Origin of the sequence: Streptomyces sp. NPDC052020 (assembly GCF_040680575.1) — a bacterium.
Classification (GTDB): Bacteria; Actinomycetota; Actinomycetes; order Streptomycetales; family Streptomycetaceae; genus Streptomyces.
Genome location: NZ_JBFAWY010000021.1, coordinates 57,672 through 115,342 on the forward strand (window position 1 = coordinate 57,672; position 57,671 = coordinate 115,342).

Annotated in this window: 34 protein-coding genes and 1 pseudogene (2 of these 35 cut by a window edge); 26 read left to right on the plus strand and 9 right to left on the minus strand. The window is 69.8% G+C overall.

Annotation, left to right across the window (positions count from 1 at the left end):
* Positions 1–789, minus strand: partial view of a diiron oxygenase gene (locus AB0L74_RS21825; protein ID WP_365654700.1) — the 5' portion only. It extends 42 nt beyond the left edge of the window; only the first 789 of its 831 coding nucleotides appear in the window; its start codon is at positions 787–789; its stop codon lies beyond the left edge, outside the window.
* A gap of 272 nt (positions 790–1,061) precedes the next feature.
* Between AB0L74_RS21825 and AB0L74_RS21830 the strand changes: the two genes are divergently transcribed.
* The 7 genes from AB0L74_RS21830 (at position 1,062) to AB0L74_RS21860 (ending at position 7,175) form a co-directional block, all read left to right on the plus strand.
* Positions 1,062–2,519, plus strand: a complete 1,458-nt coding sequence (locus tag AB0L74_RS21830) for a ferritin-like domain-containing protein (RefSeq protein ID WP_365654703.1) — start codon at positions 1,062–1,064, stop codon at positions 2,517–2,519.
* Positions 2,479–2,853 carry a 2Fe-2S iron-sulfur cluster binding domain-containing protein gene (locus tag AB0L74_RS21835; RefSeq protein ID WP_365654824.1) on the plus strand — a complete coding sequence of 125 codons (375 nt, stop codon included), beginning with the start codon at positions 2,479–2,481 and terminating at the stop codon, positions 2,851–2,853. The genes AB0L74_RS21830 and AB0L74_RS21835 overlap by 41 nt, the downstream gene beginning before the upstream one ends.
* A 165-nt stretch (positions 2,854–3,018) precedes the next feature.
* Complete coding sequence (locus AB0L74_RS21840; protein WP_365654706.1) at positions 3,019–3,501, plus strand: hypothetical protein; 483 nt, start codon at positions 3,019–3,021, stop codon at positions 3,499–3,501.
* Positions 3,498–4,427 carry a ketopantoate reductase family protein gene (locus tag AB0L74_RS21845; protein ID WP_365654709.1) on the plus strand — a complete coding sequence of 310 codons (930 nt, stop codon included), beginning with the start codon at positions 3,498–3,500 and terminating at the stop codon, positions 4,425–4,427. Before AB0L74_RS21840 ends, AB0L74_RS21845 begins: the two co-directional genes overlap by 4 nt.
* Positions 4,428–4,465: 38 nt before the next feature.
* Positions 4,466–5,173 carry a M24 family metallopeptidase gene (locus AB0L74_RS21850; protein ID WP_365654712.1) on the plus strand — a complete coding sequence of 236 codons (708 nt, stop codon included), beginning with the start codon at positions 4,466–4,468 and terminating at the stop codon, positions 5,171–5,173.
* Positions 5,174–5,179: 6 nt separating this feature from the next.
* The gene (locus AB0L74_RS21855) at positions 5,180–6,457 is read left to right on the plus strand and encodes an Nramp family divalent metal transporter (protein ID WP_365654715.1); all 1,278 of its coding nucleotides are present in this window, start codon (positions 5,180–5,182) and stop codon (positions 6,455–6,457) included.
* Between the two features lie 55 nt (positions 6,458–6,512).
* Complete coding sequence (locus AB0L74_RS21860) at positions 6,513–7,175, plus strand: hypothetical protein (protein WP_365654717.1); 663 nt, start codon at positions 6,513–6,515, stop codon at positions 7,173–7,175.
* A gap of 47 nt (positions 7,176–7,222) precedes the next feature.
* Here AB0L74_RS21860 and gatA read toward each other — a convergent pair whose 3' ends face one another.
* Complete coding sequence (gatA, locus tag AB0L74_RS21865) at positions 7,223–8,731, minus strand: Asp-tRNA(Asn)/Glu-tRNA(Gln) amidotransferase subunit GatA (RefSeq protein ID WP_365654720.1); 1,509 nt, start codon at positions 8,729–8,731, stop codon at positions 7,223–7,225.
* Positions 8,732–8,734: 3 nt separating this feature from the next.
* Positions 8,735–8,908 carry a hypothetical protein gene (locus tag AB0L74_RS21870; RefSeq protein ID WP_365654723.1) on the minus strand — a complete coding sequence of 58 codons (174 nt, stop codon included), beginning with the start codon at positions 8,906–8,908 and terminating at the stop codon, positions 8,735–8,737.
* Positions 8,909–9,480: 572 nt separating this feature from the next.
* Here AB0L74_RS21870 and AB0L74_RS21875 point away from each other — a divergent pair.
* The 14 genes and pseudogenes from AB0L74_RS21875 (at position 9,481) to AB0L74_RS21940 (ending at position 25,975) form a co-directional block, all read left to right on the plus strand.
* A complete protein-coding gene (locus tag AB0L74_RS21875) occupies positions 9,481–10,380 on the plus strand; it encodes an aminoglycoside phosphotransferase family protein (RefSeq protein ID WP_365654726.1) in 900 nt (299 codons plus the stop codon).
* Between the two features lie 764 nt (positions 10,381–11,144).
* Positions 11,145–12,206 (plus strand): LacI family DNA-binding transcriptional regulator, encoded by a 1,062-nt coding sequence (locus AB0L74_RS21880; protein WP_365654729.1) that lies wholly within the window; start codon positions 11,145–11,147, stop codon positions 12,204–12,206.
* A gap of 125 nt (positions 12,207–12,331) precedes the next feature.
* On the plus strand, positions 12,332–13,663 hold the full coding sequence (locus AB0L74_RS21885; protein WP_365654732.1) for an extracellular solute-binding protein: 1,332 nt from the start codon (positions 12,332–12,334) through the stop codon (positions 13,661–13,663).
* 5 nt (positions 13,664–13,668) lie between these two features.
* Positions 13,669–14,658, plus strand: a complete 990-nt coding sequence (locus AB0L74_RS21890; protein WP_365654735.1) for a sugar ABC transporter permease — start codon at positions 13,669–13,671, stop codon at positions 14,656–14,658.
* Positions 14,655–15,491 carry a carbohydrate ABC transporter permease gene (locus tag AB0L74_RS21895; protein ID WP_365654738.1) on the plus strand — a complete coding sequence of 279 codons (837 nt, stop codon included), beginning with the start codon at positions 14,655–14,657 and terminating at the stop codon, positions 15,489–15,491. Before AB0L74_RS21890 ends, AB0L74_RS21895 begins: the two co-directional genes overlap by 4 nt.
* Positions 15,492–15,591: 100 nt before the next feature.
* Positions 15,592–16,671, plus strand: coding sequence for an endo-1,4-beta-xylanase (locus AB0L74_RS21900; protein ID WP_365654741.1), 1,080 nt, complete (start codon positions 15,592–15,594; stop codon positions 16,669–16,671).
* Positions 16,672–17,557: 886 nt separating this feature from the next.
* A complete protein-coding gene (locus tag AB0L74_RS21905; protein ID WP_365654744.1) occupies positions 17,558–18,988 on the plus strand; it encodes an endo-1,4-beta-xylanase in 1,431 nt (476 codons plus the stop codon).
* A gap of 100 nt (positions 18,989–19,088) precedes the next feature.
* Entirely contained in the window at positions 19,089–20,390 is a 1,302-nt protein-coding gene (locus tag AB0L74_RS21910) for an RICIN domain-containing protein (protein WP_365654827.1), read from the plus strand.
* A 249-nt stretch (positions 20,391–20,639) separates the two neighbouring features.
* On the plus strand, positions 20,640–21,857 hold the full coding sequence (locus AB0L74_RS21915; protein WP_365654747.1) for an ROK family transcriptional regulator: 1,218 nt from the start codon (positions 20,640–20,642) through the stop codon (positions 21,855–21,857).
* Positions 21,858–22,380: 523 nt separating this feature from the next.
* The gene (gene xylA / locus AB0L74_RS21920; RefSeq protein WP_365654750.1) at positions 22,381–23,529 is read left to right on the plus strand and encodes a xylose isomerase; all 1,149 of its coding nucleotides are present in this window, start codon (positions 22,381–22,383) and stop codon (positions 23,527–23,529) included.
* Positions 23,530–23,760: 231 nt separating this feature from the next.
* Positions 23,761–23,883: pseudogene (locus tag AB0L74_RS21925) on the plus strand (gfo/Idh/MocA family oxidoreductase); the annotation flags it as partial.
* 44 nt (positions 23,884–23,927) lie between these two features.
* Positions 23,928–24,545, plus strand: a complete 618-nt coding sequence (locus AB0L74_RS21930) for a hypothetical protein (RefSeq protein ID WP_365654753.1) — start codon at positions 23,928–23,930, stop codon at positions 24,543–24,545.
* Between the two features lie 243 nt (positions 24,546–24,788).
* Positions 24,789–25,145 (plus strand): hypothetical protein, encoded by a 357-nt coding sequence (locus tag AB0L74_RS21935; RefSeq protein WP_365654756.1) that lies wholly within the window; start codon positions 24,789–24,791, stop codon positions 25,143–25,145.
* Positions 25,142–25,975 (plus strand): SAM-dependent methyltransferase, encoded by an 834-nt coding sequence (locus tag AB0L74_RS21940; RefSeq protein ID WP_365654759.1) that lies wholly within the window; start codon positions 25,142–25,144, stop codon positions 25,973–25,975. Before AB0L74_RS21935 ends, AB0L74_RS21940 begins: the two co-directional genes overlap by 4 nt.
* Positions 25,976–26,053: 78 nt before the next feature.
* Here AB0L74_RS21940 and AB0L74_RS21945 read toward each other — a convergent pair whose 3' ends face one another.
* Positions 26,054–27,139, minus strand: a complete 1,086-nt coding sequence (locus AB0L74_RS21945; RefSeq protein WP_365654762.1) for a hypothetical protein — start codon at positions 27,137–27,139, stop codon at positions 26,054–26,056.
* 175 nt (positions 27,140–27,314) lie between these two features.
* Here AB0L74_RS21945 and AB0L74_RS21950 point away from each other — a divergent pair, with 175 nt between their 5' ends.
* The 5 genes from AB0L74_RS21950 to AB0L74_RS21970 all read left to right on the plus strand — a co-directional run bounded on the left by AB0L74_RS21950 (position 27,315) and on the right by AB0L74_RS21970 (position 39,402).
* Complete coding sequence (locus tag AB0L74_RS21950) at positions 27,315–27,668, plus strand: hypothetical protein (RefSeq protein WP_365654765.1); 354 nt, start codon at positions 27,315–27,317, stop codon at positions 27,666–27,668.
* Positions 27,669–27,728: 60 nt separating this feature from the next.
* Entirely contained in the window at positions 27,729–28,427 is a 699-nt protein-coding gene (locus AB0L74_RS21955; RefSeq protein ID WP_365654767.1) for a hypothetical protein, read from the plus strand.
* Positions 28,420–29,691: a lanthionine synthetase C family protein gene (locus tag AB0L74_RS21960; protein ID WP_365654770.1), complete on the plus strand. Its 1,272-nt coding sequence runs from the start codon at positions 28,420–28,422 to the stop codon at positions 29,689–29,691. Before AB0L74_RS21955 ends, AB0L74_RS21960 begins: the two co-directional genes overlap by 8 nt.
* Positions 29,688–32,738, plus strand: a complete 3,051-nt coding sequence (locus AB0L74_RS21965; protein WP_365654773.1) for a lantibiotic dehydratase — start codon at positions 29,688–29,690, stop codon at positions 32,736–32,738. The genes AB0L74_RS21960 and AB0L74_RS21965 overlap by 4 nt, the downstream gene beginning before the upstream one ends.
* Positions 32,739–33,048: 310 nt before the next feature.
* On the plus strand, positions 33,049–39,402 hold the full coding sequence (locus AB0L74_RS21970; protein WP_365654776.1) for an ATP-binding protein: 6,354 nt from the start codon (positions 33,049–33,051) through the stop codon (positions 39,400–39,402).
* 293 nt (positions 39,403–39,695) lie between these two features.
* Here the strand turns inward: AB0L74_RS21970 and AB0L74_RS21975 are convergent, their stop codons facing one another.
* From AB0L74_RS21975 to AB0L74_RS21995, 5 genes are all read right to left on the minus strand, one after another.
* Entirely contained in the window at positions 39,696–42,008 is a 2,313-nt protein-coding gene (locus AB0L74_RS21975; RefSeq protein WP_365654779.1) for a UvrD-helicase domain-containing protein, read from the minus strand.
* Positions 42,009–42,012: 4 nt separating this feature from the next.
* Complete coding sequence (locus AB0L74_RS21980) at positions 42,013–48,861, minus strand: DEAD/DEAH box helicase (RefSeq protein ID WP_365654782.1); 6,849 nt, start codon at positions 48,859–48,861, stop codon at positions 42,013–42,015.
* Entirely contained in the window at positions 48,858–54,389 is a 5,532-nt protein-coding gene (locus AB0L74_RS21985) for a hypothetical protein (RefSeq protein ID WP_365654785.1), read from the minus strand. The genes AB0L74_RS21980 and AB0L74_RS21985 overlap by 4 nt, the downstream gene beginning before the upstream one ends.
* On the minus strand, positions 54,386–57,544 hold the full coding sequence (locus AB0L74_RS21990) for a DEAD/DEAH box helicase (protein ID WP_365654788.1): 3,159 nt from the start codon (positions 57,542–57,544) through the stop codon (positions 54,386–54,388). Before AB0L74_RS21990 ends, AB0L74_RS21985 begins: the two co-directional genes overlap by 4 nt.
* A gap of 82 nt (positions 57,545–57,626) precedes the next feature.
* Positions 57,627–57,671: the end of a protein kinase gene (locus tag AB0L74_RS21995; protein ID WP_365654791.1), read on the minus strand. Its footprint extends 1,164 nt past the window's final position; the window shows 45 of its 1,209 coding nt (coding positions 1,165–1,209); the start codon falls outside the window, past its right edge — the gene reads right to left on this strand; it ends in the stop codon at positions 57,627–57,629.

Genomic DNA, 57,671 nt, shown 5'->3' on the forward strand with positions numbered 1-57,671 from the left:
GCCCGACGTGAAGACGCCGGTGCGCTCGCACAGCCGCAACGTGGCCGCCGCGGCCGCCCGCATGTCCGCCTCGACGCGCGCCGGCGGGTAGGTCTCCTCGATCACCGCCCGGATCGCGTCCGCGGGCAGGCCGGTCGGCTGGAGCATCCTGCCCAGCGCGGCCGTGTCGGGGCGCAGGAACGCCACGACGAACTCCGGCAGCAGGGCACCGACGAGCTCCTGCTGAGAGAGGGTCAGCTGGGGCCAGGCGATCTCGAAGAACCGGGCGAAGAAGGCATGATGGCGGCCCTCGTCCTCGGCGTGGTCCGCCACCGTCTCCCGGACGGCGGTGAAGACCTGCCGGTCCTTGGGGATACCGGACAGAATGCTCGAGATGAGCGTCTCCGAGACGACGGTGAAGAACAGGTCGGCCAACGGCCGCAGGGAGGAATCCATCGTGGACTTGACGGCGTGCAGCCGGGTGAGGAAAAAGGGCTCCCCCGAAGACAGCGGCGACTCCTTCGTGGCCGTGACGAGCTGGGCCTGCAAGTCGTCCGAGAACTGGGCGTGCCACGCCTCGTCCGTACATATCTTGTAGGAGTCCCGCAGCATCTCGGCCGGAAGGTCGAAACCGCTGCGCCGGCGACTGATGAGCTGGGTCACGGGAGTGACCACCAATTGCTCGAGGTCGGCGGTGAAGTCGAGGTAGATGTGCAGCCGTTGGAGCAGCACACTGTTGATGACCGGCTGCTCCTGCTCCCGCACCGACGGGTGGTAGAGGACCGGGACGAGTTCGGGCGGAAACGACACCTTCCCCTTTTCCAGCTCCTCCAGTATTCGACGGGGTTTGGCTCGGACACTCGACCGGGTCTCCCAGTTCGAGAAGCTTGATCGATAGGCGCCTTGAGGTTTCGCACCAGAAGCCATAAGAATCCCTCCCGTGGGAATGCGTCGAAAGGCTAGTGCGCGACTGCGGGTGTGAACAAGGTCGGCCGGAAGGCGCGGATTTCGCAACCAGGATCGAAGGGCCGAGAAAAATGAGCAGTGACAGCAACGGTCAGTGGGCTGTGGACGCTACGATCGTGGAGAAGCTACGCCAGACCTATACGGGGGCGCTCACCGACATCCTCGACGGGCTCGGCTATGTGAAGCAGAGTCTTTCCGGTGACTTTCTCTTCGCGGACCCGGGTATGACCATGGTCGGGCCCGCGTATCCGGTGGAGTGCGTGCCCAATCCGCTGGCGGTCTCCCACGGAAAGAGCGCGCGGGGCCTCTTCGAGATGCTGAGTTCCGTGCCGGCGGACCACATCGTCGTCGTGCAGATGAACGGCATCGACGCCTCCATCTTCGGCGACCTGTCCATCACGGCCCTGCGGGCCCGCGGTGCCGAGGGCGCCGTCGTCGACGGCGGCGCCCGTGACCTGCACACGGTGCGGGACATGGGCTTCCCCGTGATCTCCCGCTTCGTCCGCCCGCAGGGATTCATCCAGCGCGGGGACTGGGTCAGCTGGGGCAAGGAGCCGGTGCACATCGAAGGCGTGCGGATCGCGCCCGGCGACTATGTCGTCGCGGACGGTTCGGGTGTGGTCATCGTGCCGCAGGAGGTGGCCGAGAAGGTCGCTGACGAGGCGCTGGCGATCGGCACCAAGGAGGAGTCGCTGCGCGACGCCGTGCGCTCGGGCATGAGCCCGGTGGAGGCCTTCGAGCGGTATCTCGTCCGGGGCGAGACCCGCGACCTCGCGAACTCCTCCACCGCCGTCGCCGGGAAGACCCCGGCGGCGGACCGCACCTCGGGCTGCTGCGGTGAGCGCAAGGCCGCCCAGCGGCGGGAACGCGCCGTCGTCGACGTCGGGCGACGCGACGGCACCACGCTCGCGGCGCCCGCCTACCAGGGCCGGGTGGCCGAAGGGGACCTGACCCGGCGGGCCGGCGTGGAACAGCTCGAGGAACGGGGCGTCGACGTCATCGCGCTGCGCGAGAAACTCATCGACGCCGCCGCCGCCGAGTTCACGACGTACTACTACTACACCGTCCTGCGCCACTTCCTCGCGGGGAAGGAGGACTACAAGGCGATAGCCGAGGACGCGCGCCTGGAGGACCGGTCCCACTTCGAGCTGATCACCCCCCGGATCTTCGAACTCGGCGGAACCATTCCGTTCGATCTCCGGGACTTCGCCGACCGCGCCGGCTGCCCCGACGCCTACCTCCCCAACACCAACAACGGCCGGCTCAGCTGGGGGAACGACGGCAACGACGCCACCAGCCCGGCGAACGCGGTGGAAATCCTGACGGTGCTGCTGGAAGCCGAACGCTGCGCGGTGCGCTCCTGGTGGGAGATCTGCGACATGACCTTCGGCAAGGACCCGAGGACTTATGAGCTCGCCATGCGCATCCTGAACGAGGAGATCGAGCACGAGGCGTGGTTCATCGAACTGCTCAGCATGGAACGGGACGGCGTGGCGCGCCCGTCGGGGCACTTCAAGCGAGGAGGTGTCGGTGATGCACCCTGGAGCCGGAACAGGCCGTTCGACCACCCCTGATGAGCCCAGCTACGAGATACGCGTCGAATTCGAGAACACCGTCGAGGTGATCCGGGCATACCGGAGCGAATCATTGCTGGACGCGGCGGACCGCCATGGACTGAGACTTCCCAGAACATGCCGGCAGGGGTGGTGCACCTCGTGTGCCGCCCGTGTCGTGGAAGGTGCGGCGGATCACGCTGCCGCACGCCGGTTCTTTCCCGTGGACGAAGAATCCGGATTCGCTCTGCTGTGCTCTGCGCGGCCGTTGTCGCCGATGGTCGTGGTGGCGGGGCAGCATGCCGCTTTTCGGGATCACCGTATTCGGCACGGCTTGCCGGTGCCGCGTTCCTGAAAGAAGAGCGAAACAAGGTGGTGGCGCGAGTGGGGTGACCCCGCTCGCGCCACTAGCGTTTCCTCTGTCAGGGGCATTTGTCGGCGGTAGCGGGGCAGTTGACAGTCGAGTCCGGCCTCTGGTGTTCTCTTTTTCATGAAAATCCATGTGGCAAAGCGGCTGTGCGTGAGTGTGGAAGGAATCGACTTCCTGAATCCGAACCGGTTGCAGGACGGCCGGGAATGCGGAGTGCGGGTGGAACTGCGTATCAATGAACCCGACACACTCCCCGGCTCGATCTACGCGTCGCGGGCCCTGTCCATCAGCCGGGGCATCTGCCGTTTCGACCTGCTGGAGTCGGCCCCGAACGCCGGGGACCGCATGCACTGGCATCCCGAGATGCCCAACGGCGAGGGACGCAAGCGGCTGTACGACGACGAGCTGACCAAGGATCCGCTGGCCTGGCTGGGCAACCGGCTGCGGGACGCCGTCGGCCTGTTGCGGATGGGCAAGGTGGCGGACCCCGAGCGGTTCGCCGACGACGCCGCCGCGCTCGCCCTGATCGCCGACGACATCGTCACGGACGCCGCCGCCGCTCTCGGCGCCTTCCGGAGCAGCCCCTGGCCGCCCGTCGAGCGCCGTGATGAACGAGGAATGGCCCTGTCGTGAGGACACTGGTGGTCGGGGCGGGCGCCACCGGCGGCTACTTCGGCGGCCGGCTCGCCGAGGCGGGCCGCGACGTGACGTTCCTGGCCCGGCCGCTCCGTGCCGCGCGGATCCGGACCGAGGGCCTGACGGTCCACTCCCCGCACGGCCACGTGCGCCTGACCCCCAAGGTCGTCACCTCCGCCGAACTGACCGATCAGTACGACGTGGTGCTGTTCTCGGTCAAGGCGTACGACCTGGACCGGGCCATCGCCGACCTCGGCCCCGCGGTGGGCCCGCGCACCGTGATCGTGCCGCTGCTCAACGGCGTCCGTCATGTCGAGCGGCTCATGGCACGCTTCGGGAATCGGCACGTGGCCGGTGGCGTCTGCCTGGTGACCACGACCCTGGACGCGGACGGCCGGATCCTTCAGCTCAACGAGCGGCAGGAGATCCGCTACGGCGTCTGGGACCCCTCAGACCCACCCGCTCTGGAGGCCGTGCCGGCGGCGCTCGGCGACGCCGGCTTCACCGTCGGGCGCTCACCGGCCATCCGGCAGGAGATGTGGGAGAAGTGGGTGTACGTGGCCGCCGTCGGCGCGGTGACCTGCCTGATGCGGGGGGTCGCCGGCGACGTGGCGGCGGCACCGGGCGGGCGCCGCTTCGCCGAGCGCGTCGTCGCCGAGTGCGCGGCGGCGGCGACGGCCTGCGGCCACCGTCCGGGTCCGGCGGCCCTCGCCGCCCTGCGCGCCACGGTCACCGACCCCGGCTCGGAGGCGGCCTCCTCGCTCTATCGCGATCTGTGCCGCGGCGCCCCCGTGGAGACCGACCATCTGCTGGGCGACCTCGTCGCGCGGGCCGCCCGGCACGGCGTCGAGACACCCCTGCTCGAACTGGCCCACCTCCATCTCCGCGTGCACCAGCAGCGCCTGGCCTCTGTTGACCACTGATTTCGACGTTTCCCCTCTGGAGGCTTGTTGTGGACGGAGTGACGACATCCACCGGAATCGACGAGGCTGCGCGGGCGCGCAACCTGATCGAGGCCGAACGCAAGGCGGTCGCTCTCTTCGACGAAGTGACACGGCGCGGCCTGGTCGCGCCGGGGCGCCGCGAGATCGAGGTCAGCGACGCCGTCCGGGATCTGGCCGGCGACCTGTTCGGCACCGACCGGCACTGGCACAAGCGCATCGTGCGATCCGGCCCCAACACCCTGTCGCCCTACCGGGACAACCCCCCGGACCGGGTGATCGAGCCGGGTGACATCGTCTTCCTCGACTTCGGCCCGGTCTTCGCCGAGTGGGAGGCCGACTTCGGGCGGACCTACGTCCTCGGCGACGACCCCCGGAAACTGCGGCTGCGCGACGACCTGCCGGTGATCTGGCAGGCCGGACGGGAGTACTTCGAGCGGCACCCCGACATCACCGGCGCCGAGCTCTACGCCCGTATGACCGAGCTGGCGCGGGAGGCCGGCTGGGTCTTCGGCGGTCCGCACAGCGGCCATCTGGTCGGCGAGTTCCCCCATGAGCTGATCGACAAGGACCTGGTCAACAGCTATATCGCGCCCGCCAACAACCGGCCGCTGCGCACGTTGGACGACGCGGGCCGGCAGTGCCACTGGATCCTTGAAGTACACCTGGTCGATCAGGAGCGCACCTTCGGCGGCTTCTACGAGCAACTGCTCACGCTCATGAGCTGAGCGCCGATGAGCATCCGCGAGAGCACGCTGGTCCGGCGGGCGAGGGGCCTGGTGATGGTCGGCCCCGCCTTCGCGGCGGCCATCGCCTATGTCGACCCGGGGAACTTCGCCACCAACTTCGCCGCCGGTGCCGACTACGGCCATCGGCTGCTCTGGGTCGTGGTCGGCGCCAATCTGATGGGCATGGTCGTCCAGTTCCTCTCGGCGAAACTGGGCCTGGCCACCGGCGCGAACCTGGCGCAGCTGTGCCGGAAGCGCTATCCGCGTCCGCTGGTGGCGGGCATGTGGATACAGGCCGAACTGGTCGCCATGGCCACCGATCTCGCCGAGGTGATCGGTGGCGCCGTCGCCCTCTCGTTGCTGTTCGACCTGCCCATGGCTGCGGGCGGTTTACTGGTGATCGCCGCGTCGTTCGTGATCCTGGCCCTGGACGCGCGGGGAAAGCGGAAGTTCGAGGCGGTTGTCGCGGGCTGCCTGGGGGTCATCCTCCTGGGCTTCGTCTGGGGCCTGGCGGCCGCGGGCGTCCGGCCCGGCGATCTCGGCAGCGGACTGCTGCCAACCGTGCCCGACGCGCAGGCGCTGCTCATCGCCGGAGGCATCCTGGGCGCGACCGTCATGCCGCACGTCGTCTACCTCCATTCCGACCTGGCGAGCCGGCACAGCCGGGAACCGCGGCACCCGAAGGACCCGGCACGGCGGGCCGCCCCGGACCGGCGGCCGGACCCGGACCGGCAGCGGGCACTGGTCTGGCAGATACGGCTCGATGTCGTCGCCGCCCTCGCCCTCGCGGGTCTGGCGAACGTGGCCATGCTCGTCATCGCGGCACAACTGTTCCACGGGGGACCGCTGCCGGCCGACACCCTGGAGAGCATCCACTCCGGCTTCGGTGTGCTGCTCGGCGGCGGCGGTGCGCTGGCCTTCGCCCTCGCGCTGCTGGCCTCCGGGCTCGCCTCCGCCTCCGTCGGCACCTACGCCGGCCAGGTCGTCATGGCCGGGTTCATCGGCCGTACGCTGCCGATCACCGTGCGGCGGCTCATCACGGTGCTGCCCGTACTGGTGGTGCTGTTGCTGGGGGTCGACGCCACCCAGGCCCTCCTCTGGTCCCAGCTCGTTCTGTCGTTCGGTATCCCGTTCGTCCTGATCCCGCTGGTCGGCTTCACCCGCGACACCGAACTGATGGGGCCCCTGGTCAACGGACGGGCCACGACGGTGAGCGCGGCCGTCCTCGCGGCGGTGGTGGTCGCCCTGAACGCCGTCCTGGCGGTGACCGCCGTGTGGAGCTGACCTCCGACCGCCTCTCCGACTCCGCGTTCTCTCGCCAGCCATCTGGAGGTTGTCCATGCCAGCCGACCCGTTCCCGGGCTTCCTGCGGAGGCACCGCCTCCATGCTCACCGGTTCGCCGTCTACGCGGCCGGCTGCGTCGCGTTCTCGGTGGGCGCCTATCTGTTCATCTACTCCGACCTCGGCACCGATCCGCTGGACACGTTCTCCCTCGGCCTGCTGGAACACGTGCCGGTGACCGTGGGCATCGCGCAGGCGGGCATCGCCGCGATCTGCATCCTCATCTGGGCGGCCTGGTACCGGCGCCGGCCCGTGATCCTGCCGTTCCTCACCTTCTTCGTCTGCGGCAGCCTCATCGACCTGCTGCTGATCCTCGAACCGGGGGAGCTCCTCCTCCTGCCACACTTCGTGATCATGATCATTGCCACGATGCTGTGCGCCTACGCCTCGTCACTGATCATCATGAGCGGAGTCGGCATCCGGGCCATGGACCTCGTGGCCATCGCCATGGTCGACAAATGGCGGTGGCCGTTCTGGGCCGCGAAGATGTCGCTGGAGGGGGTGCTCCTGCTGGCCGGCTGGCTGATGGGCGGACCGGTCGGGATAGGAACGCTCAGCTTCCTGATCGTGGTGGACACCCTGATCCAGCCCTTCATGAGGGCGAACAACAAGATCCTGGGCATCCCCAACCTCGGCATGCCGGCCCTGGAGAAGACCTGACAGGGTGCCGGTGTGCCGTCCGCGCGGACGGCACACCGGCACACCGCTCACAGAGACGGAGCCAGGCCCAGCAACGGGCCGCCCCACCGCTCGGTCAGCGCGCTCTCCAGGGCGCCGCCCACGCGGTACAGCCGGTCGTCCGCCATCGCGGGAGCCATGATCTGCAGGCCGACCGGCAGATCGTCCTCCGGTGCCAGGCCGCACGGCAGCGACATGACCGCGTTGCCCGCCAGGTTGGAGGGGATGGTGCACAGATCCGCCAAGTACATCGCCATGGGGTCGTCCACCCGCTCACCGATCGGGAAAGCGGTGGTGGGCGTCGTCGGCGAGACCAGGACGTCCACCTCACCGAAGGCCGCGTCGAAGTCCCGGCGGATCAGCGTGCGCACCTTCTGCGCGCTGCCGTAGTACGCGTCGTAGTACCCGGCGCTGAGCGCGTAGGTGCCCAGCATGATGCGGCGCTTGACCTCGGGCCCGAACCCTTCCGCCCGGGTCAGCGCCATGACGTCCTCGGCGGAACGGGTCCCGTCGTCCGCGGTGCGCAGGCCATAGCGCATCGCGTCGAAACGGGCGAGGTTGGAGGAAGCCTCGCTCGGCGCGATCAGGTAATACGCGGCGAGGGCGTAGGTGAAGGACGGGCAGGACACGTCGACGACCTCGGCGCCGAGCTCCCGCAGCAGGTCCACGGCCTCGCCGAAGCGCTGCATCACGCCGGGCTGATAGCCCTCCCCGGACAGCTCCCTGATCACCCCGACGCGCATGCCCCGGACATCCAGCCGGCCCGCCGCCTCGACCACGGCGGGCACCGGCGCGTCGATGGAGGTGGAGTCCATCGGGTCGTACCCGGCGATCACCTCGTGCAGCAGCGCCGCGTCCAGCACCGTACGGGCGCAGGGGCCGCCCTGGTCCAAGGAGGAGGAGTAGGCCACGAGGCCGTAGCGGGACACCGCGCCGTAGGTCGGCTTCACGCCGACGGTTCCGGTGAGAGCCGCGGGCAGACGGATGGAGCCGCCGGTGTCGGTGCCGATGGCCAGCGTCGACTCGAACGCGGCAAGCGCCGCGGCCGAACCGCCGCCCGAGCCCCCCGGGATGCGGTTCAGGTCCCAGGGGTTGCCCGTCGGTCCGTAAGCGCTGTTCTCGGTGCTGGACCCCATGGCGAACTCGTCCATGTTGGTCTTGCCGAGGATCACGACGTCGGCGGCCTTCAGCCGCCGCGTGACCGTCGCGTCGTACGGCGGGATCCAGTCCTTGAGCATCCTGGAGCCGCACGTGGTCGGCATGCCCCGGGTCGTGAAGACGTCCTTCAGGGCCAGCGGGACCCCGGCCAGGGCACCGAGGCGCTCCCCGGCGGCCCGCTTGGCGTCGACGGCGCGGGCCTGTTCGAGCGCGCTGTCGGGATCGACGTGCAGGAAGGCGTGCACCTTCTCGTCCACGGCCTCGATCCGGTGCAGATGGGCCGTGGTGACGTCGACGGCGGAGATCTCTCCGGAGGCGATGGCCTCGGCTGTCCGGGCAGCGGTCCACCGGACGAAGTCGGGTGCGGGTGTCGTGGGCATCGCTCAGCTCTCCCCGGCGCCGTGCCGTGCGGGCCGGGCCGTCACCGACGCGACCCGGGCCACCATGGGGATGATCTCGTTCAGCTGCCGGGTGAAGCGGTCCAACTCCCCGCCCCGCAGCTCGATGTGCGACTTCTGCGCGAGGTCGGCGATGTCGTCGCGGGTGATGCCGTGCATTCAGCGTCCCTCAGGGGTGAGTGCGTACACAGGGGGTGCGGGCCGTGGCTCATCCTAAGGGCTGTCCTACCTCGAAGACGTGAGTCCGCTCTGGTCACTCGTGAGATCGGAGGACCCGGGGGCTCCGGGTATGGCTGTACTCCTCGTGCATCGGTCCCGCAGACGACCTCGCCGACGTTGTCCTGCCACAGCGGTCGAGTCGCGTCTCGTGAGCAACGCGGAGGGCGAGCGCGGTGCCAGCGCGCCGGGGGCGCCACCGGCCGGAGGCGTCCCGGGTAACGTGAAAGCCGGCATCGACGGGCACGCCCGTACGCCTCCGCGCGCGTCGTCGAGGATCATCAGCTCGGCGCGGGAGGCGGGCGCGCCCGGCCGCTGACGTCGGGAGCCGGCCAGTACACCGGCGTCGAAAGGGATCGAAAGCCGCTCTCGACCACCAGGCGCACCACACGCAGCGCCGTGACCTACGGGATGGCGTGGGAACAGGGAAAATCGGTCGACAGACGGAGCCGCGAACCACTGTGCTGGGTTCCCACTGCCCGTCACATGGAGCGGGCCGGCCACAGGAGTCGCTCTTGGCAACGGCGAGTACCGCGGACACCCGCCCCCGGATCGACGCGGCACTGGTCAGGCGCCTGGTCGACACCCAGTTTCCGCAGTGGGCGGGGCTGCCCCTGAGGGTGCTCGACCCCGCCGGCTCCGACCATGTGATCTACCGGCTCGGCGAGCACCTGTCCGTCCGGCTGCCCCGCCATGCCGGAGCCATCGGGCAGGCCAGGAAGGAGTTCGAGTGGCTGCCCCGGCTCGCCCCGCACCTTCCCCTGGCCATTCCGGTACCGGTCGGGGTGGGCGCCCCCGACTTCGGTTATCCGTGGCCGTGGGCGGTGTCTCGCTGGCTGGACGGGGAGGTGGCGACCGTCGGGACACTGGCCCACTCCTCCAGGGCCGCTGTCCAACTGGCCGGGTTCCTGGCCGCTTTGCAGCGGTTCGCACCCGAGGACGTCCCCGTCGGGACCACGCGGGAAGAGCTCACCGGCCGGCCGTTGTCCGACCGGGACCGCGCGACGCGAGTCGCCATCGCCAAGGTCGACGGCGTGTTCGACGCGACAGCGATGACCGAACTGTGGGACGCGGCGCTGAGCGCCCCCGGATGGGACCGCTCCCCGGTGTGGTTTCACGGCGACTTCCACACCGGCAACCTGCTGACCGTCGACGGCCGCCTCAGTGCCGTCATCGACTTCGGCGGGCTCGGCACCGGCGACCCGGCCCGCGACCTGGTGATCGCCTTCACTCTGCTGTCCGCCGACAGCCGAGCCGTCTTCCGCGATGTGCTCGGCGTGGACGACGCCACCTGGATGCGGGGCCGCGGCTGGGCCCTGGCCACCGGCCTGAACGCCCACATCACCTATGCCGACGTCAATCCCCGGGTCGCCGCGCAGACCACCCGGCAGATCACCCAAGCCCTCATCGGCTGAGAACGGCGACACATCAGCCAAGCTGCCGGTGGGTGATCCGGTGGCCGGCGACCAGCCCGGGCCGGCCGCGGGGGAGGGGTGCCGGTGGCGGTCGTAGGCCAGTGGCCCGGCTTGCTGCTCGCCCCTCCCGTGATCGGCGCGCTGGCCGGTCTGTGGAGTCTGCGCGCGGTCCTCGCGGCACTGCTGCTCACTGTGTCCTGGGCGTGGCGGCCGCCGCCCGCGCGGTGCCGCGGTGAGGGGGCTGGTCCGGTCGGTCGCACCCGGTGGCGGCAGCGGGAGCCGGACGGCGCCGCAGCGCGAGCCGGTGACCGGACGGGGCCGGGCGGGCAGGACCGCCGGCCGCCGGGTCCGTGGTGCCCGCGGCGCGCGGCGGACCGGTGCGCCATGGCCCCCGCCTCCGACAGCAGCCATGCCCGGCTCACCGCCCCCGCCGGGGAAGCCGGGTTCGCCTCCCGCGGCCAACCCCTCCGCGCCCTGGAGCTGGGGCCGACGCCTGTCCGTGGCGACGGATGTCACGACGCGGGTTCTCGCCGAAGGCCGTCACGGTGCCACCACGGAGGCATCGTGAGCGAGACGGCCGACATGGAAGCGGCGTGCCGGGGTGGTCGGCGGAATCTTGCATGCTCACGCAGCGTCACGAAGTGCACGGTATGTTCGAGCGGTCGGACACAAGAGCGAGGCGACCGGTGGGCGGTCGGCGGCATGTCCTACGGTTTCCGGAAGCAGCTCGGAGTTTTTCCGGGCGCACAGCCAGGGAGGTGGGGATGGTGGTCGGGGAAGGCGCCCAGCGCAAGACAGGCACGCGGAGCCCGGAGGGGGCGCCGAAGGTGACGATCACCGAGATCGCGCGGGAGGCGGGGGTGTCCGTGCCGACTGTCTCACGGGTCGTCAACGGTCGCTCGGACGTGTCGCCCGCCACCCGCGCCCGGGTCGAGGATCTGCTGCACCGGCACGGCTACCGTCGCCGCCCGGCCGCGAACGGCACCCGTGCGGTCCTGTTCGACCTCGTCTTCAACGATCTGGACAGCCCCTGGGCCGTCGAGATCATCCGGGGCGTCGAGGAGGTCGCGCACGAGGCCGGTGTGGGCACGGTGGTCTCCGCCATCCACGACCGGGCGGGGTCCGCGCGGCAGTGGATGACCAATCTGCGGGCCCGCCCGTCCGACGGCGTGATCCTCGTGACGTCGGTGCTCGAACCGGGGATCCACGACGAACTGCGCCGCCTGGGCGTTCCGTTGGTGGTGATCGACCCGGCTGGTTCGCCGGCCGCCGAGGCGCCCGCCGTGGGCGCCACCAACTGGACGGGCGGGATGGCGGCGACCGAGCATCTGCTCCAGCTGGGACACCGCAGGATCGGGTTCATCGGGGGACCGCCCAGGCTGCTGTGCTCGCGCGCCCGGCTCGACGGCTACCGGGCGGCGCTCGACGTGGCCGGAGTGGCGGTCGACAACGCCCTGACCGTGCCCGGGGACTTTTACCACGAGTCCGGATTCACCGGCGCGGAACGGCTGTTGGACCTCGACGATCCACCTACCGCGATCTTCGCGGCGAGCGACCAGATGGCGCTCGGAGCGATCGAGGCGCTGCGGCGGCGCGGGCTTCGGGTGCCGGAGGACATGAGCATCGTCGGCTTCGACGACCTGCCCGAGGTGCGCTGGTGCGCGCCTCCGCTCACGACGGTGCGCCAACCCCTGTCCGACATGGGCAAGCTGGCTGCCAGGATGCTCCTCGACCTCGCGCGCGAGGTCGAGCCGACCTCGCCGCGCGTGGAACTGGCGACCGAACTGGTGGTCCGTGCGAGCACCGCACCGCCACGCCGGGGATAGCGGAACGTAACACTCCGGGGGTGTCGACAGCCTTTTTGGTCAAGGTCGTTGACACCCCCTTTGCGTGCCCGTAACTTCCATCGCCATCTCCGTATAGTTATCGGAAATTTTCCGGAAGGTGGGCCATGTCAGCCTCCGCTCGAGCCGTCACATCCGTATCCGGCGCCTCGTCCTCCTCCTTATCCCGCCGCCGGTTCCTGGGGACCGCCTCGGCGGCGGGTCTGGGGGCGGCCGGCCTGTCCGCCTGTTCGGACTCGGGGTCCACCACCGACAGCCAGGGCCGGACCGTCGTGGAATGGTGGAACATCCAGACCACGGAACCGTCGAAGAGTCTCTGGCCCGAGCGGGCCAAGGCGTTCGAGGCCGCGCACCCCGATGTGCGAATCAAGCTCGTCACGATGGAGAACGACGCCTACAAGTCGAAGATGACGGCGCTGACCAGTTCCGGAAAACTGCCGGACATCTACCACACATGGGGCGGCGGCGTTCTCAAGCAGCAGATCGACGCAGGTCTGGTGGAAGACCTCACCTCCTCCACCGGCTCCCTGACCGACACCCTCGTGCCGGCGTCGGTCACGGCGTACCAGCTCGACGGGAAGACGTACGCCGTACCCTTCGACATCGGCGCCGTCGGGTTCTGGTACAACAAGGCTCTGTTCGCCAAGGCCGGTATCCAGGCACCGCCCGCCACCTGGGCCGACTACCTCGACGCGATCAAGAAGCTGAAGGGCGCCGGAATCACCCCCATCGCCCTCGCGGGCAAGGAGAAGTGGCCCGGCATGTACTACTGGGCGTACCTGGCCATGCGGATCGCCGGGATCGACGGCATGCAGGCGGCCGCCGACGCCAAGGACTTCACCGGCGACGACTTCGTCAAGGCGGGTGAGCACCTGAAGGAACTCGTCGCGCTCCAGCCGTTCCAGACGGGCTTCCTCGGCGCCGCGTACTCCACGCCCAACGGCGAGGCGGCCGCGATGGGCAACGGCGAGGCGGCGATGGAGCTGATGGGCCAGTGGGCGCCCGTCGTCCAGGCCGACGCGGGCAAGGGCATCGGCAAGGACCTCGGTTTCTTCCCGTTCCCCGCCGTCGCCGGCGGCAAGGGCGCGCGGACCGACGTGTTCGGCGGAGGCGGCGGCTACGCGGTGCGCAAGGGCGCTCCCAAGGCCGCCGTGGACTTCCTGAAGTTCTTCATGTCGGCCGAGTCCGACCGCATCCTCGTGTCGAAGGGCTCGATGATGCCCGTCGTCAAGGACGCCACGAGCGCCCTGACCGATCCCAGCCTCAAGCTTGTCTCCGACGCCCTCGGCAAGGCGACCGGCTTCCAGCTCTACCTCGACCAGGCGTACCCGCCCGCCGTCGGACAGGAGATCAACGACTCGGTGGCCGCCCTGATCGCGGGTTCCAAGTCGCCCGAGCAGGTGGCCCGTTCGGTCACCCAGGTCGCGAAGAGCCAGTGACGGCCATGGCCTCCACGTACGTGAAGGACCCCGCGGCCGTCCCCGCCGCACCGAAGCGGCCGGACACCGGGGCGGGCCGGTCGCGGGGCCGTAGAGTCGTCGACTGGCTGACCGCCTTCGGCTTCACCCTGCCCGCCCTGGTGCTGTTCGGCGTGCTGGTGCTCGCCCCGATCCTGTACGCCCTGTACGTCAGCCTGTTCAACTGGGGCGGCTTCGGTGCCCCTTCGGACTACGCGGGCCTCGACAACTACAGCCGGCTCCTGCGGGATCCGGTCTTCCTGGGCGACCTGTGGCGCGGCCTGCTGCTCGTGCTGTTCTCGGTGTGCGCGCAGCTGCCGTTCGCGCTCGCCATGGCCGTGCTGCTCAACCAGAAGCTGCGCGGCCGCGCCCTGTACCGGACCCTGTTCTTCGCCCCGTACGTCCTGTCCGAGGTCATCACCGGCGTCCTGTTCTCCATGATCTTCGCGCCGGACGACGGGCTCGCCGACAAGGTGCTCGGCGCGGTCGGCCTCGACGGCCTCGGCGGACTGTGGTTCGCCGACCAGGACCACGTACTGCCGACCCTGTTCCTCGTCATGACGTGGAAGTACTTCGGCTTCCACATGATGCTGTACCTGGCCGGACTACAGGGCATTCCCGCCGAACTGCACGAGGCGGCCCGCATCGACGGCGCGAGCCCCTGGCAGCGCTTCCGCCACATCACCCTGCCGCTGCTCGGACCGACGATCCGCATCAGCGTGTTCCTCTCCGTGATCGGCGCCATCCAGCTCTTCGACCTGGTGTGGGTGATCACGCAGGGCGGCCCCGACCACCACTCCGAGACCATGGCCGTGACCATGTTCCAGTACGGCTTCAAGCGCTTCGAGATCGGCTACGCCAGCGCGATCAGCATCGGCATGTTCCTCATCAGCCTCGTCTTCGCCCTCGTCTACCAGCGTTCCGTGCTGCGCCGCGACACCGAAGGAGCCCTCACCACCATGCGAGCCTCCCGATGAGCGCGGGCACGCGCAGAAGGCTGCGCTCCGCACCGCTGTACGCGATCGTGTGGCTGGTCGGCGTCGTCATGGTCACGCCGCTGCTGTACGCGTTCGTGTCCGGGTTCAAGTCCACCGATCAGCTCTCCCGCAACACCTTCGGCCTGCCCTCGCCGTGGGTGACGTCCAACTACACCGATGTGCTCGCCTCCGGCTCGTTCTGGCGCATGCTGGGTTCGTCCACACTGATCGCGGTCGGAACGGCCGTACTGACCGTGGGCGCCGCGGCCCTCGCCGCCTTCGCGCTCGCCCGCTTCGCCTTCCGGGGCCGGGAGTTGCTCTTCACCCTCTTCACCGCGGGGCTGATGTTCCCGTTCGCCGTGGCGATCCTGCCGCTGTTCGTCCTGTTGCGCACCTTCGGGCTGCTCGACAACCCATGGGGCGTGATCCTGCCGCAGGCGGCCTTCGGCCTGCCCATGACCATCGTCATCCTGCGCGGCTTCTTCCGGGAGATCCCCGGCGAAATCGAGGAGGCCGCCACCCTCGACGGCTGCTCGGCGTTCGGCTTCTTCTGGCGGATCCTGCTGCCCATGGCGCGGCCCGCCCTCGGCACCGTGTCGATCCTCGCCATCGTCGGAAGCTGGAACAACTTCCTTCTTCCCCTGCTGGTGTTCAGTGAACAGACCTGGTGGACGATCCCCGTCGGCGTCCAGCAGTTCCAGGGTCAGTACGCCACCGACATCGCCCGCGTCTTCGCCTATCTCGTCCTCGCCATGGTGCCGGCCCTCGCCTTCTACGCGGTCGCCGAACGGCAGCTGATCGGCGGCATCACGATGGGCGCCACCAAGGGCTGAGACCCGCGGGCCCACCGGGCTCCTGCGCGCAGGCGACCCGGCGGACCAGCCCCACGCACAGCGACCGCACCGCCCCGTATCCCAGCCGAGGAGATGGACCATGCGCACACCCGTACGCCGTATCCGCATCGGATCGGCCGCGCTCGCCGCGTCCGCGGCCCTGCTGCTCGGCCTGGCCGCGGCGCCCGCCGCCCAGGCCGGCACCGACGGCGCGAAGGAGACGAAGACGCTGCACGAACTGGCCCGTGAGTCAGGTCGCTACTTCGGCGCCGCCGTCGACAACCCGGAGCTCGCCGACACCGAGTTCGCCGAGCTGCTCGGCACCGAGTTCGGCCAGACGACCCCTGGCAACGGCATGAAGTGGTACGCCACCGAACCCCAGCGCGGCGTCTTCGACTTCACCGCGGGCGACGAGATCGTCGACTACGCCCGCGCGAACGGCCTCAAGGTCCGCGGGCACACGCTGCTGTGGCACTCCCAGCTCCCGGACTGGCTCACCTCCGGCACCTGGACCGCCGGCGAACTGCGCTCCATCCTGAAGAACCACATCACGAAGGTGGTGAAGCACTACAGGGGCAAGGTCTTCGCGTGGGACGTCGCCAACGAGATCATGAACGAGGACGGCACCTACCGCGAGAACATCTTCTACACGACCCTCGGCCCCGGCTACGTCGCCGATGCCCTGCGCTGGGCCCGCGCCGCCGACCCCAAGGTCAAGCTCTACCTCAACGACTACAACGTCGAGGCCCTCGGCCCGAAGTCGGACGCGTACTACACCCTGATCAAGCAGCTCAAGAGGGACCGGGTCCCGATCGACGGGTTCGGGCTCCAGGGTCATCTCGCCCTCCAGTACGGCTTCCCCGGCGGCCTGAAGGAGAACCTGCGGCGCTTCGCCGACCTCGGCGTCGACGTCGCCCTCACCGAGCTCGACATCCGCATGATCCTGCCCTCCGACGAGACCAAGCTCGCCGAACAGGCCGACTGGTACGCGCGGGTGACCGACGCGTGCCTGGCCGTACGGCGCTGCGTGGGCATCACCCTGTGGGGCTACACGGACCGGCACTCGTGGATCCCGGCGGTCTTCCCCGGCGAGGGAGCGGCCCTGCCCTGGGACGAGAACCTGAGGCACAAGCCCGCCTACGACGCGATCCGCAGCGCGCTCACGGCGGCCGGGTCGTAGCGCCAGGGCCGCTGCGTCCGGCCCGCCCGAACGTCACACGGGCCCGCACCGGGTTCGCGGCGGCACGCCTGTTCCTCTCCCTTGGGCTTGACGAGCTGCCCTCCCGACCGGGAATTATCCGGAAGTTCGCGATACAGCTCGCCAGTCCAAGGCGTCCGCGCGGAGGAGAGGAGTTGAGCGAGCGGCGCTGGACCCTGGCCGGGGCTCGGCCTCGCGCGGCCGCCGGAACACGGCCTGCGCCGCCTCGGGGCCGCGCGAGCTCGCCGACGTGCTGGTCGGGTCGTTCGTCCGGGCCCTGTGCGAGGCGGCCGCCTCGCGGTGAACACACGCGTCCGGGCCCCGGTCCTACGGCATCCGCCGACGGCGATGCCGGGGTCCGGCGGTCCCGGAAAGTTTCGGGCGATGAACGGAAACTTCTTCTGCGGGGAGTATTGACGATGCACCGTCAATCCCTCAATCATGCCTGACTGGGACGTCGGTCATGGTTCGAGACTCCGAACAACGTGACCCTGAGCAATCTGTGCCGCATGACAGATCCGCGCACCACAGCACCCGCCCCACCCCGTTTCCGGTGAGGTTCGCGCCGGCGCATCCTGGCTCTTCGCGCAGTTGGAGAGGTACGCGACGCCGTGTGGCGGTCCCCCGGCTGAGCCGCGATGTGAGTACCCCCATGCCTCTGTCGAGACAACGCCGCCCCCCGCGTCCGGTGTGCGTCCGACCGGATGCTGTCCGTGCCGGCCGAGAACGTCCCGGTTCCACGGACGGATGTCCGGTGATCCCGTAATGCCCGGATTCCGCCACGCCTCGTCCGCCTGCCGAGCGGGAGCGGAGGACGCGTTGCGCCGCACTTCAGTCATTCCGTGATGTCTACCCTGGAGGCACAGTCATGGGCTCGTCCGCCATTCCCCCACCCGTCGACCGCCAAAAGCTCCGCGGTCTGCTGATAGCGCTGGTCGTCGGCGTCATCGGTATGGTCGGCGCACTGGTCGCGCCGCCCAGAGCACACGCCGCCGAGAGCACGCTCGGCGCCGCGGCGGCGCAGAGCGGCCGCTACTTCGGCACCGCCATCGCCTCGGGCAGGCTGGGCGACTCGACGTACACGACGATCGCCAACCGCGAGTTCAACTCGGTGACGGCCGAGAACGAGATGAAGATCGACGCCACCGAACCCCAGCAGGGCCAGTTCAACTTCACCGCCGGCGACCGCGTCTACAACTGGGCGGTGCAGAACGGCAAGCAGGTGCGCGGGCACACCCTGGCCTGGCACTCCCAGCAGCCCGGCTGGATGCAGAACCTCAGCGGCAGCGCGCTGCGCCAGGCGATGATCAATCACATCAACGGCGTGATGGGCCACTACAAGGGCAAGATCGCCCAGTGGGACGTCGTGAACGAGGCCTTCGCCGACGGCTCCTCGGGGGCCCGGCGCGACTCCAACCTGCAGCGCACCGGCAACGACTGGATCGAGGTCGCCTTCCGCACCGCGCGCGCCGCCGACCCGGCCGCCAAGCTCTGCTACAACGACTACAACGTCGAGAACTGGACCTGGGCCAAGACCCAGGCCATGTACGCCATGGTCCGGGACTTCAAGCAGCGCGGCGTGCCGATCGACTGCGTCGGCTTCCAGGCACACTTCAACAGCGGCAGCCCCTACCACAGCAACTTCCGCACCACCCTGCAGAACTTCGCCGCCCTCGGCGTCGACGTGGCCATCACCGAACTCGACATCCAGGGCGCCTCGGCCACGACGTACGCCAGCGTGACCAACGACTGCCTGGCCGTCCCGCGCTGCCTCGGCATCACCGTCTGGGGTGTGCGCGACACCGACTCCTGGCGATCGGGGGACACGCCGCTGCTGTTCAACGGCGACGGCAGCAAGAAGCCCGCCTACACGGCCGTCCTCAACGCACTCAACGGCGGCTCCACTACGCCCCCTCCGGGTTCCGGACAGATCAAGGGGGTCGGTTCCGGCCGCTGCCTGGACGTACCCAACGCCGGCACCACCGACGGCACCCAGCTCCAGCTCTGGGACTGCCACAGCGGCACCAACCAGCAGTGGGCGTACACCGACGCCGGCGAGCTGAGGGTCTACGGCAACAAGTGCCTGGACGCCGCCGGCACCGGCAACGGCGCCAAAGTCCAGATCTACGGCTGCTGGGGCGGCGACAACCAGAAGTGGCGGCTCAACTCCGACGGAACCATCACCGGCGTCCAGTCCGGCCTCTGCCTCGACGCCGTCGGGGGCGGCACCGCCAACGGCACCCTGATCCAGCTCTACTCCTGCTCGAACGGCAGCAACCAGCGCTGGACCCGCACCTGAGGGGACCTGCCAGAAACGAAAGGGTGAATCGGTGAAGACCTACGGTGCGGCTTCTCCCGCCCCTCCACGAAGACACCGCTGGTGGTCCCGGGTGGCCGCCGTGGTGGCGGCGACCCTCGCGATCGGCATGCTCGCCGCGGTGAATCCGGCGCCCGCCCAGGCGGCGACGGTGGACACCAACGCCTGGTACGTCCTGGTCAACCGCAACAGCGGCAAGGCGCTGGACGTCTCCGGCGCGTCCACCGCCGACGGCGCGCGGGTCAGCCAGTGGACGCGCGGCGACGGAGCCAACCAGCAGTGGCAGTTCGTGGACTCCGGCGACGGCTACTACCGCCTCAAGGCCCGGCATTCGGACAAGGTTCTCGACGTGGCCGGCGCCTCGACCGCGGACGGCGCCGCGATCCAGCAGTGGGCCGACCACAACGGGGCCAACCAGCAGTTCCGCCTGGCCGACTCCGACGCGGGCCACGTCCGGCTGATCAACCGCACCAGCGGCAAAGCCGTGGAGGTGCAGGGCGGTTCCACCGCCGACGGCGGCAACGTCGTCCAGTACGCCGACTGGGGCGGTGCCAACCAGCAGTGGCAGATGATCAAGCTGTCGTCCGGCGGCGGTGGCGGATGCGGCAGCGCCCCGACGCTGACGAGCGGTACGCACACGATCCAGAGCGGCGGCAAGAGCCGCAGCTTCATCCTCAAAGTTCCCGCCAACTACGACAGCAGCCGTCCCTACCGTCTGATCTTCGCCTTCCACTGGCGGGGCGGAACCGCCACCGACGTCGCCTCGGGCGGCACGAGCGGGACCGCCTGGTCCTACTACGGCCAGCAGGAACAGTCGAACAACACCGCGATCCTCGTCGCCCCCCAGGGCCTCGGCAACGGATGGGCCAATTCCGGCGGCGAGGACATCACCTTCGTCGACGACATGATCCGGCGAATCGAGTCCGGCCTCTGCGTCAACCCGGCGCAGCGTTTCGCCACGGGATTCAGCTGGGGCGGCGGCATGAGCTACGCCCTCGCATGCAGCCGGGCGACCGTCTTCAGGGCCGTCGCGGTCATCTCCGGCGGCCAGATCAGCGGGTGCGGCGGCGGTACTCAGCCCATCGCCTACTTCGGAATCCACGGCATCAGCGACTCCGTCCTCAACATCGCGCAGGGACGGTCCCTGCGCGACAGATTCGTCGGCAACAACGGCTGCACTCCCCAGAGCCCGCGCGAGCCCGCGCCGGGCAGCCGAACGCACATCACCACCGCCTACGCGGGCTGCCGTGCCGGATACCCGGTCCAATGGGCCGCGTTCGACGGAGGCCACATACCCGCTCCGGTCGACGGCTCCCCCAACGAAAGCGGCGTCGCCACCTGGACCAAGGCAGAGATCTGGAGGTTCTTCGCACAGTTCCAGTGACACACCCGCACCATGGAGTGGAGCCAGGACGATCCTGGCTCCGCTCCCTCCACGTCCACCGGCGAAGGACCGTGCTGTGGTCATCGCCCTCCGCGCCGCTCCGCGTCCACCTCCGCGCCGGAGGCGGACGAGGTCTGGGGCAACCCGTTCCCCGAGCGTGAGGGCATCGCCAGCGCGTCCCGCTTCGCGGCAGGAGCGAAGAAGCAGGTCGGCGCATCCCTCGCCGGGGCGAACCGATAGCCTTGGCCCATGCCACCCCAGACCCGCGAGCCGATGCGCCATGCCGGTATGCGCGAACGGAACCTGGCGGTGCTGCTCGGGGTGATCGCCGCGAACCAGCCGGTCACCCGGGCCCGGCTCGCCGCGCTCACCGGTTTCACCAAGACCACCGTCTCGAACCTGATCGCGGTGCTGGCCGAGGCCGGACTCGTTCACGACGGGGACATGCTGCACGAGGGGGACCGGGGGCGCCCGGGCATCGGGGTCTCGGTCGACGGAACCGGCGCCGCGGGGCTCGGGCTGGAGGTGAACGTCGACTACCTGGCGGCCGCCGTGCTCGACCTCGGCCGACGGGTGCGCTACCGGCTCCTGGTGGCGGCCGACAACCGCAACCGCAAGCCCGCCGAGATCGCCGTCGCGCTGGCCCGGCTGGCCAGACAGGCGGTGGACTCGGCGGGGGAGCAGGGTCTGCCGGTGCTCGGGGCGACCGTGGCGCTGCCCGGTCTGATCGACCGCTCCGGGATGCTCCACGCTCCCAACTTCCCGTGGGACGACGTGCCCGCCGCGACCTTCACCGACCTCGGCCTGTCCGGGCTGAAGCTGCCGACCAGGGCTGAGAACGAGGCCAACCTGGCCGCGCTCGGTGAGCTGTGGTTCGGGGCCGGGCGCGCCGACCTGGGCGACTTCGTGCACGTCTCCGGGGAGATAGGCATCGGCGCCGGAGTGGTGCTCGACGGCCGGGTGTTCCAGGGGGCGCACGGCTACGCCGGCGAGCTCGGCCACCTCCAGATCGACCCGGCCGGCGAGCCGTGCGCCTGCGGCGCCCGCGGCTGCCTGGAGCGCGTCGCGGGCCGGGACGCCATCCTGCGCGCGGCGGGCCTCGGCGACATGCTCGCCGGCCACGCCGTCGCGGGACCGCTGGAGCCGTTGTCCGCGCTGACCGCGCTGCTGGCCTCCGGCGACCCGGCCGCGACCGGGGCGGTCGGCCGGGCCGGCGAGGCGCTGGGGCGGGCGCTCACGGACGTGGTCAAGGTGATCGACCCGGACACGATCGTGCTCGGCGGGATCTTCTCCACGATCGCGCCCTGGACCCTGCCCTCCGTGGAGGAGGCGCTGCGGTCCGGCGGGCTCTACGGGCAGGTGCCCGCCGTCGTGGTCTCGTCGCTGGGGGAGAACGCGGCCGTGCTCGGCGCCGCGGGACAGATCATCGAGCACCTGTACGCCGATCCGGGGCTGCTGCTGCGCTGAACGCGCGACGGCCCGCCTCGGGCCGTGTCGTTCCGCGCGCGGCAGGTGCGCCTCACCCCGAGGCCCGGTTCCTCCGGACGCGCCGCGGCGGGGACCGGCCAGCCCCATGCCCCGCACCAGCACGTCGGAGCCGGGCGGCAACACCGACAGGTCGGTCGCGGCGACGACGCCGGGCGGCAAGTAGGTCAGGGGATGCCGGGCCGCGAAGGCGGCGGCGTCGGCCTCCCTTATTAATCCATTCCTTTTCCTAATTCGCTGGATGGGGAGCAGGCGCTCTGCGGGGCGCGTGCGGTCGCGGGACCGCGGGGAAGGTTCCCCCGGTCCGCGCCGGTGCTCGGCGGACGTCCTGATCGATCGTATTCCCGTCAAAGTGGCTCCAGTTGGTCCGGCGGAAGCGGCAGGGGCCCGCCGTGTCGGCGGGTGACGGTCCCGCCGGACATCGCCGTGCGCAAGGGCTTGGCAAGCGTCTCGGAGAGTGCTTAGGTTTGGTCCACATCATTGACGAATTGATCGGGAGTCAGCGTTGACCAGTTTGCAGCCCAGCCCCGAGGACAAGTTCGCCTTCGGCCTGTGGACCGTTGGCTGGCGGGAGCGGGACCCGTTCGGGGACGCCACCCGCGCGCCCCTGGACCCGGTCCGCACGGTGCACAAACTGGCCGAACTCGGCGCCTGGGGCGTGACCTTCCACGACGACGACCTGCTCGCCGTCGAGTCGAACCGGGACGCGGCGATCGCGGCGTTCCGCAAGGCGCTGGACGAGACCGGCCTGGTGGTGCCCACGGCCACGACCGACCTGTTCAAGGACCCGGTCTTCAAGGACGGCGCCTTCACCTCGAACGACCGTGACGTGCGCCGCCACGCGATCCGCAAGGTGATGCGCAACATCGACCTGGCGGCCGAACTCGGCGCTCAGACCTACGTGTTCTGGGGCGGACGGGAGGGCGCGGAGAGTGACGCGGCCAAGGACGTGCGGGTGGCGCTCGACCGCTTCCGCGAGGCCATCGACTTCCTCGCCGGGTACGTCAAGGAGAAGAACTACGGGCTGCGCTTCGCGCTGGAGCCCAAGCCGAACGAGCCGCGCGGCGACATCCTGCTGCCGACCATCGGCCACGCCCTCGGCTTCATCTCCACCCTGGAGCACGCCGACATGGTGGGCCTCAATCCGGAGGTCGGGCACGAGCAGATGGCGGGGCTCAACTTCGTCCACGGCATCGCGCAGGCGCTGTGGCAGGGCAAGCTCTTCCACATCGACCTCAACGGCCAGCACGGCTCGCGCTACGACCAGGACCTGGTGTTCGGCCACGGAGACACGAAGAGCGCGTTCTTCCTCGTCGACCTGCTGGAGAGCAGCGGCTGGGACGGCCCGCGCCACTTCGACTACAAGCCCGGGCGCACCGAGGACGCCGATGACGTGTGGGTCTCCGCCGAGGCGAACATGCGCACCTACCTCATCCTCAAGGAGCGCGCCGCGGCCTTCCGCGCCGACCCCGAGGTCCAGGAGGCCATGCGCGCCTGCCGGATCGACGAGCTCGCGGTGCCCAGCATCGCGGAGGGCGAGAGCTACGACTCGCTGCGCGAGGAGGGGATCGACCTCGACGCCGCCCGCGCCCGCGGCTACCACTACTCCCGCCTCAACCAGCTCGCGCTCGAGCACATGCTCGGCAAGCGCTGACATGGCGAGGCTGCGGGGCCGCGTCGGCAAGGGCATGTCATAAGGGGGAGGACAAGCGAGCACGGCGTGGCCGCCGGACGCGGACACGCCGCCGCGCTGGCCCTGGAGCCGGAGTCGGCATGGGACTGCCCGCCCTCCCGCCCTCCCGCCCCGGGCACCGGGCGCTGGTCCGCTGGCTCGCCGGGGAGTCCGTGGCGCTGCCGGCCAACGACGGCACCCTCCAACGCGGCCGAGGCCGCCGAGCTGGTGCGCTCGCCCGCCGCCCGCGGCCTGTTTCTGAGGGAGGCCACGCGGACGTACTGCCCGCCGGCCGTCCGCCGGGTCACCGCACTCGTCCGCGAGGGCGCGATCGGTCGGCGGTTTCCGGACCGCTTTTGTCCCGCCCGTAGAGTGCCGCCATGGATGCGATCCCCTGGTTCGAGTACGACAAGGACGACTTGAACGTGGCACAACGCGCGTTCGTGGACGTTCTGTCCGAACGGGCGGTCTCTTGGCTGGTGGACCCGCTCGACACGGTCGTGCTGCCATCGGCGCACACGTCCAACGGCCAGCTGATCGTCTATCTGGACATCACTGACCCGCAACGCGACCAGGGAGTTCTGACGGTGGGCGCCTACTTCGACAGCTTGGTCGTCCGTGGCGGCGAACTCCATCACCAGGACCTCACGATCCGGCAGGCCGCGGGTGAGTCCGCCTTCGAAGCCACGGGCAGCCCTACGGAGCTGGCGAACAGAACAGCGGAGTGGTTCGAGGCCGTCCTCGCGCGCCCCCTTGTTCGCTGCGAGTGGCATCACGCGGGAAAGGTGTACGCGGTCCGCTACGAGTACGCAGATACGGGGCGAGGCCTCAGTGAGGGCTTCGAAGACTCACTGGCGCCCCGCGCACTGCGGAACAGACTGGCCGCAGAAGGCGTGATCCGAGGCCGAGGCCGGATCAACCGTGCCGGCCTGGGCCAACCGGATGTGATCGCGCGTGTCCGAGGCGTCGCAAGTGCGGAATCATCCCATCACCCATGAATGGGTGCCGCCAGATCATCCGTACAGGACTTGTTGCCCTCTCAATAGGCCCCGGTACCGCCAAACGGCCCATTGGCACATGCGTACGGCGTGACGAAGTCCCATCATGGGAATGCCAGGTCGGATTTCCAGTTCGACCAAGTGGACTGGTGACGGCCTCCTAGGTCACGTGTGCCTGGCGTGGTTCGTTGACGAACGAGATGGTCGTCCATAGCGTAATCTGGAACGAATCGAGGTGGGACCATGAAACGCGATTTCAAAGCGGCGCTCGCTCGCGTTCAGCACGACTATGCCTTCTATATTCACTGCCAGTCAGACCCGGAAACGGCGCTCGAGGGCTATACGTTGAGTCCGGAAGAGCAGGCCACTTTCCGCGATCCTCAGCGGTTGGCCGAAGCGCTGCAACAAGGGAGCAGTATGCGCTCGATCACCATCAAGATCTCCGGCACTCACGACTGGATCAACCGGGCAGAGGCGCAGGCGCCGAAACAGGAAGTCGTCAGCGAATTGATCGCGCGCGAGGTCGAGTCGATCCGCCTGGCCGATAACGATGACGAGCGCCGTGAGTCGACGCTTCGCCTGGTTCGGTTGGTCGGATGAGCGCGCCGACCACCGCCGCCGAGACCTCAGTGTGGCCGTTCGACATCGCCGTTGTCGGAACCGGCATCGTCGGGACGCACCAGCTTACGCGTGAGGCCGAGGAGGTCATCCAGCGGAGCAAGCACACGTTCGTCGTCGCATCGGGATACGGCATCACCGAGTACATCGAAAAGCTGTGTCCGCGCGTGACCGATCTGAGCTACCTGTATGAGCCGGGCTTGAACCGTCTCCCGACTTATCACCGGATGGCGGCCGAGGTAGTGTCGGCAGCCCTCGTCGACGCACCCGTCTGCCTGGCTGTCTACGGCCACCCCTGGGTGTATTGCTACCCCACGACATTGATCAATCGCGCCGCGCCGTTGCTGGGCCTGCACGTCGAGGTGTTCGCCGGGGTATCCGCGTTCGATACGTTGCTGGTCGACCTCGGCACCGATATCGCCAACGGTGGCATCCAGATGTACGAGGCCACCGACCTGTTGCTACGTCAACGTCCCATCCAGAGCGACGTCACCTGTGTAATCTGGCAGCCAACGGTGGTCGGAGATCCGACCTGCCCCAAGGGCCCATACGACTCACGGCAGTTCGAGCCGCTGCGGGACTACCTGCTGCGTTTCTATCCCCGCGACCACGAGGTCAAGCTGGTCACCAGTAAGAACCACCCACTCATCCGCTCTTCGGTGGTGTCGTTGAAGCTGAGTGACCTGGCGGCCGAGCTCGCAGGGGTCCCAGGCGTCGGCACACTGTACGTACCCGCTCTCAACGAGAGGTCCGTCAAGGATCCGGAATTGTTGGACGTCATGGTCAGCGCAGGGGCGCAAGCCGAGGTGTAGCCAAGTCCGGTGTGACAGTGACAGCGCCGGCCGTAGCCATCGACGGATGGCTACGGCCGGCATTTGTCGCGATGGTCCCTAGCCTTGTGGTGCAAGTCCGGCATATCGGTGGACAAACGACAGGAACAGTTGATAAGCCCTGTTATCGCCCTTCCTGTCCGAAACCGCTGCCAGCCCCGCCTCCAGGCGCTCCGCAGCCTCGACCGCCGTGAGTGAGATGACGTCTGATGTGATCACCGATTCGAGGGTGGCCACCCCGTCGCAAGCGCCCGCGGACCATGGCTCGCTTGTCGTGGCCGCCAGGACGGCGTTCAGTGCCCCGTCGCCGACGTCCTGAGCGAGATCGACCAAGTCATCGATGCGCCACATCGCCTCGCCCAGCAGCGTGCCCGCCGTCGGTGAGGCGACCGCTGGGGCTCCCATCGCGAGATGCTCGATGATCTGGAATGGCAGGACGGAGGTCTGTCGCGAGTACTCGATCAGCTGGTTGCGTGTGACGACCTCCGGTGAGTGCTGGACCGTCCGACGTTCCGCCTCCAGGGCCTCCTCCAAGAGGGCACCAACGCGATCGCGCACCGGCGCCCCCTCATCGCCCGGATGGCCGGCATGCAGAGTGTCGAGAAACGTCTCGATGATTCGGGCGGTGAAGGCCACGGTCGGATTCGCCGAGAAAGGAGCGGGCAGGGCCGATCGCAGCCGACCCGCCGGCCACCGGTCGCGCGCGGCTCCGGCCAAGTCCACGGCTTGGAGGATCCGGAGCAACTCCAGCCCGAGCACTGGAGTGCCGTCGCACAGACCGTCGATGAGACCGGCGGCCAGGTTGAACGCGGCGCAGGATACTTCGATGGCGGCCGCCTGCCCGCGGTCCGTCTGCCTCGGCGACGAGAACAAGCTCGCCGTGACCGAGCCGAACGCAAGCCCCAACCCGATGCGTGTGGCGGCCTGATCGTCGTCGAACTCGACCTCCCTGACCCCTTCCCGGCCGTCCGCGTAACAGATCTCGACGACGCGACGAAGCAGCCTTTCTCCCGAACGGACGACATCAGCTATGGCCGAAGCGTAAGCGGCATGGCTGAGCAGCAGCCCCCGAGCCCCAAATTCGCTCGAAAGGCTACGGCTGACAACGCAGTCGACCTTCTTCCGTAACTGTTCGGGAATATCCACGTCGGCCTATCTGTGAAGTGGTGATTGGTCGGGCCGCCGGTCGCTTCCCGCCATGGGGCGGCCCGCCAGTAAACATCGTCGACGATACCGATTCGGTTACGCACAGGCTGTGAAACAAGGCCGCGACACCGTAGCGGAGGTGAACATGCGGGGCCGGTCACGTAAGGAGAAATGATTGAACATCGAATGGGTGAGCTCAGTGTTCCCGACCCGGGACTCGGCCGGTTCCGGGTCGTCCGCTCGCCGCGACATGCCGGTTGGTCGGTGGGAAACTGAGTGGAGTGAGCACCGGCCGGTCGTGCCGGTCGCACGGCACGGTACGGCCCGCTCCGAGGTTGACGACGCAATAATCCAGGGAAGAGGTGTCGTCGTGTCACTGCTCATTGACGAGTTCGATCTGGATATACGGATCGAACCATCGCAGACGCAGCCGCTTGAGGACTGTGACGACCCCGATCCGTCGCAGCCGGGAAGCACCTGTGACTTCTCCTGCTTCGAAACCTGCGGTGGCACGTGCGAGTGCCACTGACGCGCACCCGCAAAGAGGGCGCCATCCCACGACAGTGGTGAATGCCCACAACCGGGGTGAATGATGGACACCAAGAGCAAGGAGAGCGAGCGCGGACGGCTCATCACCCGTTACGCGCTGACGACCTCTCCGCTGTACGAGCCGGTGCACGCCTACCTCGCTCCTCTCAATCTGCCGCCACCGTCGGCCGAGATGGAGGAAGAGGCACACCGCACCTTCGAGCACCTGAAGACCTCGGTGACGAACCGGATGACAAAGGACTCAGGGCTACGAGAGGCACTGAACACCATCGCGGCGCTGCCGCAGGGCAGTGTCAGCGATACCTATCTGGCGGCCTTCGAGGTCATCCGGCAACCGGACAGTGATTTCACACGGACCTATGTCTCCGTTCTCTACGCCAGGGCCCTGCAGCACCTGGGACGCCACGTGGAGCGTGACAGGAGCACGTTCCTCGCCACCGCCCAGCGGCTGTTCGAGGACTCACGGGCGACTCTGGCCGGGACGCTCGCACATCTGGAAGCGCTGCACCCGGATTTCGTCGGGCATCTCGTTCTGGAGGCCGAGGCCAGGCGAGCCGAGAATCCCTTCTTCCGGAAACGGCTCGAACGCGCCAGTGAGCTGTTCGATCGTTACAGTGACGGTGAGCCGGACTGGCTGGGTAGCAAGGCTCAGCCCCCGACCGTGATGGGTGTCGAGAATCTCGGGAGCAGCGCCGCACTGCCGGCATACATGGCCATGGCGATGACGCTGCATGCCTGACGCTTCGATGGCCGCTCCGGTCACCGTGGGGGCGCCGGCCGATCCGCTCGATGTGGCACTGCGGATCGCAAGGAGCCTCGCCCCCGTTGACAACGTGTTGGAGGCGGTGCGCGGCGACAGCCTGCTGAGCGAAAGGTGGCACGATCACGGCACGGCCTCCGGGTTCGCGGGTCTGGCACTGCTGTTCGGCTGTTTCGACCAGTGCCGGGAGGACGAGGGCTGGGACCGGTCGGCGCACGAGCACCTGTCCGTGGCGGTGGAGGCAGCGCAACGTGTCCCCTACCTGCCACCGGGACTCTCCTCGGGAATGGCCGGCCTCGGGTTCGTGGCGCTGTCCCTGGCCGGGAAGAACAAGCGATACGGGAGTGGCCGGCGGTACGGACGGCTACGGGGGACGATCGACGGGCGTCTGGCGGAGTATGTCGCGGCCTGGATCGACCGGCCGGAGGCCGGCGGGGACTCCCGCCGGTCTCTAGACGTCATCACGGGCGTCGCAGGCATCTCCGCCTACCTCGTGTGCCGTCCGGAAGCCGACGCGCTGGCGTCCCTGCGAGGCCCGCTGCTGACCCGGCTGGCGGCTCACCTCAACGAAGGACACCTGCCCCTGCGGCCGCGGAGCGACGCCACCGACTGCGGGCTCGCGCACGGCCTGCCCGGCCTGGTATCCGCTCTGGCACTGGCTCGACTCAGAGGGATCGCGGTGGCCAACTCCGGGGCGGCGCTGCGGACGGGAACGGCCTGGCTCCTGGACCGGCAGGTGACCGACCGGTGGGGCGCCAACTGGCCCATGGACGACTCCGCCCCGCAAGCGGCCGGATCCGCGCCACCCACCCACGCGGCGTGGTGCTATGGGGCACCGGGAGTGACACGTTCGCTGCTTCTGGCGGGACGCGCCCTGGCCGATCCGGCCATGGTCCACACCGCCCTGAACGCCATCGAGGCGATACGCCGGCGACCGGACCGGCAGCGACGCCTGGTCACGCCCACCTTCTGCCACGGAGAGGCAGGACTCGCCCATCTGTTCCACCGGACCGCCGTCGAGACGGGCATCAAGGTTTTCGCGGCCGAGGCCCGGCGACTGCACCAGCGCCTCGCTGGATCGTTCGATCCGCTCGCACGCTTCGGTTACCGGGCCGTTCAGGCACGAGGTGCTCTCGTGGACAGCCCGGGACTGCTCGACGGCGCGGCAGGGGTGGCCGCGGTGCTGTTGTCGGCGGCGGTCAACGACGCGCCGGACTGGGACCGGCTGTTCCTGGTCCGATGAGTAACGGTCGGGAACGCTGGAGATACCGGCCGTTGGACGGGTTCGCGGTCAGGATTCCGCTCCTCCCGGCCGGCACGGGGGCGCGGCGTGGAACCTCGGCGATCGATCTACTGAGCGCCCCCCTGACCAGCCTCGCCCTGTGGATCGGGAGCGAGGCGATGTGGGACTCACTGCATCGCGAGGTACCCGGCGGCGCACCGTCCGAGCGCAGCATCAGAAAGGCCCGCCGCTACCTCGACCGCATGTCGTGCCGCCCAACCCCTTACGGCCTGTTCGCGGGCGTCGCTCTCGGCAGCTGGGGCGACCACACCGACCTCGCCGTGCGGCGGATCCCGGACCGTGTGCGGACACACCTCGACATGGGCTGGCTCACGGCCCTGGTCGAACAGCTTGAGGCGGACAAGCGCATCCGACGTCAGCTGACCTTCACTCTCCACCCGGCGGTGTACGTCGCGGCCGGTCGGCTCCATCTGGTGGACCCCCTGGGCGCGCTGGAAGCCCGCCGGCCCCACTGTGTGACGTTGCGGGCGACCGGACCTGTCATGGAACTCCTCGAGACCGCACGCCGCCCCGTGCCCTACCCGCGGCTGGTCGAGGCTGTCCGTACCGCCGTCCCCGGTACGGCGGACTCCGTCTGCGAACAACTCATCGACCGGCTCCACGCGGCGGGTGTGCTGCTGAGCAGCCTGCGCCCTCCGCTGACCGTGCCGGATCCGGCACGGTACGTGTTGGACCGAATGGCCGTGCTGCGCGACGAAGCCGGCAGGACCGAATGGCTGCGGGCCCTGGTAGAGGGGCTGGACCACTGCGATGCACTGGCCCCCGCCGACAGTCTTCCCGCACGCCGCGCGCTGGCCGCACAGGCGAAGGGGCCAGCGTCGGCGACCTCTCCACCGTTCCGTACGGATGCGACGGCGGCCCTGTCCGGCACGCTGCTCGACCGGGCCGTCGGGCGGGAAGCGGCGAAAGCGGTGGAACTGCTCCTGCGTACATCGTCACAGCCGGACCGGCCGCCCGACGCGGTCGCCTACCGAGCGGCCTTTCACACCCGCTACGGAGCCTGGCGCCAAGTACCCCTGCTAGAAGTGATCAATCCCTACACAGGGCTCGGGCTTCCGGAGGACACCACCTCGGACCTGCCCGCGGACAGATCGTCCACCCGGGCCGAGCGGGACGAGACGCTGCTCGTGCTGGCGGCCGAAGCCCTCCGGACGGGCAGCCGGGCCGCTGCCCTGGACGACCGAACGCTGGCGCGGATCGAACGGCAACCGGATCCTCGGCGCTTGCCCGGGACGCTGGAGCTGGTGGTTGCGGTGGCGGCGTCCTCCTCGGCCGGCATCGACTCCGGCGCTTTCCGGATCGTCGTCTCGCCGATGGTGGGGGCGCGGGAAGCCGGCTGCACTCTGGGGCGCTTCGCCTTCCTCCTCGGAGATGAGGCACCAACCCTCATCAGGTCGCTGCGATCCGCGGGCGGCGCACCGGCCCGCGATCTCATTGACGCCGACATCGTTTACCAGCCCCTGCGGCCTCGCTCCGCCAACGTGGCGCTCTGCCCCCCTGTGCACGACCACGTGCTCCCGGTCGGTGTCGGGACGCAGTCGACCGACCCGCCTGCTCTTCACCTCGCCGACCTCACGGTTTCCCTGGAGGACGATGCCCTGGTCGTCCGATGGTCCGTCACCGGCCAACGCGTGCGGTTGCACTCGCCCCACATGCTCAACCCGTCGGCCGCCCCACGTGTGGTCCGCTTCCTGCGGCAGATCGACGAGACCCAGCGGCTTCAGCAGTTCGATTGGGGTGCCGCTGCCCGACTGCCGTTCCTGCCACGGCTGGAGCGCGGACGCGTCGTCCTCACGCCCGCCCGCTGGCGGCTGGACCGACGACTGATGCGGCCGACGGAACGCCAGGACTTCCGAAGCGCCTTCGCGGAGTTCCGGCAGCTGTGGCAGGTGCCTGACCTGGTCTACCTCGCGGAGGGCGACCACCGCGTCACCGTGGACCTGGACTCCCCGGACGACATGGAGGAGCTTCGCCGCAGCCTCCGGCGATCTGGCCATGTCTTCCTCCACGAGCGGTACCCCGACCCCGAAGACGCGTGGCTCCCCGGCCCGGCCGGGAACCATGCCGCCGAGATCGTCGTCCCTGTTGCCCTCGTCCGGGCGAAGAGCCCGCGCACCGAGGGGAACGACGACCGGGCGAGCAGCCGGTATTCCCCCGTCGACCGGCGAACGCGGCTCGCCCAACCGGGTTCGCAGTGGGTGTTCGCGAAGATCTACGCGCCGACCGTCAATCAGGACGACCTCCTCGCCGGACCGATCCACGATCTGGTGCGACAGGTGTCGGCCACCGGGAGGAGCACCGAGTGGCACTTCCTGCGTTACGCGGATCCGCTCCACCACCTCAGACTGCGATTCAAACTGAGGCCCGGCGAACACTGGTCCGAGCTGGCCACCGACGTCGCCCGCGCGCTGCGCGCGGACCTTGACGCGGGGGCCGTGGAGCGGCTCGTGTTCGACGCCTATGACCGGGAGATCGAGAGGTTCGCAGGGGTACGGGGCATGGACCTGGCCGAAGCGGTGTTCACCGCCGACAGCGCGATGGTGCTCTCCCTGGTACGTGATGTTGTTCGAGGCCGGGTGTCGCTCGACCGCACCCTGCTCGCCGTGGCCACGGTGGACGATCTCCTGGCCGCGCTGGGACTGGCGGCGGCAGAGCGAGAGGCTCTGGCCGCCGCTCTGGCCGGTGAGCGCACCGCGTCAGCAGCGGCCTTCAGGGAATCCGGCGCCACCCTCCGCACGCTTCTCGACGGGGGTTCTCCTCCGGAGGAAGTCCGGCACAGCCTTCGGCGCCGCCGACGCGCGATCACGTCCCTGGGCACGCCGGCCTCCCTGCCCGCCGAGTGGTCCGCGCCGGGGAGCGGCGTAGCGGCGTCGTTTGCGCACCTGCACTGCAACCGGTTGCTGGGAACGGACAGACCTCTGGAACGCGTGGTGTACGGACTTCTGGCGCGGACAAGACACAGCATCGCCCGGTGGCCGACGGTGTGACGCCCACGGCATCGGCCTGGTGTACGCCTACGAACCCGGCTTTCCGCCGTTGCCACCCTCGAGGGCATCAAGTCCTGTATTGCAAGGGCCGACAAGTGCCGCCTCAACGACGGCAACTGGCGCTGACAGACCTGTTGGCGGCCGGCCCTCGGCGGCGCCTGGTACTTCCGCAGTGACGGCGAGCCGCGGTCCGTCCCACGCCATCTGCCGCACTCCCTGCGCCATACCTGCGCCTCGTGGTTCGTTCAGAGGGAGGTATCACTCTCGTTTTCCCTCCTACGGGCGCCCAGCCCGAGACAATGCACAGGACATGGGTGATCTGACTGCCGCGCATCGCGGGTATGAGTACCAGGACCTGCTAGAAGCCTGTCGTGTGGTGGATCTGCCGCTGGGCGGGATCGTCGCCGTGCACGTTGACGAGAAACTGGTACCGGACGACCGTTTCGACGATCTCACGGTCATCGGGGCGGACGGATGCCGTGAGCGGACCCAGTTCAAGCACTCGGACAACGACGATCAGCCCCTCGCTTACGACACGTTCACTTCGGACGGCCGCGGACTGCGGCTCGATCGCCTCGTGGCAACCGCCGCCGCCGACCGCGACGGCCCAGGGGCCTCTGCCCGTACAGTCCGGCTGCGCATCGTGATGCGGGACGCACCACCGGACGATGCCGTGCTGCGCGCGGTCATGGTGCCCGCACGCGCGTCCGACGCGCCGTTTCTGGCGGGCATGAACACCACTCTCCTGAGGTTCGACGCCGAGGCTCTCTGGCGGGGGGTCGAGCTGCCAGCGCAGGGCAGGCGCAAGGCGGGAAACGTCTTCCGGTTCCTGGCTGAAGGTGACACGGCCGTGGCCAAGGAAGATCTGGAGTGGCTTTGCGAGCACCTGGTCGTGGAGCTCGCCGCGCCGCCCATGACGATGGACCTCCAGCGACCGGGGCCGGCGGAGCAGCTCCTCCTCCAGCGGGTGCGCGGCGAACTCGGCGCGGGTATCCACCCCAACGAAGGGCGCTCGCCAGCCGACGTGGCCGAGGCGCTGATCCGCACGGTCCGGGCCGCCCGTCAGCGGGACACCAAGGTCACATCGCAGGAACTGCTCCGCCGGGCACAGCTGCGCCAGGACTTCGGCGCCGTCCTACGCGCGCATCCCGTCGATCGGACCCTGGAAGTGGCGCGCCCAGGCGCGGTCGACGCCCTGGTGGAGGCTGCCGGGACCGCCGCAGCCGATGGCGATGTGTTGCTGGTGACCGGCCCGCCGGGGCAGGGAAAGTCCTGGGCGTGCCAGCAACTGGTCGAACAGCTCACCCGTGACGGATGGCTGGTCGCCGAACACTATTGCTACCTGGGTGACGCCGACGGCGACCAACTGACCCGGGTGATGACCGAATCGGTCTTCGGCAGCCTGCTCGGCCGGCTGGCCGAGGCGGATCCGAGCCTTGTCCACGATCAGCGTCCGCGCTTCGCCGCCGACGAGGAGGCACTGACGAACGCGGTGGCGACCGCTCTCCGCAAGGACCCCGCCCGGTCAGTGGCGCTCGTCGTGGACGGGCTGGACCACGTCACCCGCGTACACGGCGGGAGGACCAGGAGAGCGGACCCGTCGCTGGCCCTTGCCGAGGTACTCAGCTCGCTGCCGCTCCCAGTCGGGAGCGTGCTCATCGTCCTCAGTCAGCCCGGGACCCATCTCGACCCCCTCAGACAGGCGGGGGCAGCAACCGTCGCCGTACCGTCGCTCGCGCTGGAAGAACTCCGCGGCATGGCCGAGCGGCTCGGGCTCGTCCCGTCGAAGGGAAGCAGCCAGGCCGAGGCACTGCTGACCGATGACCGGGAGGTCGCGGACTTCCTCCACGCGCTACAGGAACGCTCAGGCGGAAACGCCCTGTACACGACGTACCTCTGCCGTGAGGTCGCCCTGCGCCCAGAGACGGTTGCGGACGCCGCGGCAACGGTGCGGGCGCTTCCCCCGTACCGCGATTCACTGGAGGACTACTACGCCCACCTCTACGAGACCCTCGGTGCTGAAGCCGATGTCGTCGCCGACATCATCGCCCTGCTCGGTATGCCGGTCACCCGCGAGGAACTCGGGCAGATCGTCCCCGACCGGGGTCACCGGATCGACCGCGCGCTGAAGGTTCTGGCCCCGGTGCTTTCCGAGCGGACCGGGCAGGGTGAGGTCCGGGTGTATCACGAGTCGTTCGCTCGCTACCTGCGCCTGGGGTACGAGGACCATCCCGATGCCCTGCGGTCGACGCTCGCGCTGATCGCCACATGGCTGTCTGGCAAGGGGCTGTTCGAAGATTCGAGAGCCTTCCGACGGCTCCTGTTGATCCTCGCCGAGTCCGGAAGCGACACCGAGGTGCTCAGCCACATCGGACGGGACTTCGTCGCCCGCGCCGTCTCGGCCGCGTTCCCGGCCTCGGCGATCAGGGACAACCTGGCCACCGGGCTGCGCTGCGCCGCCAGATCGGGAAACTGGCCGCTCGTCGTCCGCTGCGTCGAGCTGGCCCGGGCTGCGCAGACCTACGAGAGTGAGCGCTTTGACTCAGTGCTGGTGGACTTCGCCGACGTGCCGATCGCGTTGCTCGGTGCTCAGAGAATGGCGGACCGTCTCCTGTACGACGGACGGACCGTGATGCCCGCTCGGGCGGGCCTGCGAATGTGCGCGGCTCTTGATGCCGCAGGCGCGGTGGCACCCTGGCGCGAATACATGACGGCATTTCAGCACGAGGACGAATCCGACAACACCTCGTACGGGGAAGAGTCCGACCGGGCCGTCAGCCTGGCCTGGCTGCGCGGTCGGCTGCGACTGTCCGCGGCGTACCGGGGTGCAGAGGAGGAGATGCCCGGGCAGGACGAACTCAGCGCACCGGTGTCGCTGGACATCATCGCCCAGTGGCTCGATGAGCACCATGAACAGTCAGCGGCCGACGCCGTCGTGAAGGCGCTGCTCGACACCGTGGGAACCGATGCCGTTACCGGCCTGCTGCCGCGACTCGCAGCGGGCGGCCCGGTGTGTCTCTCGCTCGCCGAGCAGATTGCGGCCGGCGTGGTGCCCGGACAGCGGGGCAGCGCAGCACACTGGGCACAGCGGGCCGCCGGCTTGGGGCATCGGCCGGGGACGGTGCACCGGCTGCTGGCGCTGGGGGCCGCTGCGGACGACCTGTCCGGAGACCTGGCGGGGGACAGTTCCCCGGTCCGGCGCGGCGTGCTGCTCTCTCTCACCCGCGACATACAGCAGGAACGCGTCCACTGGAGTCCCGAGGCCGTCGCCCGATGGCTCGACGCGCTGGCGGTCGCTGCGGCAGCCGATCCCTTGGCGCTGGATGCGGCGGAGGCGCTCGTCCAAGGACCGGGCTGGTACCCCTGCTGGCTGCGGTTCGCGATCGCCCTCGTACGCGCCGAATCCGCCAGTGTGGACCTCCGGTCCGGCCTGGCGGTGGAAGCCCTCGGACTCCTGACCGGAGACCTCAGGCCCTTCGCTGGAAAGCCGCGTGCGTGCGACCTCTACGCGATACACCCGCTCGTCGAGGGGACGGTGCGCCGGGCGGTCGTGCTCGTGTCCGACGAGGACTGGACGCAGGCGTGGGAGACGCTCACCCGCGTCAGCCGGGGGATCAGCACCACTCTGCGAGGTGAACTGGGCGGTCCGCTGCCGGCCGATCTACTGCTCTCGATCGCCGTCGAGCAGGCGACGCCTGCACGGCGGGCCAGTGTGGACCAAGCCATCCAGAGCGAGTTCGAGCAGCAGGCCGGCGGACGCTACTACAGCGACCTCGCCGGGTACCTTCTCATCCACGCGCGCCTCGCCCTCGCCGCTGGTGAACCCGCCGTGGCAGAGACACGCTGGCTGGAAGCCTGCCGCTACCTGGTGGCCTACGGCTGGCACAAGGACATCACGGTCTATGAGGTCCTTGACCCGCTGCCCGCCCTCGTCGCCGCCGACCCCGCCCGGGGCAGGGCGCGGGTGGCGCAGCTCCAGCCGCTCTGCGAACGCCTGGCCCTGCACACCGACGGCAAGGAGACCCTCGCCGCCCGGCGGGAGTGGTGGCGGACACTGGCTAGGGCAGATCCTGCCGCCCTCGCCCAGCTCGCCGCCATCGGGCTCCTCGGTGACTGTAACGGCCCCAACGACCTCCTCCACGGCGCGCGGGTAAATCTCTGGCACAGCTGGAAGGACGAGGCGGATCCGATCGCGGCAACGGCGCTCCGCCTCACCCTGGACAGTCCGCTCCTGGACGGGGACGCGGCGGTACTGGACCGGCTCGTTCAGACGTCCGGTCCTTCGATGCCCGACGGCGTATCGGAGTTGCTCCGCTGCGCACTGAGCCGGGCGGACGAGCGGCCGATGCGCTACGACTCCTCCGACGGTGACGAGGCGAAGGCGTCAGACGAGCGACGGATCGCCGCGCTCAACGCCGTGGCCGTACGTGCCGGTGCGCCGAGCATCGAGCCCCTTCCCGACCTGCCGGTCGCAGAGGAATCCCGGAGTCGGAGCCGCGCGCCGGCACCCGCGCCGACACGCACGGCCGCGGACGTGCTGGCCGGTATGGTGCTGCCACCCGTACCCCCTGGCCCTGTCGGCCTGATCCGAGCACTGAGAGAATGGCGCCGGCGCCCTTACGGAACCGGTACACCACAGCTGGCCCTCGACCGCATGACGAACCTCATTGGTTACCGGCTGCTCAGCCTCGCCGGCAACGGACGTGCCGACGAAGCTCTACAACTCCTGAGGGCCATCGCCGGACCGTTTGACTTCCGTGACGGCCCCCTCCTCCTGCGCCAGCTCGCGGAGGGACTCGAACGACACGGCCAGGACAGCCTGGCCGCCGAAGCGTACGCACTGACCTGGGTGCGGACGCGCGGACAAGGCGGGTGGCTGAACTTCGGCGGGGAGACCTCCCTCGACGCCCTCAGCAGAGCCGCGCGGATCGATCCGGCCCTCACCTTCCGCGTCGTCGCCGAAGAGGCGGAAGCCATCGTGAGCACCGGCCGGTACGGCACCCACGGCGTCACGCAGGCGCTGATCTACGCCTTCGCCCGCCAAGCCGTCGGCCTGCCCGGGCACAGCTCCCTCGATCTGGGGTTCGCGCTGTGGGACGAAGCGGCGGCGGTCATCGAGAGCCGGGCGCCTCGGGTCCACGACAGCGACGACCCCGACTACCCCTACCACGCCCCCGAACGGGACACCGGCGCGGCCGTCTACGGCGATCTGGACCGCGCCTTCGCGACCGCGGCACTGGCGGGAGTGGCCCATGCGGGACGCGAGACCAAGCGGCGGTCGATGATCGCCGCGCGGGCTCTCGTCGCAATGCGCCCGGAGGCAGCGGCACCTGCCATGGCCCTGGCGCTGGAACACGCGACTGATCCGGCGACGCTGACCTGGCTGCTGTGTCTCCTCGAGGAGCAAGGGCCAGCCGGCCGGGCCGTCTTGGAGCACTGCCAAGACGCGCTCGGAGCGCTGGCCCAAGGACCTCTGCTCACCGTCCGGGCCCTTGCCCGACGGCTGCTCATCAATGCGGCGAGCGTTCCCATGGCGCCTTCCCTTCCGGACGCGTTGCAGCCCCCAGTCCGCCTGTGGACGCCCGGGCAGGAAGGCGACCGAGACGATCACGCGTGGGAAGGGCTTGTGCGAGAGCTGGCCGGCGCACGGCTGTGTGAAGCCGAGCCGCTGCAGCCGGGGCTGATCCGGGCGGTTCTGGCGGATGCCCGCCGCAGACTCGGCAGCGAGCATACGAAGGACAGGTACAGGGCTCAGCTCCGTGCCTACCGAAGCGCCGACAAACAACTACCGCCGGACGCCTACCTCGCCACTGAGGAGGCGGTCGAGGAAGCGGTCCAGAGAACGGCAGCGGGTAGCCGCGCTCACCGGCTCTCGAACGGTCCGGGCGTGTCCGATCCGCGCGCCTGGGAAGATCGACTGGCCACCACACTGACGGACAGCCCGATCGTTCCCCTGGCCTTCGAGGCGGCGCGTTGGCCGCGTCCCGGCCTTCGGACTCCGCCAGGTCCGGGCGATCCAACCGATTCAATGGCCGGCGTAATCGCGGAGACCGTCTCCGTGCGGCCTTTGGCGGAAGCGGACGTCCTGAGCGGCCGGCCACTTGATGGCTGGTACATCCTCGCTTCCGTGGAGAAGCGCAGGTTCCTGTCGTCGCACGGACGGACGACCGACTCGGTCAGCTTGAGGTTCTCAGGTCCGGAGGTAACGGCGCGCGGGGGCCAGGGGACCCCGGACGTCCCGCCGTTCTCGGACGGCGACCTCATTGAATGGGCTGAGCGGCCGGCGCAGCCACCTCTGGGGTCTCCACCTGCCAGCTTCCCACTGCTCGGTGTCGACCGCGACATGGTTGCGGCCGGGGATGCCGCCCATGGTCTGGGGCTGCCCGACCTCACGCTCACAGTGGGCTGGTGGCTCCGTGCCGCGCTGCACCTGCGGCCCGGGGCTCCCTTGACCCTAGAGGACGACCGTGGGCTGGCCCTCCGGCTTATCTGCTGGCGCACCGAGTACGAGAGGAGCTCCTACCACCTTGCCTGGCCGCGGATGACCGGTTGTGCCGTCGTGATCCGCCCCGATCTGCTGGAAGTCCTGGCCGGACGGGCACCAGCAGCCGTCGTCATCCGAGACTTCGTCTTGCACCTCGGGCATGGCGAAGAGGGCAAGTGACGCGGGAGCAGCTCGATCGTGTGAGGGAGGAGCCGCTGGCCGGCTCGGGTCCTCTACCTCACCGCCGCAACCCCAGCTACTGAGGTGGAACTCGCGGTTTCGCAGAGGCTGACGGCTGGTCTTCTGCTGCGGTATCACCGGGGCATGCGGTTTCCACACGCAGGGCATACGAGGAGGCCGATGTCGGAGGCTTCCGAGCCCCGGCCCGGGCCCGACCCGCCCTCCCTCGCAAGCGGGCCGCGTTCGTGCGTCACGCCGGTGAACGCGGCCCGCCCGCGAGGCCGTACTGAGGATCAGACCGGCAGGTACGGGCTCGGCCTGTCGTGCCAGCTGATGCGGAGCGCGTCGCGGGCGCGGGTGGCGGCCACGAAGAGCAGCGAGCGCGCCCTGAGCTCCTCGCGGGCACAGCGCTGGGGGTCGGTGGCGCGGTAGCGTTCGATGACCTCCGTGCGCGGGATGACGCCGTCGCGGGCGCCGACGATGGCCAGCTTCTGGTATTCGAGGCCTTTGAAGCGGTGCATCGTGCCGACGTGCACCTCGCCGTCCCCCTTGGGCCCGTCCTTGGTGAGTTCGGCGACGGTGATGCCCGCCTTGGTGGCCAGGTGGAACATCACCTGGCTGACCATGTCCCGTTCCGCGACGCACACGGCGATGCTGCCGCGCGGGTCGCGGCGCGGGCCGGCGCCGCCGTTGCCCGTGGCGATCTCCTCGCGCCAGGCGGTCAGCGCGGCCGCGAGCCGGTCGAGTTCGTCGTCCCAGGAATCGCAGCGGACCAGATCGGGCACGGGGCCGCGCAGGACGGAGCGGTACCCGTCGAGGGTGTCGGTGCTGTCGTCGAGGTCGTCATAGGCGAGGTTCCTGCCGGTGAGGTCGACCACCCGCATGGCCCGGGAGAGGATCTCCTTGGTGGTGCGGTAGCTGAGGGTGAGCCGGGACGAGCGGCCCCGGATGTTGACGCCCACGGTGCTGAGGGTGACCTGCTGGTCGTAGATGCGCTGGTGCGTGTCGCCGGCGATGAACAGGTCGTCGGGGCCGGGGGCGACCATGGCGCGCAGCATCTTCCAGTGGGCGGCGCGCAAGTCCTGGGCCTCGTCGACGACGATGTGGCGGTACCGGTGGTGGAGGAAGCGCATGCCGGAGCCGTCGTCGCGGTGGATGAGGTCCTTGCCGTCGACGGCTTCCTTGCGCTCCTGCCGTGCCCTGATCTTCGCGTCACGCTCCATTTCGAGGCGGGCGGCGCGTTCGGCGGCCTGCCCCCAGGTCTCCAGCCCCTCCGTGTCCAGACGGGCGGTGAACTGCTCCAGGATCTTCCAGATCTGGGCGCGCTCGGGGCGGGTGACGGAACGGCCGCGGCCGGCGCGGCGGGCTTCGAAGTACGCCTTCCGGCTGCCGATGGACTGGCCGAGGATCACCTGGTCCCACTCCTCGTAGAGGAACTCGGCGTCCCAGCGGCGCTCGTCGAGTTCGAGCAGGACCTGGCGCAGGACGTTGAGCGCGGTGCTGTCGTAGACGCGCTGCTTCGCCGAGCCCTTGACGGCGTTCTCGCTGAGGACGCGTGCGGCGAGCTGGTCGATGTGGGCGATCTCCACGCGGGCGAGCAGTTCGGGCTCCAGCAGTGAGGCGAGCCGGGCGCGCAGGTCGGTGGTGAGGTTCTTGGTGAACGTCGTCAGCAGGATCGGCTTGTTGTGCCCGGGCGGCAGCTGCTGTGCGAGGTGCTTGACCCGGTGCAGGGCGACGATCGTCTTGCCGGTGCCGGGGCCGCCCGAGACGCGGGCCGGGCCGTTGTAGGCGCGGTGGACGAGCTTGGCCTGGGTGGGGTGGAGGAAGACCTTCCAGGCGCGGAAGTCGCCTTCCTCCAGGGCGGCCTGGATGTCGGCGTCGATGGTGGTGACGGTGGTGCGGGCGAGCGCGGCACCGAGGTCCTGCTCGTAGTCCTGGCCGAGGTCGACCTTGACCGGTGCGGTGATTTCCTTGCGGACCTCGTCGAGGGGCATGCCGGCGGCGAGCCCGTACAGGATGTCCTTGGACAGCAGCGGCGCGCCGGCGACCAGCTGGTCGAGTTCGTCGCTGTCGGTGACGGCGAGCGCGAGGTCGATGAGCTGGTCGGCGACGCCCAGGTCACGCAGGTCGTCGGCGGTGACACCGGCGAGCAGGGGCCCGGCGGCGGCCGGGGCGGACTCGGGTGCGGGCTCCGGGACGGGTTCCGGGGCGGGCTCGGGTTCGGTGGGGGTGAGGGTGATGCCCGCGCGGTGCAGCACGCTCTCGCCCACGACGGAGAGGTCCACGAACTCGATCTCGCCCGTGATCCGGTTGATCGCGACCGAGAGTTCCTCGTAGACGTGCTTGCGGTGGCGCACCGCGATGACGAGCCAGTTCTCCCGGCCCTTGTCGTCGACGCCAGCCCTGGCCAGCAGTGCGCGATACGACTGGTCGATCTTGGCGCGGAAGACCCGTCCGTCGCCCTTGAGGGGCTTGAGGTCCAGGCCGGGGTGGTCCGGGTCCTCGCGGAAGCGGTGGCAGAAGTCGTAGAACCTGCCCTTGACCGAGCGGTCGAGCTTGTACAGCTCCTGTTCGGCCTTCTGGTAGAGGCTGAGCCGGGCGGTCATGGGATCAGTGCTGCCTTTCGTTGCCGTGGAGGTCGTGGGGGTCGTTCGTGCCGCGCGCTTTTGGAGTGCCGGGGAGCCTGCCGACGAGCGAGTCGAGGTGGTCGAGCCAGTCGGCCGCCGTACGGACCGTCCATCCCGCGTCGGCGTAGGCCCGCTCGCGCCGGCGGGCCTCCTCGTCGTCCTCGCCGTGCGGTGCGGCCACGACGGCGATCCGGACGCCGGGGTCCTGCCAGGCGAAGTCGGCCGGCCAGCGCCGCTCCCCGAGTTCGAAGCCGAAGACGGGGGCGAGCACGCCGTGTGCGGCGAGTTCGCGGGCGAGCCGGGTGAGCGCCGAGTCCGGCTCGTCCTCCTCGAGCAGGGGCAGGATCTCCTCGTCCCAGGCGGCGTCGCGCAGCAACCGGGCGACGGCCCGCTCGGCCACGGTGCCTCCGGCCTCCGCATCGGGCCCCGGCGCGGTGGTGGCGGGCTCCTCCTGCGCCACCGCCGCCGTCGGCTGCTGCGGCCGGCGCAGGGCGACGAGCGAGTCGAGTTCGCCGATGCCGCCGGTGACGGCCAGCACGTCGACCGGGAAGGCGGACGCGCGGCTGCCGGCCAGCTGCACGCCGTCCCCGCCGGCGAACGCGAGGAACTGCAGGAGGTTCGACCAGTAGAGCCAGGCACGCCAGCGCAGCTTGTGCGCGTCGGTGCCCAGGACCTCGTCCCGGTCGTCCAGCACGGCCAGGGCGCTCCACCGCAGTGCTTCCGGCTCCTCGCCGTCGGTCGCGTCGACGGTGAAGAGCAGGGGCAGGCCGCTCCGGTCGGCCGCCCGGAGCACCAGGACGGCCCCGTCGCCGGTGGCGGGCTCCGCGGGCGGTTCGCGGCCCGCGCCGTACGCGTCGAGCGCGGACCTCAGCGCCTGGCGCGCCTGGACGCGGTCCGCCTGCGTCGCCAGGGCGGCGGGCTCGGCCATGAGCCCGCCCACCAGGGCCCTGGCGCGGCGCCCCCACCGCTCCTTGGCCGGCTCGCGCAGGTAGGCGAGGAGCGTGTCGACGGGATTGGCGAACACGGCCCCGGCGAGGTCGGCGCGCTCGCCGCCCATCTCCTCGTACCAGTCCCTGGCGGTGTCCTGCGCGCTGCGCGGGTACGGCGGCCAGACCGGCTCGGCCTTCGCGGCCTCGCCTTTCTCGAACAGCTCCAGGTCGTCCCAGGTGATCTGGAAGACGACGTGGTTCCTGCCCCGCAACTGGTTGCGCTTGTCGCAGTCCGCGGCGATCCGGTTGTGCGCGCGGGTGGCATGGTAGCGGTGGCCGTCGAGGTAGACGGTGACGTACTCCTTGGGGCCGTCGGTGGACTCGAAGGTGAAGTCGGTGCGGGTGAACTCCATGTCCCGTTGCGCGGTGAGCCGCCAGTTGGCGCCCTGGCTGAAGCGCAGGTAGCCGCTGGCCGTGCTGCTCTCCTCCAGCACGGCGTCCCGCTCCCCGCCGGTCCAGGTGCGCAGGGCGGCCAGGAACCGGGCCTCCAGGTCGGACTCCACCTGCCGGTCCAGGCCGATCAGGTCCGTGCTGGGCAGTTTCGTGACCTTCCACAGGTCGACCGGCCGGCCGTCCTCGTCGCGCACCGGCTCGCCGTCCTGGTCGACCGGTCCCAGCAGGTCGTTGATGATCTGCAGGGCCGCGAGGCGCGAGACGGTGTCCTGGCGCCGTTCCTCGGTGTAGCGGTGCAGGCAGCGGTGGCAGGCGAGCCGACCTTCGTCGCGGCAGGGGCACTTCAGCAGTGCCCGCCGCGCGTCGGCGAGGGCCGCCCGGAAGTGGGCCGGGTCGGTGAGCCGGTGCAGGTAGCCGGTGCCGCCCGGCAGGCTGTCGAAGAGCACCAGGAAGTGCCGCGTCTCCCCGGTGGCCTGGTCGGGCATGCGTGCCAGGGTCGAGTCCAGGTGCTGCGGATCGCCGCCGAAGTGGTGGTCGACGCCCAGCCGCAGGGCCGCCCGGAAGGAGTGGATCTTCTCGTCGACCAGGACCGTGGCGGCCGGCAGCAGCACCCGCAGCGCCTCGGTGCGCAGCTGGTGTGCCAGCAGCACCGGTTCCTGCGGTACGTCCTGCGGCTTCCTCCCCCGGCGCAGCGGACACCACGGCTGGTGGTGCTTCAGCTTGGGGTTGCGCGCCGCCGCGGAGTCCAGGGCGTCGGTGTCGTGGTCGAAGACGGGCCGCCCGTCGGCGGTCGCCGCACCGCAGCCCGTGCACACGTGAAACGGCGCCATCCGCACGCTGTGCCCGGCGAAGTCGTCCTCCGCCCTGGCGTCGAACCGCATCGGGCCGACGTTGACCCGACGGATGACCGCCGTGCGGCAGAAGTCGATGCCGAACGTCTGCGTCGCGTGCCGCCAGGAGGTCTTCGGCTCGATGTCCTGCGCCGCGATGTCGACCGCGTCGATCACCGTGTAGTGGCGCTGCTCCCGGTCGTCCCTGTCGTCGCCGATCCGGGCGTCCTCCCGCTTGTCCCGGGAGGTGACGACGGCGGGTTCGACGACCTTGTGCAGGCAGGAGCCGTCGTCCGCGATCCGGGCGCTGCCGCAGCGCGGGCACGGAGAGCGGTCCTCCTCGGCGTTCTCCGTGCGCACGTACCCGCACTCCTGGCAGAACCGCCACAGCCGCCAGTCGGGGTCGGTGGCGGTGCCGATCTCCAGGCCGGTGACCTGGTGCTTGTAGCCGTTGACGTAGAAGGTGTTGCCGGGCGCGAACTCGGACAGGGCGTAGCGGCGGGGCCGGTCGTAGGCGCGGGTCTTGGACTTGTACCGCTCCCGGCCGGTCTTCTCGTCGACGCCCTCCGGCCAGTACAGCGTGGCGTTCAGGGTGGTCACCGCGTCGATGAGCGCGTAGTTCGGGAGCAGCCCGAGATCGCACAGAGCCTGCTGGGCGGTGGTGAGCCCGAGCGACAGCAACCGCTTGCCGACCGACCGGTGCTCGGCGTCCAGCTCGGCCTTCTGCCGGGCCTGCTCGTCGTCGCTGTCGTGCAGTTCGTCGCGCGCCTCGCCGATCATCCGCAGCCGACGGCGCAACACCTCCTCGCCACGCCGCCACTGGCGTTCGGCCTCCTCCACCGCGCCGCGCAGTCCGCGGGTGGCGTAGTCACGCAGCTCGCCGCGGGCCTGGTCGCTCACCCCGCCGGGGAACAACGCCAGGAACCCGTCGACCAGTCGGTCGCCGCGCGCGAGGGCGGCCTCGACCAGGTCGGCGAGGTAGCCCGAGGGCCCGAACAGCTCCGGCGCCCTCGCCGGGACCGCGGGCAGCGGTTTGCCGTCGGGGCGCGGCAGGCGTGTGCGGGCGGCCAGGTCCAGCAGGTGGGCCAGGTACTGCCGGCGCAGGATCTCGATCGCCGACAGGTGGCTGCCCGGCGGCACGATCCGGCCGGCGATCATCTCGCGCGGCTGGTCCAGGAAGTACAGGTCGCGGCGGCTGCGGTCGGGAATGGTCAGCAGGAACGCGTTGCCCGTGCGCCGCCCGGCCCGGCCCACCTGCTGGGCGTAGTTGGCGGGACGGCGCGGCAGCGCGGCCAGCACGACGGCGGACAGGTCGCCGATGTCGATGCCCATCTCCAGGGTGGGCGTGCACGACAGCACGTTGGGGTCCTTGAACCCGGTGCCGTGTTTGAACGCGGCCTCGACCCGCTCCCGCTCCGGCCGGGTGAGCATGCCGGTGTGCTCCGCGGTGATCACCTGGTAGGTGCCGGCCTTGCGGTACAGCCGCCGGTAGTAGTCGTCCCGGTAGTCCCGGTCCCGGTGATGCACACCCAGTTCCTCGGGGCGGTTCCCGGCGACCAGCCGGCCCCGACGGCAGCGGTACGACGGGCACGGCTGCCCGTGCCACTGGTCCAGTAGCTCCGGGTGGACGGTCTGCTCCCAGAAGCAGACCGGGCAGCGCACGAAGGCCTCGTTGACGATGTCGTCGGAGAGGAGTCGCACGTCGATCGCGCCCGGCTGGAGCCCGTAGACGCGCAGGCTGCTGTCGGCCGGGGTGCGTACCGACAGCAGTCCGGCCGCGACCAGGTCGGGCAGCAGCCGGTTCCAGAACCCGGCGGTCTGCTCGCGGGGCAGGTCGAGGCAGCGCTGCGCCCAGCGCTCGTACCAGGACAGCCGTCCCGTCGCGAAGTCGAACTCGCTCCTGGCCTTGGGCTGGTCGAGGAGGAACACGGGGGCCGCGACGCCCTTGGGGAAGGCGCGCATGCCGACCGGCCGCTTGCCCCAGATGAAGTAGCGGCTGGTCCCGGCCTCCCTCAGGTAGCCGTCCAGCCACTCGTGTCCGATCGCGCCCCTGGTGCGCAGCCGCTCCAGGAAGATCCGCAGGAAGGCGAGGTAGCGGGCGTCGTCCTGCTCGACGGGCGGCAGTCCGCCGCGCCGGCCCTCCTCGGCCAGATGCGCGGCCTTCACCACCGCGACCGCCGCCGCCACGTCCGCGACGCGCACCTGGGCCGCCGCCGTGCGGGTCAGCTCCAGGGTGCGGCCGTTGCGGGAGCGGAAACCGAACTCCATCAGGGCCTCGAACGCGAAGCGCTCACCGATCAGGTTCCACGTCGGTCGGTCGCCGCCGCGCCCCTGACCGGACAGCAGCCGCTTCACGCCCTGGACGTCGTGCAGGTCGGTCGGTACGACGGCGGCGAGCGTCGTGCGGTCGGTGGTGGCCGCGACGACGTCCGCGATCAGGTCGTTGAGCGCGGTCGGCCGGTCTTCCGAGAGGTGCTTCTTGAACAGGGCACGCAGGGAGAAGGTGTACGAACGGGAGGCGACGAACCCGGCCCGGTGCGCGGCGTCCTGCACCGAGTCGTTGAACATCAGCGTCTTGTCCTCGCCCTGCCCCTCGTCGAGCTCGCCCCCCGTGAACAGCTGGGTGATGGAGGCGGCGGCGAGCGCCGCCGCGCCGGTGCCGAGGAAGCGGATCGCGTTGCGCGAGCCGCATGCCGGGCACCAGTCTTCCTCGGCCGCCGTGTTGGCGGTCTCGCCCAGGTTCACCAGGACGAAGGCGGAGTCGCCGGTGGCCGGGCGCGGCTCCCCGGTGGTGGGGTCGTAGTCGCGGACGGGATCGGGCAGCCGCAGCCTCCGCTCCGGCCCGTCCAGCACACGCAGCTGTCCGCCCCGGCCGGCGGAGAGCGCGGACGCGGCATGCCCGCCGTCCGCGCCGCGCCCGGCCGACGTCATCGGCGCGGCACCGGAGCCCTCGCGAGCCTCGGCGTCCGTGGCCGCGATCAGGTTGCGCACCCGCATCTTGTCCTGGCTGACCGAGGCCCGCCTGATCTTGTGCGAGTCGACCTGGACGTGGGTGTCGTCGGTCTCCGGTGAGAACACCGCCCAGCCCGAACGCCCGCAGTCGCGGCAGTAGACGGCGGGCAGGAACAGGTTCGCGGCCTGGCCCGCCGTCGCCGTGGTGACCGGCGCCGTCCGGGCGTGCCGGTCGCCCTGCCGGTCCGCCGCACCGGCCGCGTCCCACTGGAATTCCGCCTTCGGCCACGGCAGCACGCCCCGCATGAGGCGGGAGACCGAGCGGGCCCACTGGTGCACCTCGATCTGCACCAAGGGCCGCGGACTCTTGGGCGTGGACTCCGGGTCGCGGGCGACGGCCAGCAGTGCGACGAAGCGGGCGAGAGCGGAGGCGGCGACCTCCGGCCGTTCGGTGATGGTCTTGCCCCACGACCGCGCGCCCTTGCGCCACATCAGGTCGAGCACTTCGCCGGTGGTGCGGACCTCGCCGTCCAGCGCCAGCATCACGGCGGAGGTGAGCGTCTGCCGCTTCAGGTTCCGGCCCAGCAGGAACGGGTCCGGATCGCGGGTGCCCGTCACCGCCTCGACGAGGTCGGCGAGCTCCTCCTTCCCGAGGGACGGATCGGGCAACAGCGCCAGCTCGTCGGGGGAGGGGTACGGCAGCGTCGGGTCGAAGTCGTCCGGCGGGAGGAACTCGTCGACGCTCTGCCGGTCCTCACCGATGATCGCGTCCTCGGTGAACTCGGTCCCGAAGACCTGCGTGGCGACGTCGAGGAGCCGGCGCACCCCTTCCCCGTCCGTGCCGGACGCGAGCGTCGCGGACGTGGCGACCGGGCAGATCCGCCCCAGCGGTCTCCCCGGCTCCGATGCCCCGACGGCGGCGGCCAGGCGCCGCAGCAGCATCGCCACGTCGGTGCCCTGGGCGCCGTCGTAGGTGTGGAACTCGTCCACGACGACGTACCGGATGTCCGCGCCGTTCCACAGCGCGGCGTCCTGGGAGCGCTGGAGGAGCAGGTCCAGCATCTTGTAGTTGGTGATCAGGATGTCCGGCGGCGACACCCACATGTCGGAACGGCGGGTGTGGACCCGGTCGTACTTCGTCTCCGCCTTGTCGCCGATATACAGGCCGGCGCGGAGCTTGCCGAGGTCGGCGTCGTACTCGCGCAGCAGGTCGTTGATGCGCTGCGCCTGGTCGGTGGCGAGCGCGTTCATCGGGTACAGGAACACGGCCTTGACACCGTTGTTCCCGGCGTTGCGCTCGCGCGCGCAGTGGTCCAGGACGGGGTAGAGGAATGACTCCGTCTTGCCGGACCCCGTACCGGTCGTGACGAGCGTCGGCCGCGGGGTCCGCCCGCCGGCCGACGACAGTCGCTCAAATGCCTTGGCCTGGTGGGCGTACGGAGTCCAGTCATCCGTCCGCCGCCAGTCCAGCAGCTCCTTCCAGGAGTCGTCGGCCCGCGTGAACGGCGTCCGTATCCGCAGGAACGGCCCCCGGAACATCCCGGACGTCTCGTCCCCGAGGAACCGGTGCAGCGACTCCCGGGCGCCCTCGTCGGTCAGCGCGTAGGTCGTGGACAGGTACTGGAGCAGGCTCTCCTTGAGCCCCTGCGCTTCGAGCGTCGGCCTCACGGCTTGGGCACCTCCTGCTTCACCGGGTCCCACTCACCCCGGGCGACGGCCTCGTCCAGCCGCTTCTGGAAGTAGGCGTGCGCCTCGCGCATCTCCTTCTCCCGGTCGGCCTTGTAGAAGGGAGCGGTGTAGCCGTCGGGGACGGGGTTGTTGTCGGGGTCGGCGAGGTACGCCTCGAACTGGCCCCAGGTCTCCTTGGTCTGCCGCTGACCGATGGTGCGCGCGTTGCCGGCGAGCTTCCAGCCCTCGGCGTCGAACCAGGTCACGGCCTCGTACTTCTGCAACACGGGGAAGCGACCACGGTAGGCGGCGATCAGCGAGTCGGCGCTCATACCGAGCCAGACGGCCACGAGGGCGTCGATCTCCACGAGAGCGGACCGGCGGGCGCGCTCGGTGCGAAGGGGGGTGTCGCGGCACCAGTCGGGGGTGACGTCGTGGAGCGGTTGCAGGCCGGGCCAGTCCAAAGCCCAGGGTTCGTAGGCGGGCCAGGTGGGGTCGTACAGCTCTCGCCAGAGGTCGGCGTAGGCGGTGGTGAGGCAGTTCAGGCGGAGGGTTCGCAGCAGCAGAGCCGGAGCCAGCGGGTGTGCACCATCGGATGGCGCGGGCGTTGCTTTAGCGCTCCTACCGAGAAGGTCGCTACGGCCGGTTACTCGAAGGAAGTAGTCGAGCGGGAGTGAAGCCCAAAATCCCGAAACGAGCACGGTATGGCGGTCATCGGGCATCGCCAGACTGTTCACGGCGTGAATGTGGGTAGTCCCAGGGGGGATCATTGCCGCGTATAGTGCACGCTCAGTATCCGGCGCGATTTGGCGACGCCAAGCTAGTCGGTAGAAAGTCGCGTATCGCCGCTTTGCGCGCTCGACTAGAAGTGCGTCGACCTTAGCAGAGTCAGCGTTCTCGGGAGCGATTCCCTCCGTCCGGGCAATTTTCTGGCGGGCGCGTGCTACTGCCTTCTCGTCCTCACGAAGACGGTCAAGGACACTATGCTCGGTCCAACGCTCCTGGGCTTTGAGGTACGCCTGGCTACGACCCTCCGCGCGCACATACTCCGTGTCGGGAACGAAGTCAGGGGGAAGCGTCGCCAAGTCAGTCCCGTATGGGTCGTTGCTGTTAGCGTCGTGGCGTTTGAAGATGGGTGTGGCAACGCTAATCTGTGTGCCTTTGAGGATCACATGGCGCCAGCGAGTCGGTTGATACTCCAGGCCGGTAGAAGCGTCCGGACGGTTGTAGTCAATCAACTTCTCTTTCTTAGCGCCACTCTCGTCGTAACCACGTGTCATCTGTGGCTCAAGCGCACGCAAGCGCAGCGGATAGGCCGCCAGGGCGCTAATTGCGCTGGCCTCTGCTGTGCTTACGGGAAACAGTAGCCGTGCTCGCTCGACTGGTTCGTCCTCTTCGTCAAGCAGACGCTGCCAAACGGACAGTAGATCCGTATCGACGCGGACGACCCGAGATCGATGCGGTCGCTCATCGAACTCACCATTGCGGTACCGGATACCAGGCACCTCGCCACTGCCGTCATGCGTGGCGGAGAACCGCAAGGCGTCTGTCGAGACCAGCCAGGACAAATGGTCGAACCCGATTTCCTGCTGGCGGCCGTACACGTGCACACCGAAGTGAGCGGTGTGCCCAACGGGCTCAGGGAAGAACCTCTGCCCCGCATTGACGAAGTCGCCATGGATGCGCAGCCGCCGGTAGGCGGCTTCCCTCAGCGCACCCTCCTTGTCACCGGTGAAGTGAGAGTCGGGGTGGACCAGCCCCGTCGTTCCGGATGCCGACACGTGGGCCCACACCTGGCACATAAAGGCCCGGTACAGATCCGGCTGCGTGCCGGTCAGCAGGGGATAGACCTGTGAAGCCCCGAAGACAGCGACCTGCCCGCTGACGTTGGTCAGCTCATCCAGCACGTACTGACGAGCCTTCGGTACTCGCAGCAGCTCAGCCCGCCGCTTCTCCTTCTCCGCCGTTGAGGCCCGCTCCGTGAGCTCGAACCACGGCTCGTGTTCGGCCAGTACCGCCCCCTCGTTCCACCGAGGCCGCACCCACGGCGGGTTACCCACCTGCAAGTCGAACCCGCCGCCCTGCGCGAAGACCAGTGCGAAGTCCAACTCCCAATGCAGGAAACCCTGCTCCTCCGCGATGTTGGTGACCACGTGCATCCAGGGGAAGCGGATCTCCGGGTCCGCGAGGTCCATTCCCATCAGGCGGGGGAGGTTCTTCTCGAAGTCCTTGAGTGCGTCCAGGTTGTCGAACTCGGTGACCAGGTTCTCCTCGTCGGGGTCCACCGTGCCCAGCAGGGCCTCCAGGAAGTCCAGCCAGTCGTCCAGCTCGACCAACGCAATGGTGTTCCGCCAGGTCCGCCGCTTGGACTGCTTCGGTGCGTTGCGCCTGGACCGGCCTCCCGCCTCCACCGTCTGGAGGTCGATGAGCGGCTCCTCCTCCGCCAGCGCGGACACCAGGGACTCCTGCGTCGGCCCCGACGCGAACAGCATGGTCTGCTCGGTGAAACGCGGACCCGGGATCGTCGCCTTCGCGGGCCCGCCGCCCCCGTCCGGGGAAACCGCTCCCGCCTCCCCGCCGACCAGCGGCACGCCCAGCAGGTCACCGAGCGCGTCCGCGGAGGCCGTCGCCGGCACCGTGTCGTCGTACACCCCGTCCGTGCCGTCCAGCAGGGACGCCTTGTCGGCCGGCCAGAACCACAGGGCGCACCAGGCGTCCATGACCTTCTTCAGGCGCCAGTACGGCGTCTCGGTCGCCAGGAACAGGTCGGCCATGACCTGCTCCTTCGGCACCGCGCCCGCCGCCGTGCGCAGGAAGGCGTACTCGGGGTCGTCCGGCGCCGCGCCCCACACGTCGATCTTCCGCGCGATCGCCGCCTCGGAGAGCTGCATGCGCTTGATGACCAGCGACCACAGGAACTCGGCCCGCTTGGCCGCGTCCCGCAGCCGGGTGAACTGGGAGGGCGCTTCCTTCCTCGGCCTGCCCGCCTTGTCGAGCTTGGGCGTGCCGTCCTTGTTCAGGTGCGCGGTGCCGCGCTTGGGCCGCTGGAGGATGCCCTTCTTCCAGGCGGCCAGCCGCGCCACCTGATCCTTGGCGAGTTCCTTGGCCTCCTTCGAGCCGGTCACCGCCGCCCACCCGGGGCTGGGCAGCAGGAACTGGTGCACCGCGTCCTCGGGCAGCGGCTGGGGCTCACCGTCCTTGAGGAACGGCAGCGGCGTCGGTGCGAGGGTGTTCTTCGCCGCGAGCCAGGCCTTCGCCGGGGAGACGACGTCCTCGCCCGCGTACACCGCCCGTCGTCCGCCGATCAGCGAGTTGCCCCGCCGCAGGTGCAGTCCGAACCACGGCGCCCGCATCCCCGGATGCATGGTGTTGAGCCACAGCGAGACCTCGGCCAGCTCCACGCCCGTGGCGTTCAGGTCGACGCCGTAGGCGTTGTGCAGGGCGACGTACGCCTTGACCTTCTGCTTCTCGGTCAGCGCGTCCGCGGCCGGGACGGAGACGCCCAACTCGTCCTGCCGACGGCGCAGGTACTCCTCGGCGACCTGGTTGATCGCCTCGTTGAGGAACGCGCCGGAGCCCAGCGCGGGCTCGCAGATCTTGTACTTCAGCAGTTCCGAGGCCCGCGTCCGGACGACCTCGCCGTTCTCGTCGCGCTCCTGGTCGAGGAGGTGCTTCAGCGCCAGCTCGACGGTGACCTTGGTCAGGGACTCGGGGGTGTAGTAGGAGGCGGACGTCTCGCGGTCGCGGCCCGCCAGCCGGTAGACGAACTCGCCCACCTTGTACTTCTTCGGCCCGCGCAGGCCCTTGAGCGCGTCGTGCTCGTCGTACAGGACCCAGGTCTTCTCCGGATACTCCTTCAGACGGTGCGCGGGCACCAGCCACGAGCCCTTCTCCGGGTCACCGCCCTTGGCGACCTCGCACAGCTCCTCCTCGGCGATGATGCCGGTGTACGACATCAGGCCCTCGTACACGGCGCCGAGCTGGTTGATGCCGAGGTTGCGGTAGGAGATGAAGCCGCCGCGCTCCCCGCGCCGCTTGGCCTTCTTCATGGTCAGCAGCCGCAGCACCTCGTGCAGTGCGCTGTTGCGCAGCCGCAGGTCCAGCCACGCCGGCTCGGCGTCCTCGTCGCTGCGCGGGTCGAGGACACCCCGGCCGATCAGACGGATGGACTTCGGTTCGAAGAGCTCGCTGCGCAGCGGCTCGAAGCGCAGGCCGCGGTCCTCGCTGCGCCGCTTGGCCTTGAGCTTGCGGGTCTCCTCGTCGTCGTCCGGCAGGTCGTCGTCGGGCTCGGTGCCGTAGGGGCGGTGGCCGTGGTTGACCTTGTTGAACAGGACGTCGAGGGAGGCGAAGAGGTGGAAGCCCTTGCGGGCCTCCTCCTCGACGAGCTGCTCGTCGCGCTCGACGAGTTCCCGCAGTCGCGCCACCGAGTAGCCGGCCTCGTAGGTGCCGTCGTCGGCGGGCAGGATGCCCAGCTCCGGGCGGGCCTCGGCGTACAGCAGGAACAGGATGCGGTAGAGGTAGCGCAGCGATTCGCGGGTGAGTTGCTTGGCGAACGGCAGCTTCGGGTCCTCGATCTGACGGGGTTCGACACCGGCCTCGTCCAGCCGGGCCAGGACCTCGTTGGCGATGATCTCGACCGAGCGCTGCAGTCCCTCGCGCAGTTCGCCGGAGACGCCGACCGCGTTGTCGCGGGAGGCCTTGATCAGGGCGTCGATGCCCGGTCCCTTGCCATCCTCGGCGGGAGCGAGCATCTCGTGGCTGAACAGGGCGGCGATGGTGGCCAGTTCGCCGGTCTGCTTGCGGTCGTTGCGCTCCAGCGCGGCGTCGAGGTTGACGGCCAGGAAGCGGCCCTCGTCCCACACCTGGCGGTCGGCCAGGACGAGGACGCCGCCGCACAGCAGGAGCACGAAACGGGGCGGTTCCCCGCCGGGTTCGCCCAGTTCGCTGCGGAAGAGCCAGGTGGCGAGGGACTCGCCGGTCTCGTAGACCTCGCTGCCGCTCACCCGCAGCGGGTGCAGCAGCCGGCCGGGACCGTCCGCGTCCAGGGCGGTGTCGTTGCCGTCGGCCCAGCCGCACTCGACGGCCACGATGCCGTCGCCGTGCCAGGCCGTGGCCACGCTGTGCTCGCGTCCGGCGCGGTGGACGGTGAGCTCCCGCCGCTCGGGAGCGCCGGAGAAACCGAGCGCTGCGAGCACCTTGTCGTGCCAGGCGCCGAGCCGCTCGCGCCAGTCACCGTCCTGGTAGGTGTTGAGGCGGGCTCCGGCGGAGGCGCTGTTCCCGTCGGCGTCGTCCTCGGCGTCCAGCTTGGCGCGCTCGGCGAAGAAGTTGCGGAACTCCTCCGACAGGTACGTGCCGCGCAGGGCGCGCACCCTCTCCCTCGGCGTGGGGCGCGGGTCCTTCTCGTCGGTCTCGCGGCCGGTCCAGGCGGAGAGGAGGCCCTTCTTGAGGTCCTGGCCCAGCTGTTCGGCGAAGTAGTGCGCCGACAGGTACTCGCCGCGGTTGGAGAAGGAGTCGAAGTCAGTGCTCATCGGGTGGTCTTCCCAGCGGCGGAGGTGGACAGGGGCTGCAGGACGCAGAGCAGGCGCAGCATGGGCGCTCCGGAGGTCTTCAGCGACTTGATGAGCGTCTTGCGACGGCTCGCCGTGAGGTTGATGCCGTTGCGGCCCTTCGCCGAGCGGGCGGAGGCGAACAGGGCGTCCTGCTGCCACCGCGTCACGCGCTTCTCGTACGGGGCGAGCATCTCGTCGATCCGCCACGCGTACTCGGCCTCCCGTTCACGCAGGTGCCGTGCGGCCTCGTCGATCGCCCGGGGCACGAGCCGTTGCAGTGCCTCGCGCTCCTCCTCGGACACGGCGCGGCCGGGCATCTTCGGACCCACGCCGCACGCGTCGAGGAAGGCCGCGTCCATGCGCACGACGCGGGGCGCGTCGGGCAGGCCGACGACGGCCATCCACTCCACCACGGTGGGGCGGCCCAGCGCGTTGGAGTGGATGCCCTGCACCAGGTGGACCGGGCCGGTCAGCTCGTCCGGCAGGCGGGGGTCCAGCTTGGCCGCGGCGTCGGCGTCGGGTTGGCAGGCGAGGACGAACGCCTCGTCGTGGCGCAGGGACGCCAGGGCCTTGTCGGTCACCCACTCCAGCACGGGATGCACGTCCGAGACGTAACTGACGTTGGGCCACTGGGTCTTGGAAGACTCCCGGGCCGCCTTCAGCCGCTTCTCCCCGAGCCCCTTGTCGAAGGTGATCCGCAGCCGGCCGGGAGCCTTGCTCGTGGGCAGGATGTTCTGCTCGGCCAGGTACGACTTGGGCAGCGCCTTGAAGCGGTACTGGAGGTCGGCCGGCGGCTCGAAGGCGATGGTGCCGTCGTCCTCGTGCCGCAGCTTCAGCTCGTTGTCCGCCCCGGTGGGACAGATCTGGCGCAGGGCCTCCTCGAAGTAGGCGGAGGTGGAGCGGAACAGGTTCGGGACGGTCGCGTAGGCCACGTCGTCCTGGGCCTGCTTGGCGCCGATGTTGCCCATCAGCTTCCGGAGCATCGACGGGGCGCCGCCACTGGACCGCTTGATGGACTCCTCCACGGTGCGGCCGGCGAGCAGGTCGCGGGTGAGGCGGTTCTCCTCCTCCTGCGCCCGGTACAGGCCGGTGACCGCCTCGGCCGATCCGTCGATCCGGTGCGCCTCCTCCTCGCGCCTGAGGAGCTTCGCGCCGACCAGCCGGTCGTCGAGCGGCAGGGCCTCGCCGGTCTCCGGGTCACGGCGCCACTCCACGTCGCTGGTGAGAACCAGGGCGCGGAACTGTGGCTTCTCCTTCTGCCCGTAGCGGTCGACACGGCCGTTGCGCTGCTCGATGCGGATCAGCGACCAGGGCAGGTCGTAGTGGACGAGCTGGTGGCACTCCTGGTGGAGGTTGACGCCCTCGGAGGCGACGTCGCCCGTGAACAGGATGCGCACCGGGTCGTCGCGCAGCCCGAACTTCTCGACGATCCGCTTCTGCTCGTCCTCGTTGGTGGCCTCGCCGTGCATGACCTGCGCCGCTCCGCCGTACACCAGCCAGGGCCGGTTCTTCCTCTCGCCGGCCTCGACGGAGCCGGTCTTCTGGAACCCGAGCCGGGCGGGCACGACCTCGGCCAGCCAGGTCAGCGTGGGTATGCGCTCGGAGAAGACGACGACGCGGGTGTCCGAACCCGGACCGACGCCGATCTTCTTCAGCTGCTCGACCAGCGCGTCCAGCTTCGCGGAGTCCTCGTCCCCGATCTCGCCGACCAGCCGTTCCAGCTCCACGATCGCCTCGCGCTCGACCCTGAGCGCGGCCTCGCGGGCGGCCAGGTCCTCGCCCTTCCTCACCTTCGCGGGCCCGGCCAGGTAGCGGCGTCGTGCCTCCAGTGACTTCTGCAGCGCCTTGTGCGAGGAGAGGAAGGCCTTGAGGAAGTTGTACGCGGCGAGCGGGTCGGCGCAGACCGAGGAGGCGGCCGGATCGCGCGGGATCCAGCGGGCGGCCAGCTCCTCGAAGACCGCGCGCTCCTTCTCGGTGGCCCGCGCGGGGACCGGCTCGGACGGGCCGCGGTCGGCCCACACCCCCTTGAGGGAGTCCCGCACCTCTTTGTCCGTCTTGGTGCGCCGGATGTAGAGGTGGTCGAGGTCCTTCACGTCGTAGTCCGACGGGTTCGCGATCGCGGCCTCGTCCAGCATCCTGATCAGCTCGGCGAACGACTCGGCGTCGCCGTTGTGCGGGGTCGCCGAGGCGAGGATCAACGCGTCGGTGCGGCGGGCCAGCAGACGGGCGAGGTCGTTGTTCTTCGTGCCGCGGTTGACCAGGTTGTGGGACTCGTCGATCACGACGGCGTCCCACTCGGTGGAGTCCAAGTGGTGGGCGTACACGTCACTCTTGAGCGTGTCCACGGAGATGATCGCCCGCTTGAAGTACGCGAACGGGTTCCGTCCTGCCGGGATGTCCTGCTGGACGCGCTGGATGCCCGTGGAGTCGAGCCGGACGAGCGGGATGGAGAACCGGGTCCACAGCTCGCGCTGGAACTGCTCCAGGACGTGGGCCGGGGTGACCACGAGGATCCGCTCACCCCGCCCGCGCCGGATCAGCTCGGCCAGCAGGATGCCGATCTCCAGCGTCTTGCCGAGGCCCACCACGTCCGCGATGAGGATCCGCGGCTGCGGGTTCTTCATCGAGAGAGCCAGTTCGGCCGGCCGGAGCTGGTGGGTCTGCCCGTCCATGAGGAAGCTGTCGGCCAGGGCGAGGCCGTGCTCGGTCTGGGGCAGTGCCGTCTTGCGGATCACGGCCTCCAGGTAGAGGCGCGCCTTGCGGTGGTTGGGGGAGTCGTCCGGGACCAGCTCGGTCTTCCGCGGGTCGAGCACCTGGATGTCGTCGAGCCGGCTGTAGAAGACCGCGTCGGTGCCCCGCACGAACGGGGAGACGCCGGTGACCTCCACCATCCAGCCGTCCCGGGCCGTGGGCGCGACCTTCCGGACGAGCCACTGCTCGTCGCGGACCCGGACCTGGGCGCCCGGCGCGTAGGCGACCGCCCCGCCGCCCAGTCGCGCCACGTCCCCCGACGCGTCGAGGACGATCCCGTCCTCGCTCACCACATCGAGTACGCCCTGGCCGTCACCGACCTCCGCAACGATGGTCACCTGCTGCTCCATCTTCCGCCCCCGGAACTCCTGGACTGCCGTCATACACGGCTCGTCCATGTCTTTGCTGCTTACACGTATCGCATGCCGCCGATCTCGTTCCCCACGGCGTGACCTGGGGCCGGCTTCAAAGACCCGGCTGTGCGGCGTACCGCGCCCGCAACTCCTCGGC

Excerpts from the sequence above, each read along its gene's own strand:
- AB0L74_RS21835 (WP_365654824.1), top strand. The coding sequence starts at position 2,479 with ATGCACCCTGGAGCCGGAACAGGCCGTTCGACCACCCCTGATGAGCCC.
- AB0L74_RS21855 (WP_365654715.1), top strand. The coding sequence starts at position 5,180 with ATGAGCATCCGCGAGAGCACGCTGGTCCGGCGGGCGAGGGGCCTGGTG.
- AB0L74_RS21860 (WP_365654717.1), top strand. The coding sequence starts at position 6,513 with ATGCCAGCCGACCCGTTCCCGGGCTTCCTGCGGAGGCACCGCCTCCAT.
- gatA (WP_365654720.1), bottom strand. The coding sequence starts at position 8,731 with ATGCCCACGACACCCGCACCCGACTTCGTCCGGTGGACCGCTGCCCGG.
- AB0L74_RS21870 (WP_365654723.1), bottom strand. The coding sequence starts at position 8,908 with ATGCACGGCATCACCCGCGACGACATCGCCGACCTCGCGCAGAAGTCG.
- AB0L74_RS21880 (WP_365654729.1), top strand. The coding sequence starts at position 11,145 with ATGGTGGTCGGGGAAGGCGCCCAGCGCAAGACAGGCACGCGGAGCCCG.
- AB0L74_RS21885 (WP_365654732.1), top strand. The coding sequence starts at position 12,332 with ATGTCAGCCTCCGCTCGAGCCGTCACATCCGTATCCGGCGCCTCGTCC.
- AB0L74_RS21890 (WP_365654735.1), top strand. The coding sequence starts at position 13,669 with ATGGCCTCCACGTACGTGAAGGACCCCGCGGCCGTCCCCGCCGCACCG.
- AB0L74_RS21895 (WP_365654738.1), top strand. The coding sequence starts at position 14,655 with ATGAGCGCGGGCACGCGCAGAAGGCTGCGCTCCGCACCGCTGTACGCG.
- AB0L74_RS21900 (WP_365654741.1), top strand. The coding sequence starts at position 15,592 with ATGCGCACACCCGTACGCCGTATCCGCATCGGATCGGCCGCGCTCGCC.
- AB0L74_RS21905 (WP_365654744.1), top strand. The coding sequence starts at position 17,558 with ATGGGCTCGTCCGCCATTCCCCCACCCGTCGACCGCCAAAAGCTCCGC.
- AB0L74_RS21915 (WP_365654747.1), top strand. The coding sequence starts at position 20,640 with ATGCCACCCCAGACCCGCGAGCCGATGCGCCATGCCGGTATGCGCGAA.
- AB0L74_RS21930 (WP_365654753.1), top strand. The coding sequence starts at position 23,928 with ATGGATGCGATCCCCTGGTTCGAGTACGACAAGGACGACTTGAACGTG.
- AB0L74_RS21935 (WP_365654756.1), top strand. The coding sequence starts at position 24,789 with ATGAAACGCGATTTCAAAGCGGCGCTCGCTCGCGTTCAGCACGACTAT.
- AB0L74_RS21940 (WP_365654759.1), top strand. The coding sequence starts at position 25,142 with ATGAGCGCGCCGACCACCGCCGCCGAGACCTCAGTGTGGCCGTTCGAC.
- AB0L74_RS21955 (WP_365654767.1), top strand. The coding sequence starts at position 27,729 with ATGATGGACACCAAGAGCAAGGAGAGCGAGCGCGGACGGCTCATCACC.
- AB0L74_RS21960 (WP_365654770.1), top strand. The coding sequence starts at position 28,420 with ATGCCTGACGCTTCGATGGCCGCTCCGGTCACCGTGGGGGCGCCGGCC.
- AB0L74_RS21965 (WP_365654773.1), top strand. The coding sequence starts at position 29,688 with ATGAGTAACGGTCGGGAACGCTGGAGATACCGGCCGTTGGACGGGTTC.
- AB0L74_RS21970 (WP_365654776.1), top strand. The coding sequence starts at position 33,049 with ATGGGTGATCTGACTGCCGCGCATCGCGGGTATGAGTACCAGGACCTG.
- AB0L74_RS21975 (WP_365654779.1), bottom strand. The coding sequence starts at position 42,008 with ATGACCGCCCGGCTCAGCCTCTACCAGAAGGCCGAACAGGAGCTGTAC.
- AB0L74_RS21985 (WP_365654785.1), bottom strand. The coding sequence starts at position 54,389 with ATGAGCACTGACTTCGACTCCTTCTCCAACCGCGGCGAGTACCTGTCG.
- AB0L74_RS21990 (WP_365654788.1), bottom strand. The coding sequence starts at position 57,544 with ATGACGGCAGTCCAGGAGTTCCGGGGGCGGAAGATGGAGCAGCAGGTG.